Below are 56479 nucleotides of genomic sequence, written 5' to 3' on the forward strand. Positions count from 1 at the left end.
GCAAGCCCGCTCCCACATTTGATCTCTATCGTTGATAAGACGGGCGCTTGCCGCAGGCGGCATAAGTCCGCCGTTTTTCCGACTATTCCCTGATCCTGAATTTTAAAGACACCCCCGAAAACCCCCGCCCCGCCTGGACTTCAGGTTCTTTTTAAAAGTTGGTTCGCAAATTGCTTAAGCCTCGTCAGTACAGCGGTGGGCGGCAAGCGTCCGTCAGAAAGAGGAAAGAGCGTGGACAAGTACCTTTATGTGGCAATGACCGGCGCCAGCCAGAATGCACTGGCGCAGAAGGCCCATGCCAACAACCTGGCGAACATTTCCACCAATGGTTTCCAACGTGACCTGGAGCAGGCGCGTTCGATGCCGGTGTTCGGTGACAGCTTTCCCGCACGGGCATTTGCGATGACCGAGCGGCCTGCCACCGACTTTTCCCCGGGCGCCATGATCGAAACCGGCCGCGACCTGGACGTGGCCGTCAGCGGCGACGGCTGGATGGCCGTGCAAACCCCGGATGGCGGCGAAGCCTACGTGCGCAGCGCCAGCATGAATGTGGATGCGCTGGGCGTGCTGCGGGCCGGCAACGGTATGCCGATCATGGGCAACGGTGGCCCGATTGCCGTGCCGCCCCAGCAGAAAATCGAAGTGGGCGCCGATGGCACCATCAGTATCCGCGCCATGGGTGAAGGCCCACGGGTGATGGCGGAAGTAGACCGTATCAAGATGGTTCAGCCCGACCTCAAGAACATGACCAAGGCCCTCGATGGCACCATCCACACCAAGGACGGCAAGCCGGCGCAGGCCGACGCGAACGTCAGGCTGACCTCGGGTTTCCTGCAGGCGAGCAACGTCAATGCGGTGGAAGAGATGACCTCGGTGCTGGCGCTTTCCAAACAATTCGAGCTGCACATCAAGATGATGAACAGCGCCAAGGAAGACGACCAGGCCATGACTCGCGTTCTATCGATGAGCTGAAGCCGGCGACGACTGACGACTAATTTTGCAACGCGGCGCCAACAAACAGGCGCACGAAGGAGAACAACATGCTTCCGGCTCTATGGGTTGCCAAAACAGGCCTGTCCGCCCAGGACACCAACCTGACCACCATTTCCAACAACCTGGCCAACGTGTCGACCACGGGTTTCAAGCGTGATCGCGCCGAGTTCCAGGACTTGCTCTACCAGATCAAGCGCCAGCCAGGTGCTCAATCGACCCAGGACAGCGAGCTGCCGTCGGGCCTGCAATTGGGTACCGGTGTGCAGATCGTCGGCACCCAGAAGAACTTCAATGCCGGTAACCTGCAACAAACCGGTCAGCCACTGGATATGGCCATCAATGGCCGTGGGTTCTTCCAGATCCTGCAGCCGGACGGCACTACGTCGTACACCCGTGATGGTACGTTCCACCTCGATTCCAACGGCCAGATCGTCACCGCCAACGGTTTCGCGCTGGAGCCGGCCGTGGTGGTTCCCGCCAACGCCAAGACCTTCACCGTGGGCAATGACGGCACCGTGTCCATCACCGTGGCCGGTAACCCGGCGTCGCAAGTGATCGGCAACCTGCAAACCGCGGACTTCATCAACCCCGCCGGCTTGCAAGCCATGGGTAACAACCTGTTCCTGGAAACCGCTTCCAGCGGCGCGCCGCAAATCGGTACCCCGGGCCTGAACGGTTTCGGTACCACCCTGCAAAGCACTCTGGAAACCTCCAACGTCAGCACGGTTGAGGAGATGGTCAACATGATCACCACCCAGCGCGCCTACGAGATGAACTCCAAAGTGATTTCCACTGCCGACCAGATGCTCTCGTTCGTCACGCAGAATCTGTAATCAAGTCTATGGGGCGCTCTTGAAGGCGCCTGCAACACCGTGAGGTAAGGGTCATGAATCGCTATGTTTCTGTTCTGGCATTGAGTGGGATCGCCGTGCTCGCGGGCTGTGTCGCCCCGACGCCGAAACCCAATGACCCGTACTACGCGCCGGTGTTGCCTCGTACACCGTTGCCGGCGGCGGCCAACAATGGCTCGATCTACCAGGCCGGTTTTGAACAGAACCTGTACAGCGACCGCAAGGCATTCCGGGTGGGGGACATCATCACCATCACCCTGAACGAGAAGACCCAGGCCAGCAAGAACGCCAACTCGCAGGTCGGCAAGACCAGCAAGACCAGCATCGGCCTGACCTCGTTGTTCGGGGGTGTGCCCAATACCAACAACCCACTGGGCAGCGGTGACCTGAGCCTGAACGCCGGTTATTCCGGTGACCGCGCCACCAACGGCAAGAGTGCGGCGGGGCAGGGCAACAGCTTGACCGGTTCGATCACTGTGACCGTGGCCGACGTATTGCCCAACGGCATCATCGCCATACGCGGCGAGAAATGGATGACCCTCAACACCGGTGACGAGCTGGTGCGTATTGCGGGCATGGTGCGGGCCGATGATATTTCCACCGACAACACCGTGTCGTCGACGCGGATTGCCGATGCGCGCATTACCTACTCGGGCACGGGTTCGTTTGCCGATGCGAGTCAGCCGGGCTGGTTCGACCGTTTCTTCCTTAGCCCGCTGTTCCCTTTCTAGGTGGTCATTGTGAAACTCAAACAGCTGATGGCGGCAGCACTGTTGCTGTCCCTGAGCGCAGTCGCCCAGGCCGAGCGCCTGAAAGACATCGCCAGTATCTCCGGCGTGCGCTCCAACCAGTTGATCGGTTACGGCCTGGTGGTCGGGCTTAATGGCACGGGTGACCAGACCACCCAGACGCCGTTCACCCTGCAGACCTTCAACAACATGCTCTCGCAGTTCGGCATCAAGGTGCCGCCGGGCTCGGGCAACGTGCAATTGAAGAACGTGGCGGCGGTGTCCATCAGTGCCGACCTGCCGGCGTTTTCCAAGCCGGGGCAGGTGGTCGACATTACCGTATCGTCCATCGGTAACTCGAAAAGCCTGCGCGGCGGCACTTTGCTGATGACGCCGCTCAAGGGTATCGATGGCAACGTCTACGCCATCGCCCAGGGCAACCTGGTGGTGGGCGGCTTTGACGCCGAGGGCCGCGACGGCTCCAAGATCACCGTCAACGTGCCGTCGGCCGGGCGCATCCCTGGCGGCGCCACGGTGGAACGTACCGTGCCGAGCGGCTTCAACCAGGGCAACAGCCTGACCCTGAACCTCAACCGCTCCGACTTCACCACGGCCAAGCGCGTGGTCGACAAGATCAACGACATGCTCGGCCCTGGCGTGGCCCAGGCCATCGACGGTGGTTCGATCCGTGTGACCGCGCCGCTGGACCCGAGCCAGCGCGTGGATTACCTGTCGATCCTGGAAAACCTGGAAGTCGACCCGGGCCAGGCGGTGGCCAAAGTCATCATCAACTCGCGTACCGGCACCATCGTGATCGGTCAGAACGTCAAGGTGTCGCCGGCGGCGGTGACCCATGGCAGCCTGACCGTGACCATCACCGAAGACCCGATCGTCAGCCAGCCTGGGGCGCTGTCCAATGGCCAGACGGCGGTGGTGCCCCGTTCTCGGGTCAATGCCCAGCAAGAAGCCAAGCCGATGTTCAAATTCGGCCCCGGCACCACCCTGGACGAGATTGTCCGTGCGGTGAACCAGGTGGGCGCAGCGCCCGGCGACTTGATGGCAATCCTTGAAGCTCTGAAACAGGCCGGCGCCTTGCAAGCCGACCTGATCGTGATCTGAGGCCATGGCCATGGATATGCGCAAGAGTGGGATCAGCAGCACGGCGGATTCGGGGGCTTACTCCGACCTGAACCGGCTTAACCAGCTCAAGGTGGGTGATAAGAACAGCGACGGCAACATGCGCAAAGTCGCGCAGGAGTTCGAGTCGCTGTTCTTGAACGAGATGCTCAAGTCCATGCGCTCGGCCACCGACGCCCTGGGCAAGGACAACCCGATGAACACCCCGGCCGCCAAGCAGTATCAGGAAATGTACGACCAGCAACTGGCGGTCTCGCTGTCGCGCGAGGGGGGCGGTATCGGCCTGGCCGACGTGCTCATGCGCCAGATGCAGAAGAACAAACCGGTGGACGCCCAGGCGGCCACCTTGCAAGGCCCGGCAGCGGATGCGCCGGTCAAGAAAGTCGATGTGCCGACTGAAATTGCCGCAGGCACGCAAGCCGAAGGCCCATTGGGGCGTTCCAATGGCCAGCGTCCTTTGTGGGCTTACCGTGTGGCGGTGCCGGAAGGCAGCAATGCCCACGCCAATGATATGGAGCTGATGAACCAGCGCCGTATTGCCTTGCCGAGCAAGCTGACCGATCGCTTGCTGGCGGGCATCGTGCCGAGTACGGAGGTCGCCGCCGTCGCCAAGACTGCGCCGCTGCGCAACAGCGCTGCCGATGACAACGTGGTCAACAGTGCCGCCCGCAGCTTCGCCGTACCGAGCGGGCGCATGCAGGTGTATGGCCGTGCCATCGCCCAGCCGCCACTGGCGCCGGCGAAGAAAGCCTTCAGTTCGCAGGATGAGTTCGTCGCCACCATGTTGCCGATGGCCAAGGCGGCGGCGGCGCGTATCGGTATCGATCCGAAGTACCTGGTGGCGCAGGCCGCCTTGGAAACCGGTTGGGGTAAGTCGGTGATGCGCGCCGAAGACGGCAGCAGCAGCCATAACCTGTTCGGTATCAAGGCCGGCCAGAGTTGGCAGGGTGGCCAGGCACGCGCGATCACCAGCGAGTTTCGCAATGGCGCGATGGTCAAGGAAACGGCGCAATTCCGTTCCTATAACTCCTACCAGGACAGCTTCCATGACCTCGTGACATTGCTGCAAAGCAATGATCGCTATAAAGAAGTTGTGAAATCAGCCGACAACCCGGAGCGGTTTGTACGCGAGTTGCAAAAAGCCGGATATGCAACCGACCCGGACTACGCCAGCAAGATTTCGCAGATCGCTAAAACGATGAACAGTTACCAGAATTACGCTGCCGCGGGCGCGACCACACATTTATAAGGTCTGAATCATGAGTTTGCTCAGTATCGGGATGTCAGGGCTTAACGCCTCTCAAGGATCGTTGTCGGTCCTGAGTAACAACATTGCCAACGTCAATACTCCGGGATACTCGCGCCAGCAGACCACCCAGAACGCCAGCGCCAACAACCAGTACGGTGGGGTGTTCATCGGCAGCGGTACGACCTTGGCGGATGTGCGCCGCATTTATAACGATTTTCTGGGAGCCGCCTACCAGAGCAGTACCGCGCTCAACAGCGATGCCACCGCATACGCGGGCCAGGCCGCGGCGATCGACAAAACCCTGTCGGACAAATCCACGGGTATGTCCGCCGCGCTCAGCGCATTCTTTTCATCCCTGCAAACCGCCGCCGCCACGCCGAGCGATGTTTCCGCGCGGCAACTGCTGGTGACCAGCGCGCAGACCTTGAGCAACCGCTTCAACTCGATTTCCACACAGTTGACCCAGCAGAAAGAAGGCATCAACAGCCAACTGGGTACGCTGAGTGATCAGGTCAACAAGCTGACGTCGTCGATCGCCTCGCTCAACAACCAGATCACAACCGCCCAGGGATCATCGACCAGCGCGCCGGCCAACCTGCTGGATGCGCGTAACGAGGCGGTGCGTTCGCTCAATGAGCTGATTGGCGTCACTGCTACCGAGAAGAACGGCCAGTTCAGTATCACCACTGGCACCGGGCAGTCGCTGGTGGAGGGCAATATTGCCAATACCATTTCAGCGGTACCGAGCAAGACCGATAACAGCCAGTACACCATCCAGCTCAACATGGGCGATACGAAGATGGACATCGGCTCGGTGATTTCCGGCGGCAGTATCGGCGGCCTGTTGCGCTATCGCAGTGATGTGCTGATGCCGGCCATCAACGATTTGGGGCGCATCGCCATTGCTACCGCCGACAGCGTCAACACCCAGTTGGGGCAGGGCCTGGACCTGAACAGTGATTTCGGCTCCTCGCTGTTCAGTGATATCAACACTGCGGCCACCATTGCCCAGCGCAGCCAGGCGGCTGCGGGTAACAGTGCAGGCTCCGGCAATCTGAATGTGACGATTACCGACACCAGCAAGCTGTCGACCTTCGACTACAAGGTCACCTTCACCAGCGGCAACCTGTACAACGTGGTGCGTTCGGACGGCAAGGCGATGGGCTCGTTCGATACCACGACCACGCCGCCGCCGGTGATTGATGGTTTTACCCTGGCGTTGAACGGCGCCGGTCCCGTAGCGGCCGGTGACAGTTTCAAAGTCAGCCCGACGGCCACGGGGGCCAGTAATATCGGCGTCCAACTCAAGGATCCGAACAAGCTCGCATTTGCGGCACCCTTGGCTGGTAATGCCAGCAAGACCAACACTGGCGCCGGCACGTTCACACCGCCTACCTTGACCGTGCCCATTGATATCAACGGTGGTGCCGCGACCGCGCAATTGCGCACCGGGATCGAAAACTCGATGCCGGTGAAGATGGTCTTCGGCAAGCCGGCGGCGGACGGTACCCAGCCATATACCGTCAGCGATGCACAAGGCAACCCGATCGGTACCGGCAGCATCATCCCGGGCCAGGGCAACAAGATCAGCATCAATGTGCCCATGCGCGATGCCACCGGGGCGCTGATTCCGGGCAAGAGCTTTAACTTCGATACCACGGTGGCCGGCACGCCGGCCAATGGCGACAGCACGACCTTTTCTTTCAACAGCGGCGCCACCTCCGATGGTCGCAACGCCCAGCAGTTGTTGGGTTTGCAGACCAAGGCGACGGTGGGTGCGGTGGATGGCAACGCGGGCGTGAGCCTGGTCAGCGCCAATAGCCGGCTGGTGTCCCAGGTGGGCTCCAAGGCCGCCCAGGCCAACACCGACACCACCGCCACCGGCGCCTTGCTGGCGGCGAACAAGGCGGCCAGCAACTCGGTGTCCCAGGTCAACCTGGACGAGGAGGCGGGCGACATGATCAAGTTCCAGCAGTACTACACCGCGTCGTCGCAGATCATCAAGGCCGCGCAAGAAACCTTCAGCACGCTGATCAACGCCCTTTAAAGGAGTCTGGAACGATGCGTATCTCTACACAGCAGTATTTCGACACCAGCTCCAGCAAGTACCAGGATAACTATTCGGGCGTGGTGAAGGCTCAGGACCAGGCCAGTTCCGGTATTCGCGTGCAAACTGCCTCGGATGATCCGGTGGCGGCCGCCCAATTGCTGATGTTGCAGCAGCAAAAGGACATGCTGGGCCAGTTCAACGGCAACATCACCACCTTGCAGAACTCGCTCGGTAACGAAGAAACGGTACTGCAGAGCATCAACCTTGCGTTGCAGTCGGCCAGTGAGCTGGCGTTGCAGGCCGGTAACCAGCGCCTCAGCGATGACGACCGCAAGGCGCTGGCCAGCAAGGTCGGCGCGCTTGAAGACCATGTGCTGGGCCTGCTCAACAGCAAGGACTCCAGTGGCAACTACATGTTCTCCGGGTCCAAGACCGATACGCCGCCCTATATACGCAACAACGACGGCACCTACACCTATCAGGGTGATGAGACGCCGCTGAGCCTGCAGGTATCGAGCAACCTGTCGATCGCCATGGGCGATACCGGCAAGGCCCTGCTCGAAAGTTCGTCCAACACCGGTCGTACTCAGACCACGTTGTTGCCGCCGGCGGTCAATGACGGCAAGGTGGCGATTTCGGCAGGCCTGGTCACCTCCAGCACCAATTACATCAAGAACTTTGCCGACGGCCAGCCGTATAAGCTGACCTTCGCCAGCAGCACTCAATACAGCGTGACCGACAAGGACGGTAACGACGTGACGTCCGAGATCCCCGGTAACGGCACGTTTGACGCGACCAAGGAGGGCGCTTCCAGCGTCAACCTGCGTGGGGTCAAGTTCGACATCTCGCTGAACCTGGGGGCGAGTGTCGCGCCCGGTGCCGCTTCGGATGCGCTGGTAGCGGGCAAGGTGTTCACCCTGGAAAGCAAGCCGGATACGTTCAGTGTCTCGCGCACGGCCAGCAACCCGTCCACGGCGCAGTTGACCGGCGGCAGTGTGACGGACCAGGCGGCGTATGCCAGCACCTTTCCCAACTCGGGTGCGGTGATCAAGTTCACCAGTGGTACCGATTACCAGGTGTTCGCCCAGCCTTACAGCACTGACAGCAAGGCGATTGCCAGTGGCACCATCGCCGCCGGTGCCACTTCGGTCACCACGGCCGGGGTGACCTTCGGCATCAGTGGCACGCCGGGTGCCGGCGACCAGTTTTCGGTCGGCGCTACCAGTAACAAGAACATGAATGCCTTGGATACCCTGGGCCAGTTACGCAAGGCCCTGGAAACGCCGTCGGATGGCAGCCAGGTGGCGATGAATCAGCTCAAGGACGTGGTCAATACCAGCATCGCCAACCTGGCGAATGCGACCGCGCAGATCGACCAGGTCCGTGGCTCCATCGGTGCGCGTAACAATGCCCTGGATATCCAGAGCCAGGAAAACACTAGCCTGGGCCTGGCCAACACCACCACCATGTCGTCGCTGGCGAACGTGGACATGGGGCAGGCGGCCATTGACCTGACCTTGCAGCAGACCATGTTGCAAGCCTCGCAGCTGGCCTTCGTGAAAATCTCCCAGTTGAGCCTGTTCAGCCGCATGTAATCGGCGTCCAGACCAACGGCCCACCCTGGCAACAGGGTGGGCCGTTGTCGTTTCGGGTGTCAGGAACGTTGCGCGGTTTTGCACAAAGCGAACAAAATTGAGTGACCTGTGAGTCATTAAGCGCATCTTCACTGTATCGTGTGAAAAGGATAAGTCGTCACAGGGTCCTTGCGGGGCGGCTTTCAGCGAGTTTTTTACGGGGTTTTCCCCTTTATTGTCAGCACTCCGGGCGCAGTCCCTGGGGTGTTCTCCAGCTATTTAGTATTGGGAAGCCACAATGATTGGCATAAAAAGCATCGCCAGTTACGTGCCGGCAGACGGGGTGGATAACTACGCCCAGGGCGCCAAATTCGCCAAGGATGAAGATTTCATCATTGGCAAGATCGGTTCGGCGTTCCTGCCACGCAAGGATGCTGCGCAGGAAACCTCCGACCTGTGCGTCGAGGCGGTCAACGCTCTGTTTGCCAACAACCCGCAGTTGAAGCGCGAATCCATCGACGCGCTGATCGTCGTGACCCAGAACGGCGACGAGGAAGGCTTGCCGCACACGGCTGCCATCGTCCAGGACAAATTGGGCCTGCCGACCCATGTGGCCGCGTTCGATATCTCCCTGGGCTGCTCCGGCTACGTCTACGGCATCTATGCGATGAAGGGCTTCATGGAAGCCACTGGCCTGAAAAACGGCCTGCTGATCACCGCCGACCCGTATTCGAAGATCGTCGACCCGGAAGACCGCAACACCACCATGCTCTTTGGCGATGCTGCCACCGCCACCTGGATGGGCGAGGACGCACCGTGGTTACTGGGCAAGTCGAAGTTCGGCACCGATGGCTCCGGTGCGCCACATCTGAAGGTCAGCGACGGCGTGTTCTTCATGAATGGTCGCCAGGTGTTCAACTTCGCCTTGCTCAAAGTGCCGGCGCATTTGCACGAGTTGCTCGACGAGTCGAACCTTGCGCCTGACCAGATCGATGCCTTCTGCATTCACCAGGGCAGTGCGGCGATTGTCGACGCGGTGGCCCGGCGTTTCGAAGATGCACCGGTTGAGAAGTTCATCAAGGACATGGTCGAGACCGGTAACACCGTGTCGTCGAGTATTCCGCTGTTGCTGGAAAAGCACATGCTGGACGGTAGCTGGAAACGTGTGGCCATCAGCGGCTTTGGAGTGGGGTTGTCGTGGGGTTCGGCGATTCTCTATCGTTCGTGATGCCCTGATAGCACCGCACACAAAAACGCCCAGGCTTGAAAAAAGCCTGGGCGTTTTTTATTTGACGTCAGAAAACCTGGCAATTACGGGCGATTGGGCTAGCGTAAATGCTTGAATTACAAGGGGTGGCATCGTGCTAGTAAAAAAAATCAAAAAAGTCCTCAAGCAACCTGACTTCACGACGATAACTATTACGAAGGTTCTCTAGGCACACCCGGCGGTTGCCAGGGCCGGAAGCCGCAGTACACCACCCACGAGGATTTCGTCATGGCATTAACAGTAAACACCAACCTTGCGTCGCTGACTGTTCAGAAGAACCTGAACAACGCCTCCAATTCTCTGCAAACCTCCATGCAGCGCCTGTCCTCCGGCCTGCGTATCAACAGCGCCAAAGACGATGCGGCCGGCCTGCAGATCTCCAACCGTCTGACCAGCCAGATCAACGGCCTGGGCGTTGCGATCAAGAACGCCAACGATGGTAGCTCGATTGCCCAGACCGCTGAAGGCGCGATGCAGCAGTCCACCAACATCCTGCAAAGCATGCGTACCCTGGCTCTGCAATCCGCCAACGGCTCGCCAAGCGCTGAAGACCGTAAGTCGAACCAGGCTCAATACGCGGCTCTGACTGCTGAATTGACCCGTATTGCAACCACCACCACCTTCGGTGGCAAGAACCTGCTGGACGGTTCTTTCGGTACCACTTCGTTCCAGGTCGGCGCCAACGCCAACCAGACCATCGACATGACCATCGGTAACGTAGCGGCCAACAACATCGGTTCGCAACAGCTGAAAACCCAGGCCCTGACGCCATCCGCAACCGGCGTCGCTGGTGGTGCTATCACCGTTACCGGTGGTGGCCAGACTGCTAACGTGACCATCGCTGCCGGTGCTTCCGCCAAGCAGATCGCTGCTCAAATGAACGGCGCTGTCGGCGGCCTGAGCGCTACCGCCAGCACTGAAGCCCAGTTCACTGTGAACGCGGCTACCATTGCTGCTGCTACTCCTCCGAACGCCAACTTCACTCTGCAAGTGGGCAGCGGTACCGCAGTTCAGTTCACTGGCGTGACCAGCACTTCCGACCTGGCTGACCAACTGAAGTCCAACGCTGCCAAGCTGGGCATCAGCGTTAACTACGATTCGTCGACCAACGCTCTGTCGGTCAAGTCCGACACCGGTGAGAACCTGACCTTCAACGCTGGTGACGCCGGTGCTGCTGGTATCTCGGTCGCTACCAAAGGTGGTAACGGCACATTCGGTACTGCTACTGCCTTGGCCGCTACCGCGATCATCGCAACTGGCCAGGTTTCGCTGAACTCCTCCAACAGCTACGCCCTGAACGGCGCTGGTGTAACGGGCGTGTTCGCCGCAGCCGGTACTGCTGCCAACTCCGCGAAAACCACCGTCAACAACACTGACGTAACCACCTCTACCAACGCGCAAAACGCGATTGACGTGATCACCCAGGCGATCTCCGACATCGACTCCCAGCGTGCAGGTCTCGGTGCTGTACAAAACCGTTTCGACAACACCGTGGCCAACCTGACCAGCATCGCCGACAACTCCACCGCCGCTCGCGGTCAGATCCAGGACGTTGACTACGCTGCTGAAACCGCTCAGCTGACCAAGCAACAAACCCTGCAACAGGCTTCCACTGCGATCCTGTCCCAGGCCAACCAACTGCCTTCCGCTGTACTGAAGCTGCTTCAGTAATAGCCATGGGTAGATGACTGACGGAAGGGCGCGTTTACGTGCCCTTTTGTCTTTTGCGTGATGAGGTGACTGGACATGGACATGAGCGTCAAGTTGAACCTGTCTTATCCTGCGGCGCCGCCGCAGAGCGCGCCTGCCCCTGTGAGCAACGACTCGCAGACAACCAAGGTCAAGCCTGCGGTTGCCGCGGTCGAAACCCAGCAGGACTCGAAACCGTCCGACCTTAAACAGGCGGTGGCGGATATTCGCAAATTTGTTCAGGATGCCCAGCGCAACCTGGAATTTTCAATCGACGACTCTACCCATCAAGTGGTGGTCAAAGTCATTGCGACCGACAGCGGTGAAGTGATCCGACAGATCCCTTCGGAAGCCGCATTGAAGCTCGCGCAAAGCCTTCACGACGCCAGTAGCGTGCTGTTTGACGCGAAAGTCTGAACTGGCATGAATTTTGTTGCTGTCGTTGCTTGAGGCGTCGTCCGTCAAGAAAGCGCCAGCCCCCGGATCAGGAGAACAGTCATGGGTGATATATCGGTTAGCGGCCCAGTTACGAACATCGATACCCAAGCTATCGTGACGGCATTGGTGAACGCGGAACAGGCACCCAAGCAGTCGCAGATCAATAAGCAGACGCAGACGTCGACTGCCCAGTTGTCCTCGATCGGCAAAATTCAAGCGGCGCTCGACGCTTTTCGTGGTGCCATGGACAACATGGCCAAGGACGCCAGTATTGGCGGCCTGACGGCAACCACATCGGATGCCACTGTTTCCAGCGTTACCTTGGGTGCGGGGGCCTCTGCGGGTAGCTATCAGTTGGTGGTCAACCAATTGGCGACGGCCTCGAAGATTGCGACCCAGACTTACGCTGGCGGTGCGAAGACGGTCGTCAATAAAGGCACCACAGCCACGTCGCTGACGATTTCGCAGTCGGGCCAGAACTACGCTGTCAGCGTGCCACCGGGCGCTACATTGCAGCAGGTGCGGGACTCGATCAACGCACAACTGAGCAGTTCGGGCTTGAGTGCCAACATCCTGACTGACTCCACCGGCTCTCGTATGGTGTTGACGTCGACCAATACTGGCGTCGGTACTGACATTACAGTGGGGGGCAACTCTGGCCTGGAAGCCGGTACGTCTGTCGTCGGTAGCGCTCCACAGAACGCGAAGTACACCATTGACGGTACGGCTCAGGAGTCAAAGAGTAATACTCTGACCGATGCGATCAGTGGTGTGAGCATCAAGTTGACGGCAGTGTCGCCGTTGCCGACCGGGGTTACCGATCCAACGGCTCAACGCGTCGCTTCGACCATCACAGTGGCAAGAAGCAACGATACCCTCAAGAGTTCGGTCAAGGGCTTTGTCGACACCTACAACGCGTTGATGACGGCAATCAACACTGAAACCGCCGTGACCACCAACGCCGACGGATCCACAACGTCTTCTGCGTTGACGGGCGATGCCACCATGCGCACTTTGCAGTCGGCCATCCGTACTGAGCTGAACGCAATGGGCGGGACAGGGGCGTTGAAATCCCTGGCCCAGTTCGGTGTGAACACGGATCAGAAAACTGGCAAGCTGAGTATTGATGACAAGATCTTCAACGCGGCAGTGCTGACCAACCCTACCGACATCGGCGGTATCTTCAACGGTGACAAGGGTTTGCTTGCGCGCATGAAGACCGCAACCGACAGCTATGCGCTGAGTGGTACCGGGATTCTGGCTACGCGTTCGACGACGTTGTCGAGCAACATCAAGGATCTGCAGACCCAGCAGGATACTTTGACCGCGCGTATGGCTGCCCTGAAAAAGACGCTGACCGACAAATACACCACCATGAACAACCTGGTGGCTCAGCTTACCAGTCAGCGCTCCAGTGTCATGACCACACTTAACGCACTGAATAATCCGAAGACCAGTTGATCCTCACTGAGGTCGCCCGGCAAGGTGATCACCTTGTTCGGGCGTGCCCTTCGCCAGACCGTCGGCTTAAAGTTTTTTGCAACGCCGTCGACATAATAATCAGAGCCCATTCTTTTTAGCTGTTGCCTGTCACGAGGTAGAAACATGAATCCCATGAGAGCCCTTCGCCAATACCAGAAGGTCAATTCCCATGCCCAAATCTCCGAAGCCAGCCCGCATCGCTTGGTGCAGATGCTGATGGAAGGCGCGTTGGATCGCATGGCTCAGGCCAAAGGCGCCATGGCTCGTGGTGATATCGCGCAAAAAGGCCTGCTGTTGGGCAAGGCGATCGACATTCTGATCGGTTTGCGTGACGGCCTGAACCCGGAGAAAACCGACGATCCGGCCGCGTTGCAGCAACTTGATAATCTGTACGCCTATATGACTACGCGCCTGCTGGAAGCCAACAGCAAGAACGATGTCACCATGATCGACGAAGTAGCCGGCCTGATGATTACGCTCAAGGAAGGCTGGGACGGTATTGCAACACTGTAGGCCCTTGGGCCTGAGGATGATTTCATGAGCCACGCCCTGCAACGGATTGACGAGACCCGCGACGCTTTGGTCGATGCCCTGGCCGAGCGCAACTGGGACGCCATTGGTGAGCTGGATCTGGGTTGCCGTGCGGTGATCGATGAGGCGCTCAATAATGCGCCGGTTGACGAGGACGCCTTGCGGGAAAAACTGGAAAGCCTGCTGGCGGTTTATCAGCAGTTGCTTGAGGTGACGACTGGCGAACGCCAGGCGATTTTCGAAGAGATGTCGCAGATCAATCGAGCGGAAAGTGCGTCGAAGGTTTACCATCTGTTCGGCTGAACGGGCTCGGTTGGTCCGAACGGTGCGTCATATATTTGACTGTGCCAGCATTTTTGACTTAACTAGTGCTGTTTTCAGATTTCAGACGTCTATAAGGTAAGAAGTCTTACAGCCGTCTAGATTGCCCTGACTTTGGGGCAGGAAGTTTTACTAGGGAAGTTGCTATTGCATGTGGCGTGAAACCAAAATTCTGCTGATTGATGACGATAGCGTCCGTCGCCGCGATTTAGCGGTGATTTTAAATTTTCTTGGTGAAGAAAATTTACCCTGCGGCAGCCATGATTGGCAGCAGGTGGTCAGCTCGCTGTCGTCGAGCCGTGAAGTCATTTGTGTGCTGATCGGGACGGTAAACGCTCCTGGCGCTGTTTTGGGCTTGTTAAAGACACTGTCAACCTGGGATGAGTTCCTTCCCGTGTTGCTGATGGGCGATATTTCTTCCGTGGACCTGCCGGAAGACCAGCGCCGTCGTGTGCTTTCCAACCTGGAAATGCCGCCCAGCTACAGCAAATTGCTCGATTCCCTGCACCGCGCCCAGGTCTATCGCGAGATGTACGACCAGGCCCGTGAGCGTGGCCGTCACCGCGAACCCAACCTGTTCCGCAGCCTGGTGGGCACCAGCCGTGCGATCCAGCACGTACGCCAGATGATGCAGCAAGTGGCTGACACCGACGCCAGCGTGCTGATCCTCGGTGAGTCCGGCACCGGCAAGGAAGTGGTCGCACGCAACCTGCACTACCATTCCAAGCGCCGCGACGGGCCCTTCGTGCCGGTCAACTGCGGGGCGATCCCGGCGGAGCTGCTTGAAAGCGAATTGTTCGGCCACGAGAAGGGCGCTTTCACCGGCGCAATCACCAGCCGTGCCGGGCGTTTCGAACTGGCCAATGGCGGCACTCTGTTCCTCGACGAAATCGGCGATATGCCGCTGCCGATGCAGGTCAAATTGCTGCGCGTATTGCAGGAGCGCACCTTCGAGCGCGTGGGCAGCAACAAGACCCAGAGCGTCGATGTACGCATCATCGCGGCCACCCACAAGAACCTCGAAAGCATGATCGAGGTGGGCAGCTTCCGCGAAGACCTGTACTACCGCCTCAATGTTTTCCCGATCGAGATGGCCCCGCTGCGTGAGCGCGTCGAGGACATCCCGTTGCTGATGAACGAGCTCATCTCGCGCATGGAGCACGAAAAGCGCGGTTCGATTCGCTTCAACTCTGCTGCGATCATGTCCCTGTGCCGCCACGGCTGGCCGGGCAACGTGCGTGAACTGGCCAACCTGGTCGAGCGCATGGCGATCATGCACCCCTACGGTGTGATCGGCGTGGTCGAGTTGCCGAAAAAATTCCGCTACGTCGACGACGAAGACGAGCAGTTGGTGGACAGCCTGCGCAGCGACATGGAAGAGCGCGTGGCCATCAATGGCCATACCCCGGACTTCGGCGCCACAGCCATGCTGCCGCCGGAAGGTCTGGACCTGAAGGATTACCTCGGCAACCTCGAGCAAGGCTTGATCCAGCAAGCCCTGGACGACGCCAACGGCATCGTCGCGCGGGCCGCCGAGCGCCTGCGCATTCGTCGTACCACCCTGGTAGAGAAGATGCGCAAGTACGGTATGAGTCGCAAAGAAGGTGACGAACAGGCGGATGATTGACGCCTGTTTTTTAAACTACTGAAATTCCAGTAGTTTTTTTTCGGCACGGGTATTGCTACAGCCCTCGCAACGTTCCGTTTAACTGACGGTCAGCCAGCGAGAGAGCATGATGCCCCACGCCGCCCAACTATCTTCGTCCCCCGATCTTGCGGGGGGCGCCCCATCTGTAGAGCAGCAGAGCCGGCAGGGCCTGGAGCAGGCGTTTTCGCTGTTCAGCCAGATGTCCAGCCAACTGACCGACTCCTACAGCCTGCTGGAAGCCCGGGTTTCCGAGCTTAAGGGCGAGCTGGCGGTGGTCAGCGCGCAACGCATGGAAGAGCTGGCGGAAAAAGAGCGCCTGGCCAACCGTCTGCAAAACCTCCTCGACCTGTTGCCTGGTGGCGTGATCGTCATCGACGACCAAGGGCGTGTGCGCGAAGCCAACCCGGCCGCCTGCGACATGCTCGGCCTGCCGCTGGAAGGCGAGTTGTGGCGAGAAGTCATCACCCGCTGCTTTGCCCCGCGTGAAGATGACGGCCACGAAATTTCCCTGAAGGACGGGCGCCGCCTGTCCATTGCCACCCGCTCCCTGGACGCCGAGCCCGGACAGTTGGTGCTGCTCAACGACCTGACGGAAACCCGTCACCTGCAAGACCAGCTGGCCCGTCATGAACGCTTGTCGTCACTGGGCAGGATGGTCGCTTCTTTGGCGCATCAGATCCGCACGCCCTTGTCGGCGGCGCTGATCTACGCCAGTCATTTGACTGATGAGCAGTTGCCGGCTGCCACCCACCAGCGATTTGCCGGGCGGCTCAAGGAGCGCCTGCACGAGTTGGAGCATCAAGTGCGCGACATGCTGGTGTTTGCCCGTGGCGAATTGCCGCTGACCGACCGCGTCACGCCGGCAGAGCTGATGCAATCGCTGCAATCGGCGGCCGCCACCCATATCCAGGACGTCAATGTGCGCTGGCAGTGCGATAGCCATTTCGGCGAATTGCTGTGCAATCGCGACACCTTGGTGGGTGCCTTGCTCAACCTGATTGAAAACGCCATCCAGGCCAGCGGCGCGGATGCGCGGCTCAAGGTGCATCTCTACCCGCGCGGGCAAAACCTGCGGCTGTGCATCAGCGACAGCGGCAGCGGCATCGACCCTGTGGTGCTGCAACGGATGGGCGAGCCCTTTTTTACCACCAAGACCAACGGTACCGGCCTCGGCCTGACCGTAGTCAAGGCGGTGGCACGTGCCCATCAGGGAGAATTGCAGCTGCACTCCCGATTGGGGCGTGGCACCTGTGCATTGATGACCTTGCCGCTGTTTACCAGCCCGGCAAGCGCGGAGTAACCAAGCTATGGCTATCAAGGTTTTATTGGTGGAAGACGATCGCGCCCTGCGTGAAGCATTGGCTGACACGCTGCTGTTGGCGGGCCATGACTACCGGGCGGTCGGTTCTGCCGAGGAAGCCTTGGAGGCGGTCGAGCAAGAGGCTTTCAGCCTGGTGGTCAGCGACGTCAACATGCCGGGCATGGACGGTCATCAGTTGCTCGGCCTGCTGCGCGCGCGTCAGCCGCAGTTGCCGGTATTGCTGATGACCGCTCATGGCGCGGTGGAGCGCGCGGTGGACGCCATGCGTCAGGGCGCGGCTGATTACCTGGTCAAGCCCTTCGAGCCCAAAGCCTTGATGGAGCTGGTTGCCCGGCATGCCCTGGGGGTGATGCCTGCCGTCGAAAGCGAAGGCCCGATTGCCTTTGAACCGGCCAGTGCTCAATTGCTGGAGCTGGCCGCACGGGTGGCGCGCAGCGACTCCACCGTGTTGATTTCCGGCGAGTCCGGCACCGGCAAGGAGGTGTTGGCGCGTTATATCCACCAGCAGTCCAGTCGTGCCAAGCAACCCTTTATTGCGATCAACTGCGCGGCAATCCCCGACAACATGCTCGAAGCCACCCTGTTCGGTCATGAAAAGGGCTCGTTCACCGGCGCCATCGCGGCCCAGGCCGGCAAGTTCGAACAGGCCGATGGCGGCACTATTTTGCTCGACGAGATTTCCGAAATGCCTCTGGGCCTGCAAGCCAAACTGCTGCGGGTGTTGCAGGAGCGTGAGGTGGAGCGGGTCGGTGCGCGCAAGCCGATCCAGCTGGATATCCGCGTGGTGGCCACGACCAACCGCGACCTGGCGGGCGAAGTGGCGGCGGGGCGGTTCCGGGAAGACTTGTTCTATCGGCTCTCGGTCTTTCCGCTGGCCTGGCGCCCGTTGCGTGAGCGTCCGGCCGATATCATCCCGCTGGCCGAGCGCCTGCTGACCAACCACGTCAAAAAAATGAAGCATGCCCAGGCGCGGCTGTCGGCTGAAGCCCAGGCTTGCCTGATCGGCTATCCATGGCCCGGTAATGTGCGGGAGTTGGACAACGCGATCCAGCGTGCGTTGATTCTGCAGCAGGGCGGGCTGATCCAGCCGCAAGACTTCTGCCTGGCCATGGGCAGCGCGGCGGCACCGTTGCCCACCCTGGCGCCCGCGCCGGTAGTCGCCGAAGCCGAAACCGGCGGTGCCCTGGGGGATGATCTGCGGCGCCGCGAATTCCAGATGATCATCGACACCTTGCGTACCGAGCGTGGCCGTCGCAAAGAGGCCGCCGAGCGCTTGGGCATCAGCCCGCGCACCTTGCGCTACAAGCTGGCGCAGATGCGTGACGCCGGCATGGATGTGGAAGCGTATCTTTTCGCTACCTGACAAATACTTGGGCTGACATGGCTTGTCGCCTTTTCTTACGAGTCGCCACGGATCTGGCACCCTTGTTGCTACCACCTGTAGTAACCGCTGCGTAGTGTCAAAAAATTGCGGGTCGTCAGAGAGAGAAGGTCATGAGCCAGGGTATTGAGTTCAATCGGTTGATGTTGGATATGCGCTCCATGCAAATGGATGCCATGGCTCAACCGAAATCCGTCGCGCCCGCGCCGGAATTGGGCCAAAGCAGTTTTGCCGACATGCTCGGTCAGGCAATCAACAAAGTCAGTGATACCCAGCAAGCGTCGAACCAGTTGGCCACCGCCTTTGAAATCGGTAAAAGCGGCGTGGACCTCACCGATGTGATGGTCGCCTCGCAAAAGGCCAGTGTTTCCTTCCAGGCCTTGACCCAAGTGCGTAACAAGCTGGTTCAAGCTTATCAAGACATCATGCAGATGCCGGTTTAAGGACGAGATTTAAGTCATGGCAGAAGCAGTCGTGGACAACGCACCCGCCAAGGCAGACGGCAAGCCGCCGCTGTTTGGCCTGTCGTTCCTGGAAAACCTTTCCGAAATGACCATGTTGCGTCAGGTGGGCCTGTTGGTCGGCCTGGCAGCCAGCGTGGCGATTGGTTTTGCCGTGGTGTTGTGGTCGCAGCAACCCGATTACCGGCCGCTGTACGGCAGTCTGGCGGGCATGGATTCCAAGCAGATCATGGAAACCCTCGCCGCCGCCGACATCGCCTACACCGTGGAACCCAACTCCGGCGCCTTGCTGGTCAAGGCCGACGACGTCGCCCGCGCGCGCATGAAGCTGGCTGCCGCCGGCGTGACGCCGTCCGACGCCAACATCGGTTTTGAGATCCTCGACAAGGACCAGGGCCTGGGCACCAGCCAGTTCATGGAAGCCACTCGCTACCGTCGCGGCCTGGAAGGCGAGCTGGCGCGTACCATCTCGAGCCTGAACAACGTCAAGGGTGCCCGCGTGCACCTGGCGATCCCAAAAAGCTCGGTGTTCGTGCGTGACGAACGCAAGCCAAGCGCCTCGGTACTGGTCGAACTGTTTGCCGGTCGCTCCCTGGAGCCGGGTCAGGTCCTGGCGATCATCAATCTGGTGGCCACCAGCGTTCCAGAATTGAGCAAGTCGCAAATTACCGTGGTGGACCAGAAGGGCAACCTGCTGTCCGACCAGGCCGAGAACTCGGCGTTGACCCAGGCCGGCAAGCAGTTCGACTACAGCCGCCGCATGGAAAGCATGCTCACCCAGCGTGTGCACAATATCCTGCAACCGGTGCTGGGCAATGACCGCTACAAGGCTGAAGTATCCGCCGATGTGGACTTCAGTGCCGTCGAGTCGACCTCCGAACAGTTCAACCCCGACCAGCCCGCCCTGCGTAGCGAGCAGTCCACCAGCGAACAACGCACCGCCAGCAATGGCCCGCAAGGGGTACCGGGCGCCTTGAGCAACCAGCCTCCGGCCCCGGCGTCGGCACCGCAAACCACCGGTGGCGCTGCCGCGACTGCCGGCGCGATTCAGCCTGGCCAGCCGCTGCTGGACGCCAATGGTCAGCAGATCATGGACCCGGCTACCGGCCAGCCGATGCTCGCCCCGTACCCGGCGGACAAGCGTAACCAGTCCACCAAGAACTTCGAGCTCGACCGTTCCATCAGCCACACCAAGCAGCAACAGGGCAAAATCAACCGCCTGTCGGTGTCGGTGGTGGTCGATGATCAGGTCAAGGTCAACCCGGCAGACGGCGCGGTGACCCGTGCGCCTTGGAGCGCCGACGAATTGGCGCGTTTTACCCGCCTGGTGCAGGACGCTGTCGGTTTCGACGCCAGCCGCGGTGACAGCGTCAGCGTGATCAATATGCCGTTCTCCGCCGAACGGGGAGAGGTGATCGCCGATCCTGCGTTCTATACTCAGCCGTGGTTCTGGGACATCGTCAAGCAAGTGCTGGGCGTGTTGTTCATCCTGGTGCTGGTGTTTGGCGTGCTGCGTCCGGTGCTCAACAACATTACCGGCAATGGCAAGAAACAACTGGCCCTCGGTGGCAGCGACGTCGAGTTGGGTGGCATGGGCGGCCTGGATGGCGAACTGGCCAACGACCGCGTCAGCCTGGGCGGCCCGCAAAGCATCCTGTTGCCAAGCCCGAGCGAAGGCTATGACGCTCAGTTGAACGCAATCAAAAGTCTGGTGGCAGAAGATCCGGGTCGTGTGGCCCAGGTCGTGAAAGAGTGGATCAACGCAGATGAGTGATAATCGAGCCGCTGTTGCCAAGCTCACCCGGGTCGACAAGGCGGCGGTATTGCTGCTGTCCCTGGGTGAAACCGACGCCGCCCAAGTGCTGCGCCACATGGGCCCCAAAGAGGTTCAGCGCGTCGGCGTGGCCATGGCGCAGATGCGTAACGTGCACCGCGAGCAAGTCGAGCAGGTGATGAGCGAGTTCGTCGAGATCGTCGGCGACCAGACCAGCCTGGGCGTCGGCTCCGACAGCTACATCCGCAAGATGCTGACCTCGGCGCTGGGCGAAGACAAGGCCAACGGCCTGATCGACCGCATCCTGCTCGGCGGCAACACCAGCGGCCTCGACAGCCTGAAATGGATGGAGCCGCGTGCCGTTGCCGACGTGATCCGCTACGAACACCCGCAGATCCAGGCGATCGTCGTGGCTTACCTCGACCCGGACCAGGCTGGTGAAGTCCTCGGCCACTTCGACCATAAAGTGCGCCTGGACATCATCCTGCGCGTGTCGTCGCTGAACACCGTGCAGCCGGCGGCATTGAAAGAACTCAACACGATTCTGGAGAAGCAGTTCTCGGGCAACTCCAACGCCTCGCGCACCACCTTGGGCGGTATCAAGCGTGCGGCCGACATCATGAACTTCCTCGACAGCTCGATGGAAGGCCAGTTGATGGACTCGATCCGCGAGATCGACGACACCCTGTCCGGCCAGATCGAAGACCTCATGTTCGTGTTCAACAACCTCTCCGATGTCGACGACCGTGGCATCCAGGCGTTGCTGCGCGAAGTGTCCTCGGACGTTCTGGTGCTGGCGCTCAAGGGCTCCGACGACAACGTCAAAGAGAAGATCTTCAAGAACATGTCCAAGCGTGCGTCCGAACTGTTGCGCGACGACCTGGAAGCCAAAGGCCCGGTACGCGTCAGCGACGTGGAAACCGCGCAGAAGGAAGTCCTCACCATTGCCCGCCGTATGGCCGAAGCCGGAGAAATCGTTCTCGGCGGGAAGGGCGGCGAAGAAATGATCTAAGGCGCGTCCCATGTCGAGCAAAGATGAGGCGCCCAGCGATCTGATTCGCGCGCGGGACGTCGGCGGGTTCGATATCTGGTCGTTGCCCAGTTTCGATCCGCATGTACCGGAACCCGAGCCTGAGCCGGTCGAAGAGCCCCCCGTGCAAATGGAAGAAGTGCCGCTGGAGGAAGTCCAGCCACTGACGCTCGAAGAGTTGGAGGCCATCCGCCAGGAAGCCTACAACGAGGGCTTCGCGGCGGGGGAAAAAGACGGTTTTCGCAGTACCACTCTCAAAGTTCGCCAGGAAGCCGAGGCGGCGCTGAGTGTCCAGCTCGCCAGCCTGGAGCGCTTGATGAGCAGCCTGTTCGACCCGATCGCCGAGCAGGATTCCCAGCTTGAAAAAGCCATGGTCCGCCTGGTGGAGCACATGACCCGCCAAGTGATCCAGCGCGAACTGGTGCTCGACTCCAGCCATATCGAAAGCGTAATGCGCGAAGCCCTCAAGCTGCTGCCGTTGGGCGTCGGCAATGTGCGGCTGTACATCAACCCGCAGGATTTCGAGCAGGTCAAAGCCTTGCGCGAGCGCCATGAAGAAACCTGGCGCATCGTTGAAGACGCGACGTTGCAGCCTGGCGGTTGCCGGGTCGAGACTGAGCACAGCCGCATCGACGCGACGGTGGAAACCCGTATCACCCAGATCATGGCCAAGCTCTTCGATCAACTCCATGAGCAGGCCCTGCATCCGGCCGAACCTGACCTGAGCGTAGACCTGGACACCCCTGATGCGCCTTGATCGCACCAGCTTCGCCAAGCGCCTGGGCAGCTACGCCGAGGCCACCGAGTTGCCCGGCCAGCCGATCCTCGAAGGGCGCCTGTTGCGCATGGTGGGCCTGACCCTCGAAGCCGAGGGCCTGCGCGCCGCCATGGGCAGCCGCTGCATGGTGATCAACGACGACAGCTACCACCCGGTGCAAGTCGAAGCGGAAGTCATGGGGTTCTCCGGCAGCAAGATTTTCCTGATGCCGGTCGGCAGCCTGGCGGGCATTGCCCCGGGCGCCCGCGTGGTGCCGCTGGCTGACACCGGGCGCTTGCCGATGGGCATGGGCATGCTCGGTCGCGTGCTCGATGGCGCCGGACGCGCCCTGGACGGCAAGGGCGGCATGAAGGCCGAAGACTGGGTGCCGATGGATGGCCCCACCATCAACCCGCTCAATCGCAACCCCATCAGCGTGCCGCTGGACGTGGGCATTCGCAGCATCAACGGTTTATTGACGGTCGGCCGCGGCCAGCGTCTGGGCCTGTTCGCCGGTACGGGGGTGGGTAAGTCGGTCCTGCTGGGCATGATGACGCGCTTTACCGAGGCCGACATTATCGTGGTCGGGTTGATCGGCGAGCGGGGCCGCGAGGTGAAGGAGTTCATCGAGCACAGCCTGGGTGAAGAGGGCCTCAAGCGCTCGGTGGTCGTGGCGTCTCCAGCGGATGATGCGCCCTTGATGCGTCTGCGTGCCGCCATGTATTGCACACGCATCGCCGAGTATTTTCGCGACAAGGGCAAGAACGTCCTGTTGCTGATGGATTCGCTCACTCGTTTCGCCCAGGCCCAGCGGGAAATCGCCCTGGCCATCGGCGAGCCGCCAGCCACCAAGGGTTATCCGCCGTCGGTGTTCGCCAAGCTGCCCAAGCTGGTCGAGCGTGCCGGTAACGCCGAGGCGGGCGGTGGTTCGATCACCGCGTTCTATACCGTGTTGTCCGAAGGCGATGACCAGCAGGACCCGATCGCCGACTCGGCGCGAGGCGTGCTCGACGGCCACATCGTGCTGTCGCGGCGCCTGGCGGAGGAGGGGCACTACCCGGCCATCGACATCGAAGCCTCGATCAGCCGGGTGATGCCGGCGGTGGTCACGCCGGAGCACATGGCCCGCGCGCAGCATTTCAAGCAGTTGTGGTCGCGCTATCAACAGAGCCGCGACCTGATCAGCGTCGGCGCCTATGTGGCCGGCGGGGATCGCGAGACCGACCTGGCGATCGCCCTGCAACCGCAGTTGGTGACCTACCTGCGCCAGGGGCTCAACGACAAAATCAGCATGGGTGAAAGCGAAGCGCACCTCGGCTCGATCTTCGCCCCGGCGCCAGGCGGCTAAGCCATGGCCAGCACCCGCTCTTCACGCCTGGCGCCGGTGGTGGACATGGCCGAAAAGGCCGAAAAGACCGCCGCCCAGCGCCTGGGCTATTTTCAAGGCCAGGTCCGCCTGGCGGAAAGCAAGCTGGGCGACCTGGAGCGCTTTCGCGGCGAATACCAGCAACAGTGGATCGAGCGCGGCAGCCAGGGGGTGTCCGGCCAGTGGTTGATGGGCTATCAGGGCTTTCTCAACCAGCTGGAGACGGCGGTCGCCCAGCAGCGCCAGAGCCTGGCCTGGCACCAGAACAACCTTGAGAAGGCCCGCGAAAGCTGGCAGCAGGCGTTTGCCCGGGTCGAGGGCCTGCGCAAGCTGGTGCAGCGCTATATCGACGAAGCACGGGCGATTGAGGACAAGCGCGAGCAAAAGTTGCTGGATGAGCTGTCACAACGTCTGCCCCGTCAGTCGCAGTATTAGGTGTGGGGCTGCTCCTGCATTTGCCGAGATCGGGTTCGCCTGCTAAACCTTGTTACACATGGCCAATGACAAGGAAGCAGTCGTATGTCGGTGACATCAGAAGTATCCCTGGATGGGAAGCAGTTGACGATCGCAATCAAGGGCCGATTCGATTTCGGCAGCCACCAGCATTTTCGTGAGGCTTACGAGCGTTTCTACAAGGTCCCCGACGCCTACACCGTCGATCTGAAAGAAGCCACCTACCTGGACAGTTCGGCCTTGGGCATGCTGCTGTTGTTGCGTGATCACGCAGGCGGTGACGACTCGCAGGTCACACTGATCAACTGCAGTCCCGACGTGCGCAAGATCCTCGCCATCTCTAACTTCGACAAGCTGTTCGACATCAATTGAGAGTCCTGGCCCCGATGTCCGAGCCGCTGACTGTCCTGATCGCCGAGGACAGCGATACCGACCGGCTGCTGCTGGCGACTATCTTGCGGCGCCAGGGGCATCACGTGCTCACCGCAGCCAACGGCGAGGAAGCCGTTGAGGTGTTTGCGCGTGAGCGACCTCAACTGGTGTTGATGGACGCGATGATGCCGGTGATGGACGGTTTCCTGGCTGCGCGGTGGATCAAGCAATTGGCGGGGGAAGCGCTGGTCCCCGTGATCTTTCTTACGTCCCTCAGCGAAAGCGCCGACCTGGCCGAGTGCCTGGATGCCGGCGGGGATGATTTTCTGCCCAAACCCTACAACCCACTGATCCTGGCCGCCAAGATCAATGCCATGGACCGTTTGCGGCGCCTGCAGGCCACGGTTCTTCAGCAGCGCGATCAGATCGCCCGGCATCATGAGTACCTGCTGCAAGAGCAGCGGGTGGCCAAGGCGGTGTTCGACAAGGTCGCCCATTCGGGATGCATCAACGCCGCGCCGAACATTCGCTATCTGCAATCACCCTATGCGCTGTTCAATGGCGACCTGTTGCTGGCGGCGTACACGCCGTCTGGCGACATGCACGTGCTGCTCGGCGATTTTACCGGGCATGGCCTGCCTGCCGCCGTGGGTGCCATGCCCCTGGCGGAAGTGTTCTACGGCATGACTGCCAAGGGGTACGAGCTGGTGCAGATCCTGCGGGAGATGAATGCCAAGCTCAAACGCATCCTGCCGGTGGACATGTTCTGCTGCGCCACCCTGTTGTGCCTGAGCGCACAGCGGCGCGTGGTCGAGGTGTGGAATGGCGGCATGCCGGAAGGTTATGTGCATGAGGTCGCGACGGGCAGGCGCACGCCGTTGATGTCACGCCACCTGCCGTTGGGTGTGCTGTCGGTGGAGGCGTTTGATGATCGCGTTGAGGTCTTGCCCATGGCCCTCGGCGACCGGGTGTTTTTGCTCTCCGATGGCGTATTGGATACTGCCGACGCCAACGACCAACTGTTCGGCGCGGAGCGCCTGCAGCAGGTATTCGCCGCCAACCGCGAGCCCGACCGCCTGTTCGAAGAGATTGAACAGGCCCTGGCGGCCTTTCGTGGCGAAGCGCGCGATGATGTCAGCATGGTGGAAATCACCTTGCAGCCCGGCCAGCCGTTGCGTGCGGCCGAGCCCATATACGCCGACAGCAACCAGCCATGCCCCCTGGATTGGTCGGTGAGCTTCGAATTTCGCGCCCAGGCCCTCAAATGCTACAACCCCTTGCCTTACCTGTTGCAGCTGCTGCTGGAGATTCAGGGGCTGCGTGAGCAGAGCGGGGCGCTCTACAGCGTGATGGCCGAGCTGTATTCCAACGCGTTGGAGCACGGCGTGCTGGGCCTGGACTCGCAGCTCAAGCGCGACGCCCAGGGATTCGCCGACTACTACCGTCAGCGCAATGAGCGCCTGGCGCAACTGGACAGCGGTCATGTGCGGGTACATATGCAAGTGATGCCGACCGCCACGGGCGGCAAGCTGATCCTGCGCGTCGAAGACAGTGGCCCAGGCTTCGACGTGGATCAGGTGCTGAAGCGGCCCCTGGATTTGGACCGTCTGTCTGGTCGAGGCTTGAGCCTGGTGCGCCAGCTGAGCAGCGATGTACGCTGGACGGACGGCGGGCGCAGTGTCTGCGTGGAGTTTTGCTGGAAGGCTCTGGCATAATCCGCCGATTCTTGATCAAGGAGCGAGCAAGTGGCTGAGATTCATCTGGACCCTGAAGTGCTGTCGGGTTTGCAGGACGTCATGGAGAGCGAGTACCCCAAGTTGCTCGACACCTTCCTTGACGACTCGCAGAAGCGCGTCGAAGCCCTGCGCAAGGCGCGCGATGACGCCAAGGCGCTGGGGCGAATCGCCCATAGTTTCAAGGGCAGCAGCGGCAACCTCGGGGCGGTACGGTTGGCGCAGCTGTGCCAGCGGCTGGAAGTGGAGTCGGTTGGGGCGACGGCGGACCTGGGGGCGCTGGTGGATCAGATTGACCGTGAGTTTGCTCTGGTTCGGCCTATGTATGAGTCGGAGAAGCAGCGGTTTGGGCTTTAGCTGTTAAAGAAGCGTAAGTCGACGTCCTGCGCAGGCACAGACACAAACCTGGCCCGACTCTTGCTCTACCTCCTGGCACAGCATCCCCGACCCCTGTGCAGTGGAGACCTTTACCTATGCCAGTCGCCCCCAACTCGCTCCTCCAGGCTGCCCCCGCAGCCAAGCCTCAAGCGCCCGCCGCTACACCTGTGGCAGCTGCTGCGGCCCCGCAGGACAAGGGCCCTGGCTTTGCTCAAGTGTTCGCCAGCCAAGGTTCGAAGCCGTCGGTGAAGAGCGGTGACACCCCGACCCAATCCACCCGTGACAAGCCTTCGGTGAGCAGCGCCTCGTCGGTGGATAGCAACGACAAGCCTGCCGCCAGCAAGCCAGCGGTTGCCGATAGCGGCAATCTCTTGCCTGCCAACCCGCCGGCCAAGTCCGATGACAGCGCCGGCAGTGACGACGCCAAGCCCACCGACCCGTCCCTGGTCCAGCAACCTCCTGTTGACCCCGTGGTCGACCCGGCGGTGATTGCCGCCGTCACACCGGTGGTAGCTGTGCCTGTTCCTGTGGAAACCCCGGCCCCTGCTGCCGCGGCCAAGGATGACAAGGCCCAGCCGGTGGTTGCCGCACCCGTCGCGGCGACGGATGACACCCCGCAGCCGGCGTTCGATCCGTCGGCCGACCCACTGGACTCGATGCCGACCGTGCGTTTGGCAATGGAGCAGGGCGGGCACGTGTCGGCCGGCAGCCAGGCGCCGCAGAAAACCCCATCGGCGCCGACCCAGGACCAACCGACCGCTGCGCAGAGTTTCGCGGCCGGCCTGGCGACAATGGTCGATCAACAGGCCACCAAGGACAGCACCGATGGCGGTGACAAAGCCTTCAGCGGGCTGATCGACAGTGGCCTCAAGGATTTGAAAGAGGCCAGCAGTGATACCCGCGTCGATGACTTCGCCAACCGCCTGGCCGCGCTGACCCAGGCCGCCACGCCGAAAACGGCTAACGCCTTGCCGCCGGTGGCCAATGCGCCGCTGGCCATGCACCAGAGCGGCTGGACCGAAGAAGTGGTCAATCGCGTGATGTACCTGTCCAGCGCCGGCCTCAAGTCGGCCGAGATCCAATTGCAGCCGGCAGAGCTGGGGCGCCTGGATATCAAGGTCAACATGACGCCGGACCAACAGGCTCAGGTCCAGTTCATGAGCGGCCATGCCGTGGTGCGCGAGGCCCTGGAAAGCCAGTCCGGACGTTTGCGGGAGATGTTTGCCCAGCAGGGCATGGGGCAGGTGGACGTCAACGTTTCCGACCAGTCCCGTGGCCAGGAGCAGCAGCAACAAGCTCAGGCTCAGGCCGGCTTGAGTGGCAGTGGCAGGCGCGGGGACAGCGGCGAGAGTAGTGGGCACATCGACGTGGCTGAAACAGCGGCGCCCGTCATTTCCAGCGTGATCGGGTCCAGCGCGGTTGATTACTACGCCTGATTCGTAACCAACTGTGGGAGGGGCTTGCTCCCACTTTGATGTGCTGGGCCTGCATGGCAGACAACTCTGGCATAACACTTGCTCTTGCCTTTCCGTAGATCTATGAATCCCCGAATAGTGACGGATTATTGGCATGGCGAAGAGCGACGACGCAGCAACTCCACCCGCAGGCAAAGGCAAGCTCAAGCTGATCCTGGTGATTGTGCTGGGCCTGCTCCTGGCCATTGGCGCCTCTGTTGGCGGCACGTGGTACATCATGCACAGCAGTGCCAGCAAACCGGCCCCCGCCGCCGAAACCGCCACTAACGTCAAGCAACCGGCAATCTTCGAGCCGATGCTTCCGGCCTTTGTCGCCAACTTCAATCAGAACGGTCATCAACGCTACCTGCAGGTGAGCATCACCTTGCTGGCGCGTAACCAGGCAGATCTGGACGCCCTCAAGGTGCATATGCCGGTGATCCGCAACAACCTGGTGATGCTGTTCTCCGGGCAGAGCTTCGACACCCTGGCCACCCCTGTGGGCCAGGAAATGCTGCGTCAGAAGGTCACTGCCAGTGTGCAGGAAGTGGCCCAGAAAGAGCTCGGCAAAGTCGTGGTCGAGCAGGCGCTCTTCACTAACTTCGTATTGCAGTAGGATCACGACATGGCCGTGCAAGACCTGCTGTCCCAGGATGAAATCGATGCGCTGTTGCATGGCGTCGACGATGGTCTGGTACAGACCGACATGGCTGCCGAGCCCGGCAGCATCAAAAGCTACGACCTGACCAGCCAGGATCGCATCGTCCGTGGACGCATGCCGACCCTGGAAATGATCAATGAGCGTTTCGCCCGCTACACTCGTATCAGCATGTTCAACATGCTGCGCCGCTCGGCGGATGTGGCGGTGGGCGGCGTGCAGGTGATGAAGTTCGGCGAGTACGTGCACTCGCTGTACGTGCCCACCAGCCTCAACCTGGTCAAGATCAAGCCGTTGCGCGGCACCGCGTTGTTCATCCTTGACGCCAAATTGGTGTTCAAGTTGGTGGATAACTTCTTCGGTGGCGACGGCCGTCATGCCAAGATCGAGGGCCGTGAATTCACCCCGACTGAATTGCGTGTGGTGCGCATGGTGCTGGAGCAAGCCTTCATCGACTTGAAGGAAGCCTGGCAGGCGATCATGGAAGTCAATTTCGAGTACATCAACTCGGAAGTGAACCCGGCCATGGCCAACATCGTCGGCCCCAGCGAGGCCATTGTGGTCTCCACTTTCCACATCGAACTCGATGGCGGTGGCGGCGACCTGCACGTGACCATGCCGTATTCGATGATCGAGCCGGTGCGTGAAATGCTCGACGCCGGTTTCCAGTCCGACCTGGACGACCAGGACGAGCGTTGGGTCAAGGCCCTGCGCGAAGACCTGCTGGATGTCGACGTGCCGCTGAACGCCACCGTCGCCCGTCGCCAGTTGCGTCTGCGCGACATTTTGCACATGCAGCCGGGGGACGTCATTCCTGTGGATTTGCCCGAAGAAATGATCATGCGGGCCAATGGCGTGCCGTCGTTCAAGGTCAAGCTCGGTTCCCACAAGGGCAACCTGGCGTTGCAAGTGATCGAACCGATCAACCGCCGCTGACCCGCCCTAATTTATTGATGAATGTTTGCTTCGCCGAGGACATGTAATGGCTACCGAACACGAAAACACTTCCGCCGAAGACCAGGCTCTGGCTGACGAATGGGCGGCAGCCCTGGAAGAGACCGGCGATGTAGGCCAGGACGATATCGACGCGCTGCTGGCCGCCGACGCCGCCAGCTCGTCCGCCGGCACTCGCCTGCCCATGGAAGAATTTGGCAGCCTGCCGAAAAACAACAACCCGGTGAGCCTCGACGGGCCAAACCTGGACGTGATCCTCGACATCCCGGTGTCGATTTCCATGGAAGTGGGCAGTACCGAAATCAACATCCGCAACCTGTTGCAGCTCAACCAGGGTTCGGTGATCGAGCTCGACCGCCTGGCCGGTGAGCCGCTGGACGTGCTGGTCAACGGCACCTTGATTGCCCACGGCGAAGTGGTGGTGGTCAACGAGAAGTTCGGTATCCGCCTGACCGACGTGATCAGCCCGAGCGAACGCATCAAGAAGTTGCGCTGATATGAAGTCTTCGATGGCGGGACTGTTACTGGCGCTGCCATTGAGCGCCCTGGCGGCGGAGCCGGTCGCGCAAGTGGCGGCGGCTCCCGTGGTCAGCAGTGGCATCGGCGGCCAGTTGACCCAGTTGGTGCTGGGGTTGTTGCTGGTGGTCGGCTTGATTTTCGTGCTGGCCTGGTTGATGCGCCGCGTGCAGCGCATCGGCCCGGGCAATGGTCAGGTCATCGAGATGATCGGCTCGCGGGCCCTCGGCCCGCGTGATCGCCTGGTGCTGGTACAGGTCGGCGAGGAGCAGATTCTGCTGGGTATCACACCGGGCCGCATCGCTGCGCTGCATGTGCTCAAGAAGCCGGTGGAAGCGGCCAAGACCGAGGCCGCCACGCCAGAATTCGCCCAGCGCCTGATGGAGTTGCTGGGCAAGGATCAGAAGGATAAGAAGTAATGCGCGTTTTATTGACGCTCATGCTGTTGCTGGCTGCGCCATTGGCGTGGGCCGCCGACCCGTTGTCGATCCCGGCAATCACGCTGGGCACCAACGCCGCCGGGGCGCAGGAATATTCGGTCAGCCTGCAGATCCTGCTGATCATGACCGCGCTGAGTTTTATCCCGGCGTTTGTCATGCTGATGACCAGCTTCACGCGGATCATCATTGTCTTCTCGATCCTGCGCCAGGCCCTGGGCCTGCAGCAGACGCCGTCGAACCAGATCCTCACCGGCATGGCCTTGTTCTTGACGCTGTTCATCATGGCACCGGTGTTCGACAAGGTGAACCAGCAAGCCCTGCAACCGTACCTGGCGGAAAAGCTCACCGCCCAGGACGCGATCGACAAGGCCCAGGGGCCGATCAAGGACTTCATGCTCTCGCAGACCCGCTCCAGCGACCTTGAGCTGTTCATGCGTTTGTCCAAGCGTACCGACATCGCCACCCCGGATCAGGCCCCGTTGACCATCCTGGTGCCGGCGTTCGTCACGTCCGAATTGAAGACCGCGTTCCAGATCGGCTTCATGATCTTCATCCCGTTCCTGATCATCGACCTGGTGGTAGCGAGTGTGTTGATGGCCATGGGGATGATGATGCTGTCGCCGCTGATCATCTCGTTGCCGTTCAAGATCATGCTGTTTGTGCTGGTGGACGGCTGGGCGCTGATTATCGGCACCTTGGCCGGCAGTTTCGGAGGGGTATAGCGCATGACTCCAGAAGTTGCGGTCGACCTGTTCCGTGAAGCGCTGTGGCTGACCACCATGATGGTCGCCGTGCTGGTGGTGCCGAGCCTGTTGGTCGGCCTGCTGGTGGCGATGTTCCAGGCCGCGACCCAGATCAACGAACAGACCTTGAGCTTCCTGCCGCGCCTGCTGGTGATGCTGGTCACCCTGATTGTCGCCGGCCCGTGGCTGGTGCGCACTTTCATGGAATACATCCTGCAGTTGTACGGCAGTATTCCGCAGTTGATCGGCTGACCTGCCCATGCAATCCGTGTTGGCTTTGACCGACACCCAGATCAGTACCTGGGTGGCGTCTTTCATCTTGCCGATGTTTCGCGTGACGGCGGTGCTGATGACCATGCCGGTGTTCGGCACCACCTTGGTCCCGCGACGTATCCGCCTGTATTTCGCCGTTGCCATTACCGTGGTGATTGTCCCCGGGCTGCCGCCGATGCCGCCGGTGAATGCCCTGGACCTCAGCGCGTTGTTGCTGATTGCCGAGCAGATCCTGATCGGCGCATTGCTGGGCTTTTCGCTGACCCTGTTCTTCCAGGCGTTTGTGATCGCCGGGCAAATTATCTCGATCCAGATGGGCATGGGCTTCGCGTCCATGGTCGACCCCACCAACGGCGTGTCGGCAGCGGTGATCGGGCAGTTCCTGACCATGCTGGTGACGTTGCTGTTCCTGTCGATGAATGGCCATCTGGTGGTGTTCGAGGTCATGACTGAGAGCTTCACCACCTTGCCGGTGGGCTCGGGGTTGGTGGTCAACCATTTCTGGGAGTTGGTCGGTCGCCTGACTTGGGTGCTGGGCGCTTCGCTGTTGCTGGTGCTGCCGGCAATCACCGCGCTGCTGGTGGTCAACATCGCGTTTGGAGTGATGACCCGTGCGGCGCCGCAGTTGAATATCTTCTCGATCGGTTTCCCCCTGACCCTGGTGCTGGGCATGGGGATTTTCTGGGTCGGCATGGCTGACATTCTCAATCAGTATCAACCGCTGGCGACCGACGCCTTGCAGTTTTTACGTGATCTGGCACGGGCGCGCTGAGCCATGGCCGAGAGCGAGAGTGGTCAGGACAAAACAGAAGACCCCACGGAGAAACGTAAGAAGGAATCCCGGGAAAAGGGCGAGATTGCCCGCTCCAAAGAGCTCAATACACTCGCCGTGATGCTGGCCGGCGCCGGTGGCCTGTTGATCTACGGCGGCGGCCTGGCGCTGGACCTGATGGAGCTGATGAAGCTCAACTTCGCCTTGCCCCGTGAGGTGTTGCTGAGCCCCGGCGCCATGGGCCTGTACCTGCTGCACTCGGGCAAGATCGCCCTGCTGGCGGTGCAGCCGGTGCTGATCACGCTGCTGCTGGCGGCGTTGATCGGTCCGGTGTCCTTGGGTGGCTGGTTGTTTGCCGCCGGCAGCATGGCGCCCAAGTTCAGCCGGATGAACCCGGGGCCGGGGCTCAAGCGTATGTTTTCCGGCAAGGCACTGGTTGAGTTGCTCAAGGCGCTGGCCAAATTCATCCTGATTCTGTTCGTGGCGCTGACGGTGTTGTCGTCCGATATCGACGACTTGCTGCGCATCGCCCACGAGCCGTTGGAGTCAGCCATCATCCACAGCGTACAAGTGGTGGGCTGGAGTGCGCTGTGGATGGCCTGCGGGCTGATCATCATTGCGGCGGTGGATGCGCCGATCCAGCTGTGGGAAAGCCACAAGAAACTGCTGATGACCAAGCAGGAAGTGCGCGACGAGCACAAGGACCAGGAAGGACGCCCCGAGGTCAAACAGCGTATCCGGCAACTGCAACGCGAAATGTCCCAGCGCAAGATGATGGCGGCGGTGCCCGATGCCGATGTGGTCATCACCAACCCGACTCACTACGCCGTGGCGCTCAAGTACGACCCGGAGAAGGGCGGCGCGCCGATGCTGCTGGCCAAGGGCAGCGACTTCACGGCCCTGAAAATCCGCGAAATCGCCGTGGCCAACGACATTCTGCTGCTGGAGTCGCCGGCGCTTGCGCGGTCGATCTTCTATTCCACCGATCTCGATCAAGAGATTCCTGCCGGGTTGTACCTGGCCGTGGCCCAGGTGCTGGCGTATGTCTATCAGATCCGCCAATACCGAGCGGGCAAGGGCAAGCGTCCAGATCCCCTCAAGGACTTGCCGATTCCGCCGGAATTGCGTCGGGATTCCTGAAAGCCACGCTAGTTCGCCAAACCTTGACGGAAGGAGCGGGCTGCATACCACTCGTCGTGAATGCCCGCTACCTGTCAACTTTGACAGTAGTCAGCAAAGCCCCCTCGCGGTTCTATTGCCTCAAGCACTGCGCACAGGCTGTAAACGAGATGCAGGGAGAATGGTTTTGAAACTACTCAGAGGCAAGGTCAAATCTTATGACCCGCACTCCGGAAAAGGTTTGATTGCCCTGAAAGGTGAGGACGACGTGAAAGTGGATCTCATCGGTTCGCGCTGCATTCGGCTCGCGGTGGGCCAGCACGTGGAGTTTCAGGGGATACACCGACCCGACGGTATTTATGCAGTCGGCGTCAGGGTTATCCCGCGAGTTCTTGAGTGATAAGTCAGGAGAACGGTGATGGCAACAGGCACTGTGAAATGGTTTAACGCGGAAAAAGGCTTCGGCTTTATCACTCCGGAGGGTGGCGGGGCTGACGTTTTTGTCCACTATTCCGCGATTCGAGGTGAAGGATTCAAAACCGTTGGCGAAGGTGAAAAAGTGGAGTTTGAAATAACCCAGGGGCAAAAAGGCCCCCAGGCGGAAGACGTGCGCCCCGCGTAAATCCGGCAACATGCCCTCGCTGAGGGCGATCTGTCCCTTGAAGCAAAAGTTGGAAGGCTTCTTGCAACCCGGCCTGCAGGACGCCTCCCGGCGTCAAAACTTTGCTTCAAGGGACACGAGGAATACCGGTGGATCGCTCTCAAATGCTCAGCACGGCCCGTGGCACCCTGACTGACCTCTCGCGGGGCAATCTGGGTGTGCCATTGTTGTTGCTGGTGATGCTGGCAATGATGATGTTGCCGATGCCGCCGTTCTTGCTGGACGTGTTCTTCACTTTCAACATTGCCCTGTCGGTCGTGGTGCTGCTGGTGTGCGTCTACGCCCTGCGGCCCCTGGACTTCGCGGTTTTCCCCACCATCCTGCTGGTTGCCACGCTGTTGCGCCTGGCACTGAACGTGGCGTCTACCCGGGTGGTGATGCTGCACGGCCAGGACGGTCACGCCGCCGCCGGTAAGGTGATTCAGGCCTTCGGTGAGGTGGTGATCGGCGGTAACTACGTGGTCGGTATCGTCGTGTTCGCGATCCTGATGATCATCAACTTCGTGGTGGTGACCAAGGGTGCCGGACGAATTTCCGAGGTGAGCGCGCGGTTTACCCTCGATGCAATGCCTGGCAAACAGATGGCCATCGACGCCGACCTCAACGCCGGTCTGATCGACCAGGGCCAGGCCAAGGCGCGCCGTGCGGAAGTCGCCCAGGAAGCCGAGTTTTACGGTTCCATGGACGGTGCCAGCAAATTCGTGCGCGGTGACGCCATTGCCGGCTTGCTGATTCTGTTCATCAACCTGATCGGCGGCATGGCGGTCGGTATCTTCCAGCACGGCATGACGTTTGGTGATGCGGGCAAGGTCTACGCCTTGCTGACCATTGGTGACGGTTTAGTGGCGCAATTGCCATCACTGTTGTTATCTACAGCCGCAGCCATCATGGTCACCCGTGCTTCGGGTTCCGAAGACATGGGCAAGCAGATCAGCCGCCAGATGTTCGCCTCGCCGAAGGCGCTGGCGGTGGCGGCAGCGATTATGGCGATCATGGGCATCGTGCCGGGTATGCCGCATGTGTCGTTCCTCAGCATGGCGGCCATGGCGGCCGGCGCTGCCTACCTGTTCTGGCGCAAGCAGAACCAGGTGAAGGTCCTGGCTCAGCAGGAAATCGCCCGTCAGCAGGAACTGTTGCCATCGCCCGCCCGTGCCCAGGAAACCAAGGAGCTTGGCTGGGACGACGTGACCCCGATCGACATGATCGGCCTGGAAGTGGGCTACCGCCTGATCCCTCTGGTGGACCGTAACCAGGGCGGCCAGTTGCTTGCGCGCATCAAGGGGGTCCGCAAGAAGTTGTCTCAGGACCTGGGCTTCCTGATGCCGACCGTACACATCCGCGACAACCTCGACCTGGCCCCCAGTGCCTATCGCCTGACCCTGATGGGTGTGATCCTGGCCGAAGCCGAGATCTACCCGGACCGCGAACTGGCGATCAACCCCGGCCAGGTGTTCGGTACGCTCAATGGCATTACCGCCAAAGATCCGGCTTTCGGCCTGGATGCGGTGTGGGTCGAAGTCAGCCAGCGCAGCCAGGCGCAATCCCTGGGATATACGGTGGTGGACGCCAGCACGGTGGTCGCCACCCACCTTAACCAGATTCTGTACAAGCACTCCCATGAGCTGATCGGCCATGAGGAAGTCCAGCAATTGATGGGGTTGCTGGCCAAAGCCTCGCCAAAACTGGCCGAAGAGCTGGTGCCGGGGGTGCTGTCGCTGTCGCAGTTGCTCAAAGTGCTGCAGGCGTTGCTCGCCGAGCAAGTGCCGGTGCGCGACATTCGCAGCATCGCGGAAGCCATCGCCAACAATGCCGCCAAGAGTCAAGATACTGCCGCTCTGGTGGCCGCCGTACGCGTCGGCTTGTCCCGTGCCATCGTGCAAAGCATTGTAGGCATTGAGTCTGAGCTGCCTGTGATCACCTTGGAACCCAGGTTGGAACAAATATTGCTCAATAGTATCCAGAAGGCCGGACAAGGCCAGGAAGAGGGCGTTCTGCTGGAACCGAGCATGGCTGAAAAGCTCCAGCGTTCGTTGATCGAAGCGGCGCAGCGCCAGGAAATGGCGGGCCATCCGGTGATTCTGCTGGTGGCGGGGCCGGTTCGAGCGATGTTGTCGCGGTTCGGACGCCTGGCAGTACCGAATTTGCACGTTTTGGCTTATCAGGAAATTCCTGACAACAAGCAAGTGACTATCGTCGCGACAGTAGGGCCCAACGGCTGAGGGTAGTGGGTTATGCAAGTTAAGCGTTTTTTCGCCGCCGATATGCGTCAGGCCATGAAACTGGTCCGTGATGAGCTGGGCGCCGATGCCGCGATTATCGGTAACCGTCGCATTGCCGGCGGTGTCGAGCTGACGGCTGCCCTGGATTACACCCCCCAGGCGTTGGCGCCGCGCGTGCCGAACATGGAACTCGAAGACGAGTTGCGCAAGACCGCCTCGCGCATTGTGTCGGCCCAGGCCGAGCTGAGCATGCGTGGCGACAGCGACGCTAGCACCAATCGCCAATTGTTCGCCGGCCTGCCGCTGACGGCCGCCGAGCCGCTGGTCGAGCCGACCTTCGTTGAACCGCCACGTCCCGCAGCGCCGGCTCCGACGGCTGCGGTCGACCAGCGCGTGTTCGACTCGATGCGCTCTGAACTCAATGGCCTGCGTGAACTGCTCGAAGTGCAGTTGGGTTCGTTGGCCTGGACACAGTTGCAAGGCAGCAAGCCGCACCAGGCCAACCTGTGGCGTCGCTTGCAGCGTATCGGCCTGTCCGGCCCGCTGTCCCGCGACCTGCTGGCGCTGACCACCGAGGTCGAAGAGCCCCGCCAGGCGTGGCGCATGTTGCTGGCCCACTTGGCCCGCATGATCGTCACCCCGGAGCTCGAACCGCTGGAAGAGGGTGGCGTGATCGCCATGGTCGGCCCGGCCGGCATGGGCAAGACCACCACCCTGGCCAAGCTGGCCGCCCGGTATGTGCTCAAGTACGGCGCGTCGAGTATCGCGCTGGTGAGCATGGACAGTTATCGTATCGGCGCCCAGGAACAGCTCAAGACCCTGGGGCGCATCCTCAATGTGCCGGTGACCCACGTCGACCCGGGCCAGTCCCTGGCCAATGCCCTTGACCCGCTGTTGCGCAAGCGCGTGGTGTTGATCGACACCGCCGGCCTGCAAGCCAGCGATCCGGCGCTGCGCATGCAGCTGGAAAGCCTGGCCGGGCGTGGCATCAAGGCGAAAAATTACCTGGTGCTTGCAACCACCAGCCAGAAACAGGTTCTTACCGCTGCGTACCACAGCTACAAACGTTGCGGCCTGGCGGGTTGCATCCTCACCAAACTAGACGAAACTGCAAACTTGGGTGAGGTGTTGAGCCTGGCTATCGGTCATGAATTACCGGTTGCCTACCTGACCGATGGCCCGCGGATTCCAGATGATTTGCATCTGCCGCGTCGTCATCAGTTGGTCAGCCGTGCTGTCAGCGTGCAAATGCAAGAAGAGCCTAGCGAGGAAGCGATGGCTGATATGTTCGCCGACCTTTACCACAACCCGGCAAAACGGGTGGGGTGAGGCAGGATGAGCACTGTGAAATGTATCTACATTGATGGTCTGCAAGCGATTCACGCGACCAAGCCGTGTAGCCTGCGTCTAAGCAAGACAAGGTAAAGAAATAAAATGGGCAGCATGCATCCTGTACAGGTGATCGCGGTGACCGGCGGCAAAGGTGGCGTCGGGAAAACTAACGTGTCGGTGAATTTGTCCCTGGCCCTGGCAGAACTTGGCCGTCGCGTCATGCTGCTGGATGCTGACCTGGGCCTGGCGAACGTGGACGTTCTGCTGGGGCTGACACCCAAACACACCCTCGCCGATGTGATCGAGGGCCGTTGCGAGCTGCGCGATGTGCTGCTGCAAGGCCCCGGAGGCATTCGTATCGTGCCTGCCGCCTCGGGCACCCAGAGCATGGTGCACCTGAGCCCGGCGCAGCACGCCGGCCTGATCCAGGCGTTCAGCGATATCGGCGACAACCTCGATGTGCTGGTGATCGACACCGCCGCCGGGATCGGCGAATCCGTGGTCAGCTTCGTGCGCGCCGCGCAGGAAGTATTGCTGGTGGTCTGCGACGAACCCACCTCGATCACCGACGCCTATGCTCTGATCAAACTGCTTAACCGTGACTACGGCATGAACCGCTTCCGCGTGCTGGCCAACATGGCCCAAAGCCCGCAGGAAGGCCGGAATCTGTTCGCCAAGTTGACCAAGGTCACGGACCGTTTTCTCGATGTCGCCTTACAATACGTTGGCGCAGTTCCCTATGACGAGTGTGTGCGCAAGGCCGTGCAAAAGCAGCGTGCGGTCTATGAAGCGTTCCCTCGTTCCAAATGCGCGTTGGCGTTCAAGGCTATTGCCCAGAAGGTCGATACCTGGCCGTTGCCTGCCAACCCGCGGGGGCATCTGGAGTTTTTCGTCGAGCGATTGGTGCATCAGACGAGCGCAGGACCGGTGCTATGACAGCCAGCGGCTATAACCTTTACAAGAAATCGGCACGTGACAGCCAGGGCGAATTGATCGAGCGTTATGCGCCCTTGGTCAAGCGCATTGCCTACCACTTGCTGGCGCGCCTGCCGGCCAGTGTGCAGGTGGAAGACCTGATCCAGGCCGGCATGATCGGCTTGCTCGAAGTGTCGACCAAATATGACGCGAGCAAGGGTGCGAGTTTCGAGACGTATGCGGGTATCCGTATCCGTGGCGCGATGCTCGATGAGGTCCGTAAAGGGGATTGGGCGCCGCGTTCGGTACACCGCAACACGCGAATGGTCAGTGATGCCATTCGCGCAATTGAAGCAAAAACCGGTCGTGACGCTAAAGATCATGAAGTTGCGGCCGAACTCCAATTGAGTCTCGATGATTATTACGGGATTTTGAACGATACCTTGGGCAGCCGCCTGTTCAGTTTCGACGACCTGTTGCAGGACGGCGAACACGAAGGGCTGCACGAGGACGGCGCGAGTGCACATCTCGAACCGTCGCGTGACCTGGAAGATGAGCGTTTCCAGAGGGCGTTGGCGGACGCGATTGCCAATTTGCCGGAGCGTGAGCGACTGGTGTTGGCGCTGTACTACGACGAAGAGCTGAACCTCAAGGAAATCGGTGAGGTCCTGGGGGTCAGCGAATCGCGTGTCAGCCAGCTGCATAGCCAGTGCGCAGCCCGCTTGCGGGGGCGGTTGGGGGAGTGGCGCGCGCGCTGACAGGCAGTGTGGGGACACTGTAGACGCGCCGCGAAAGTCGAAGGCTTTTGCGGGGTCGTGCCGTGGTGCCCTGGGCAGTCCTTTGTTGTGTAACGCCTGTTGATTGAAATGGCGCGTCCAGGTGCTGGGCGCGTTTAAGACTGCTTGGAGGTCGAATTGGACAAGAACATGAAAATCCTCATCGTTGATGACTTCTCAACGATGCGGCGGATCATAAAAAATCTGTTGCGTGACCTTGGGTTCACCAACACGGTCGAGGCGGATGACGGCCTTACGGCGATCCCGATCCTCAACAGTGGGAGCATCGACTTCCTGGTAACAGACTGGAACATGCCGGGCATGACCGGTATCGACTTGTTGCGCCACGTGCGCGCCGACGAAAAATTGCGCAGCCTTCCCGTGTTGATGGTGACCGCCGAAGCCAAGCGTGAACAGATCATCGAAGCCGCCCAGGCCGGGGTCAACGGTTACGTGGTCAAGCCATTCACTGCACAGGCGTTGAAAGAGAAGATCGAAAAAATCTTCGAGCGCATCCACGGCTAACGCCATCGCAGGGGGAGCTATGGAGCATACAGAATCATCACAGAAAGACTTTGAGTCGACTCTGAAAAAACATGCCCACCAGTTGGTCGAAAGCCTGGAAAAAGGCCAGTTCGGCGACGCGGTGCAGTTGATCCATGAGCTCAATCAGACGCGTGACCGCGGCCTGTATCAGGAAGTGGGCAAGCTGACACGTGAGCTGCACAGTGCGATCGTCAATTTTCAGATTGACCCGCACATGCCCCAGGCCGAAGAAATTTCGCAAATCACCGATGCCACCGAACGCTTGTCCTATGTGGTCAGGCTGACTGAGGCGGCGGCCAACCGCACCATGGACCTGGTGGAAAACGCCACGCCGCTGGTCAACGGCATGGCCAACGAAGCCCAGGCCCTCAGCGTTGACTGGGGCCGCTTCATGCGCCGCGAAGTAGGCGCCGAAGAGTTTCGTGAATTGGCGCGTCGGGTTGAAGGTTTCCTGTCGCGCAGTGAGCAGGACAACCGTACGGTTTCCAGCAACCTCAACGACATTTTGCTGGCCCAGGATTACCAGGACCTCACCGGTCAAGTGATCAAGCGTGTGACCCAGTTGGTCACCGAAGTGGAAAGCAACCTGCTCAAATTGGTGCTGATGGCCGGCCAGGTCGACCGCTTTGCCGGTATCGAACATGACCGCGCAGCGATCCTTTCGGAAAAAGATCCACAAAAACATCTCGCCAAGGGTGAAGGTCCGCAGATTCATGCCGATAAACGTGAAGACGTTGTGTCAGGTCAGGATGACGTAGATGACCTGTTATCCAGTTTAGGCTTCTAAGGAGCACCCACATGAGCTTCGGCGCCGATGAAGAGATCCTTCAGGATTTCCTTGTAGAGGCCGGCGAAATTTTAGAGCAACTGTCCGAGCAACTGGTCGAGCTGGAAAGCCGCCCGGATGATGCGAACCTGCTCAATGCAATTTTTCGCGGTTTTCACACTGTAAAAGGGGGCGCCGGCTTCCTCCAGCTCCATGAGCTGGTGGAGTGCTGCCACATCGCCGAGAACGTGTTCGACATCCTGCGCAAGGGTGAGCGTCACGTTGATTCGGAATTGATGGACGTGATTCTCGAAGCCCTGGATGCGGTCAATGGCATGTTCAGCCAGGTCCGTGAACGCGCGCCGATCACGGCCGCCACGCCCGAGCTGCTGGCCGCCCTGGCGCGCTACGCAGAGCCTGCCGACACTTCGGCCGCGCCGGCGGTGGAAGCCGCCCCGGAACCGGAACCGGTTGCCGAACCTGAGCCGGATGTGACCGATAGCGAGTTCGAGCAACTGCTCAACTCCCTCAGCGCGGCGAAGGCCGAAGCCGAAGCTCCGGCGGCACCTGCTGCCGTGCCGACCAGCGAAGACATCACCGACGCCGAATTTGAATCCTTGCTCGACCAGTTGCATGGTAAGGGCCAGTTCGCCGCCGATGCCGTGGCGCCTGCTGCAGCTTCCGAAGCGCCTGCGGCCCCGGCCAGCACCGACATTACCGACGACGAATTCGAAGCGTTGCTCGACCAACTGCACGGCAAAGGCACGTTCGCGGCCGAAGCCCTGCCGGAAGTTGCCGCGACAGCGGCTGCGCCGACGGCTGCCAAGCCGCCTGTTACGCCGCCTGCCAGTGCGCAGCCAGCCGGCGACGGGCTGATTTCCGAGCACGAATTCGAAGCCTTGCTCGACGAATTGCACGGCAAGGGCAAGTTCAGTGAAGTACCCCCGGCGGCGGCTGCGACCGCTACCCCGGTAGCGGCGAAACCTGCACCTGCACCTGCTGCCGCCAAGCCGGCTCCTGCTGCTGCGCCGGCCGCTGCAGCGCCTGCACCGGCGCGTGCCGCCGCTGCACCAGTGGCCGAAAAGCCGGCCAGCGAAGCCGAAACCACGGTGCGCGTGGACACGGCGCGGCTGGACGACATCATGAACATGGTCGGCGAGCTGGTGTTGGTGCGTAACCGCCTGGTACGCCTGGGCCTGAGCAGTGGCGACGAGTCGATGCAGAAGGCCGTGTCGAACCTCGACGTGGTCACCGCCGACCTGCAGACCGCTGTGATGAAAACGCGGATGCAGCCGATCAAGAAAGTCTTCGGCCGCTTCCCGCGCCTGGTTCGTGACCTGGCGCGCCAGCTCAAGAAAGAGATCAACCTGGAGCTGGTGGGTGAAGAAACCGACCTCGACAAAAACCTGGTCGAGGCCCTGGCCGACCCGCTGGTCCACTTGGTGCGCAACGCAGTCGACCACGGCGTCGAAACCCCTGAAGAACGTGAAGCCTCGGGCAAGTCCCGTGGCGGCAAGGTGATTCTGGCGGCCGAGCAAGAAGGCGACCATATCCTGTTGTCGATCACCGATGACGGCAAGGGCATGGACCCGACCATCCTGCGCAACATCGCGGTCAAGCGCGGTGTGATGGACAAGGATGCCGCCGACCGCCTGACCGACACCGAGTGCTACAACCTGATCTTCGCCCCGGGCTTCTCGACCAAGACCGAGATTTCCGACGTGTCTGGTCGTGGCGTCGGCATGGACGTGGTGAAGACCAAGATCAGCCAGCTCAACGGCTCGATCAATATCTACTCGACCAAGGGCCAGGGCTCGAAGATCGTGATCAAGGTGCCGTTGACCTTGGCGATCATGCCGACCCTGATGGTGATGCTGGGCAACCAGGCGTTCGCGTTCCCGCTGGTCAACGTCAACGAGATCTTCCACCTCGACCTGTCGCGCACCAATGTGGTGGATGGCCAGGAAGTGGTGATCGTGCGTGACAAGGCGCTGCCGCTGTTCTACCTCAAGCGCTGGCTGGTTGCGTCGGCTGCCCATGAAGAGCAGCGCGAAGGCCACGTGGTGATCCTGTCCGTGGGCACCCAGCGTATCGGCTTTGTGGTCGATCAACTGGTGGGCCAGGAAGAAGTGGTCATCAAGCCTTTGGGCAAAATGCTGCAGGGAACCCCGGGCATGTCGGGTGCGACCATCACCGGTGACGGTCGGATCGCGCTGATTCTCGATGTTCCGAGCATGCTCAAGCGTTACGCCGCTCGGCGTATTTGATTCTGGTGGGGTTGGGCAATCGTGCCCGCCCCACCTAACGGAGTGTTTATGGCAGTCAAGGTCCTGGTGGTGGACGATTCGGGTTTCTTCCGCCGCCGCGTCTCGGAAATTCTTTCCGCCGATCCAACCATTCAGGTGGTCGGCACGGCCACCAACGGTAAAGAGGCGATTGATCAGGCCATTGCGTTGAAGCCGGACGTGATCACCATGGACTACGAGATGCCGATGATGGATGGCATCACGGCAGTTCGCCACATCATGCAACGCTGCCCGACCCCGGTATTGATGTTCTCGTCGCTGACCCATGAAGGTGCCCGGGTAACCCTGGATGCGCTGGACGCGGGTGCGGTGGACTTCCTGCCGAAGAATTTCGAAGACATCTCGCGCAACCCCGAGAAGGTCAAGCAGATGCTGTGCGAGAAGGTGCACAGCATTTCCCGCAGCAACCGCCGCAGCCTGTTCAGCACGCCTGCACCTGCACCAGTGGCGGCACCTGCGCCGACCAGTTCCTCCTTCGCGCGTCCTGCGCCTGCGCCAGTGGCGCGGCCCGCTGTGGCTCCCGTCCGTGCTTCGGCGCCGAGCGCTCATTCGCCCGCGCCCAAGCGCAAAGCCTACAAGCTAGTAGCTATCGGTACCTCAACCGGCGGCCCGGTCGCCCTGCAACGCGTATTGACCCAACTGCCGGCCAACTTCCCGGCGCCGATCGTGCTGGTGCAGCATATGCCCGCCGCGTTTACCAAAGCCTTCGCCGAACGCCTGGACAAGCTGTGCCGCATCAGCGTCAAGGAAGCCGAAGACGGCGACATCCTGCGTCCTGGCCTGGCGTTGCTGGCGCCGGGTGGCAAGCAGATGATGGTGGATGGCCGTGGCGCGGTGAAAATCCTGCCGGGCGATGAACGCCTTAACTACAAGCCGTGCGTGGATATCACCTTCGGTTCGGCGGCCAAGTCCTACGGCGACAAAGTTCTGGCGGTGGTGCTCACCGGCATGGGCGCCGACGGTCGTGAAGGCGCACGCCTGCTCAAGCAGGGGGGCAGCACGGTCTGGGCCCAGGATGAGGCCAGCTGCGTGATCTATGGCATGCCCATGGCCATCGTCAAGGCCGACCTGGCCGACGCCGTGTACAGCCTGGACGACATCGGCAAGCATCTGGCGGAGGCCTGCCTCTGATGGATGTGTTGAGCTTGATCGGTATCACCCTGGCGTTTGTCGCGATCATCGGCGGCAACTTCCTCGAAGGCGGCCACCTCGGCGCCTTGGCCAACGGCCCGGCGGCGTTGATCGTGATCGGCGGCACCGTGGGCGCAGCCTTGCTGCAATCGCCCCTGAGCTCGTTCAAGCGTGCCATGCAGATTCTGGTGTGGATCATTTTTCCACCGCGTATCGACCTGCTCGGTGGCATCGATCGTGTGGTCAACTGGAGCCTCACCGCGCGCAAGGAGGGCCTGCTGGGTCTGGAAGGCGTGGCCGATGCCGAGCCCGACAGCTACGCACGCAAAGGCTTGCAGCTGCTGGTGGACGGCGCCGAGCCGGAAGCGATCCGCAGCATCCTCGAAGTGGATTTCTACACACAGGAAAGCCGTGACATCAACGCGGCCAAAGTCTTTGAAAGCATGGGCGGCTACGCGCCGACCATTGGCATCATCGGTGCGGTGATGGGCCTGATTCACGTCATGGGCAACCTGGCCGATCCGTCGCAATTGGGCAGCGGCATTGCCGTGGCATTTGTCGCCACCATCTATGGCGTGGCCAGTGCCAACCTGGTGCTGTTGCCGGTGGCCAGCAAGCTCAAGTCGATCGCCATGCGTCAGTCACGTTACCGGGAGATGCTGCTGGAAGGTTTGCTGTCGATTGCCGAGGGCGAGAACCCGCGCTCCATCGAATTGAAGCTCCAGGGCTTCATGGATTGATGGCGATGGCTATCAACCTGTGGCGAGCGAGCTTGCTCGCGCTGGGCTGCGAAGCAGCCCCAATACAGCCTACCTATTTCTTCAGATGGAGCGCGTCGCCTGGTTTTGGGGCCGCTTCGCGTCCCAGCGCGAGCAAGCTCGCTCGCCACAATCACAATGAAGCGGTCAATCTTGGTCAGAGAGGTGTCTGCCTGTGAGCCGTCGCCGTCGCGAGCCTGAAGAACACGTCAATCATGAGCGCTGGCTGGTGTCCTACGCGGACTTCATCACCTTGCTGTTCGCGTTTTTCGTGGTGATGTATTCCATCTCGTCGATCAACGAAGGCAAGTACAAGGTCATTTCCCAGGCGCTGATCGGGGTGTTCAACGACACCGACCGTTCGATCAAGCCGATCCCCATCGGTGATGAACGACCCAAGACCGTGACCCCGGCCAAGCCGCTGGTCAACGACAGCGATGAAGTCGCCGCCGGTATCGGCGGCACCAGCGACCCGCTCAAAAGCATCGCCGACGATATCAGCGCCGCGTTCGGTGACCTGATCAAGTCCAACCAGATGACCGTGCGCGGCAATGAGCTGTGGGTGGAGATCGAGCTCAATTCCAGCCTGCTGTTCGCTAGCGCCGATGCCATGCCCAGCGATCAGGCGTTCACCATCATCGACAAGGTGGCGGCGATTCTCAAACCGTTTGAAAACCCGATCCATGTCGAAGGCTTTACCGACAATTTCCCCATCAACACCGCACAGTACCCGACCAACTGGGAGCTCTCATCCGCCCGCGCCGCCAGTATCGTGCGCATGCTGGCGATGCAGGGTGTGAACCCTGAGCGCCTGGCGTCGGTGGGCTATGGTGAATTCCAGCCGGTGGCCAATAATGCGACTGCCGAAGGCCGCGCACGTAACCGCCGTGTGGTATTGGTGGTGTCGCGCAACCTCGATGTACGCCGTAGCCTGACGGGTACGGGAACGGCTAATGCAACACCGGATGCGGCATTGAGGCGGGCTGGCACACAAACTGCACCGCCTGTGGTCAAGCCGCCGGTTCGGCAGGGGAGCGTCAATTCCCCGTCACTGGCTCAATAACTGATGCAATGTCTCGGTCGCGCTTTTGCCCACCGGGAGGAACCAACCGAATGAGAGTCTGGGCAGTTGCCAATCAAAAGGGTGGAGTCGGCAAGACCACCACCTCCATCGCCTTAGCCGGCTTGCTGGCCGAAGCGGGCAAGCGTGTGGTCGTGGTCGACCTCGACCCCCATGGCTCCATGACCAGCTATTTCGGCTACGACCCGGATGCGCTGGAGCACAGTTGCTACGACCTGTTCCTGCACAAGGGCAGCGTACCCAGCGACTTGCCGGGGCAATTGCTGCTGCCCACCAGTAACGAAAGCATTTCCCTGCTGCCCTCCAGCACCGCGCTGGCGACCCTTGAGCGCCAGTCGCCGGGGCAGAGCGGGCTGGGCCTGGTGATCGCCAAGACCCTGGCGCAGCTGTGGCAGGACTTCGACTACGCCATTATCGACAGCCCGCCGTTGCTCGGCGTGCTGATGGTCAACGCCTTGGCGGCCAGCCAGCAACTGGTGATCCCGGTGCAGACCGAGCACTTGGCCGTCAAAGGCCTGGAGCGCATGGTCAGCACCCTGGCGATGATCAACCGCTCGCGTAAACAGGCGCTGCCGTTCTGCATTGTGCCGACCTTGTTCGACCGCCGTACCCAAGCGTCCCTCGGCACCTTGCGGGTATTACGCGATGCCTACCCGGACACCATCTGGAATGGCTACATCCCGGTCGACACGCGCTTGCGTGACGCCAGCCGCGCGGGCCTGACGCCCTCGCAGTTCGATGGCAAAAGCCGTGGCGTGCTGGCTTATCGTGCGTTGCTCAAGCACCTGCTGGCCCAGCAGCTTGTAGCGCAGGTGGCTTGATGAACCGTCCTGTCAAACTCAAGACCCGGCCGCAATTGGCACTGGAGTCCTACCTGGACGCCTTGCTGCAGGATGCGACCGAGGAACCTTCGCCGGAACCGGTGCTGGAACTTGAACCGGCCATCGCCGCAGACACTATGCTGGATGAATTCCAGCTGGCCGTATTGGAAGAGCAGGCGCGTGACGCTCATGTCGTGGTCGCCCCTGTGGTGGTGCCGGTCGTGGCGGCAGTGCCGGTTGTGGCGCCGGTCGAGCCGGTCGTGGTTGAGCCCGTTGCAGATGTGCACCTGCCACCGAGCATCACACCGCCGCCGGACACCGGTGACGGCCGCCCATACTGGGCCGCCGAGCCCTTCGAATGCCTGTTATTCGATGTCGCCGGGCTGACCCTGGCGGTGCCGTTGGTGTGCCTGGGTTCGATCTATTCTCTGGAAGGCCAGGAACTGACACCGTTGTTCGGGCAACCGGATTGGTTCCTCGGCATCCTGCCCAGCCAGGCCGGTAATCTTAAAGTGCTGGATACCGCCCGTTGGGTGATGCCCGATCGCTACCGCGACGATTTTCGCCAGGGCTTGCAATACGTGATCTCGGTGCAGGGCTACGAATGGGGGTTGGCGGTGCATCAAGTCAGCCGCTCGTTGCGCCTGGACCCGAACGAAATCAAATGGCGCAGCCACCGTGGCCAACGACCCTGGCTGGCAGGCACCGTGATCGAACATATGTGCGCATTGCTCGACGTCGCCGAACTGGCCGAATTGATCGCCAGCGGTGCCGTCAAGTCGATGCCTGCGCACCCGCGCAGTTGATTGAACAATAAGGCCCGCATGCGAATGCGGTTAGCGAAGCACACACGCCGGTTGAGCCGGCATTGAAGGGGTTCTAAGCATGAACAAATCAGCGTCCGCACAAGGTTCGGAAGATCCAATCCTGCAATGGGTTACCTTCAAACTGGACAACGAAACCTACGGTATCAACGTGATGCGCGTGCAGGAAGTGCTGCGCTACACCGAGATCGCTCCGGTTCCGGGGGCGCCAAGCTATGTGCTGGGCATCATCAACCTGCGCGGCAACGTGGTGACGGTGATCGACACCCGCCAGCGTTTTGGCCTGGACACGGTCGAAGTCAGCGACAACACGCGTATCGTGATCATCGAAGCCGACAAGCAAGTGGTCGGGATCATGGTCGACAGCGTGGCGGAAGTGGTTTACCTGCGCCAATCGGAAGTGGAAACCGCGCCGAACGTGGGCAATGAAGAATCCGCCAAGTTTATCCAGGGCGTATGCAACAAGAACAACGAGCTGCTGATTCTGGTTGAGCTGGACAAGATGATGAGCGAAGAAGAATGGTCGGAACTGGAGAGCATCTGATTGTTCTTCGAGGCGGCGGTGATTGTCCTGGCCCTGTTGTGGGCCGGGACTTTGGCTTTCCTGCTGCGCTACCTGCGCCAGCAACGGGAATTGGCCCAGCAGCAGGCTGAGCGCGATGCCTTGCGTGACCGACGCATCATCGATCTGGTCAAGCGTGTTGATCACTTCCAGCAAACGACGGTGAAGGTGGGGGATGAGGTGCATGAACTGCGCGCCATCCTCGGGCCATTGCCGGACAAGCTGGCGCAGATTGAACAGCGCGACCCGACGAGCTTGTCGTTCGCCCAGGCGGCGAAGTTGGTCGGCATGGGCGCTACGGTGGATGAGCTGACGCAGTCGTGTGGGTTGACCCAGGCGGAGGCGCAGTTGATGAGCAAACTTCACAAGAGCTGAAGCCTGTGGGAGGGGGCTTGCTCCCGATTGCAGTGGGTCAGGCACCCGATTCATCCACTGGCCCACCCTTATCGGCAGCCCCCCTCGTACAGTGTCGCTGTTCGGGCCCCAAAGAATTAATTTCCCTCACCCAATGACTTTTTCCCCCTCACCGAATGTCCACATCCTTCAGGAACCCTCAACCCCTGGAGTCACCCACCCATGACCAGCCCCAAAGCTCTATTGATCCTTCACGGCAAACAAGCCTTGAACGAGGACGTGCGCGCGGCCGTACAGGCTCGGCGCGAGCAGGGTGATGAGTTGGCCGTGCGGGTCACATGGGAAGGCGGCGACGCCCAACGCCTGGTCAATGAAGCCCTGGCTGACGGCTACACCCACATCATCGCCGGTGGCGGCGACGGTACGCTGCGTGACGTCGCCGAAGCCATGGCCCGGGCCAAGACCGACGCCAGCCTGGTCCTGATGCCCCTGGGCACCGCCAACGACTTCGCCCGCGCCGCCGGCGTGCCGCTGGAACCTGCACAGGCATTGGCACTGCTGGACGTGCCACCTCGGGCCATCGACCTCGGCCAGGCCGGCGGGCAAATCTTCCTCAACATGGCCACTGGCGGCTTCGGCAGCCAGGTCACCGCCAATACCTCGGAAGACCTGAAAAAGGTCCTGGGCGGCGCCGCCTACCTGTTCACCGGCCTGACCCGATTCAGCGAATTGAAGGCGGCCTATGGTGAGCTGGAAGGCCCCGGCTTTCACTGGAAAGGTGATCTGCTCGCGCTCGGTATCGGCAACGGTCGCCAAGCGGGCGGTGGGCATGTGTTGTGCCCGGGCGCGTTGGCCGATGATGGCTTGCTGGATATCAGCATTCTGCCGGCGCCCCAGGAAGTGGTCGGCACTTTGCTGACCCTGATGAGTGACGGCTGGGGCCTGGACAATATGTTTGTGCGGGCACGCTTGCCCTGGGTCGAAATCAAGGTGGCCGAAGGGTTGTACATCAACCTGGATGGCGAACCGCTGCAGGGCGACGATTTGCGCTTCAGTGCGTTGCCCAAGGCCTTGCGCGTGCACTTGCCGCTGGGCTCGCCCCTAGTCGTCCAGGCTGATGATCTGCTCGCGAACGGCGAATAACACCAGGCCGGCGACGTCGTAGATCTGCAGGCGCTTCATGATCTGCGAGCGATGGGCTTCCACCGTCTTGATGCTCAAGCCCAGCCCCTGGGCGATTTCCCGGGTAGATTTACCGCGCACGATCAAGCGCAGGATCTCCAGCTGGCGTGCCGTGAGGGTGTGGTTGTGGGCGACGGGAGAGGACGGCCCCTGGCTGCGGATCAATGCCTGGTTGATCACGGTGTGGGCAATGGCGGGACTCAGGTAGCGCTCATTGTTGCGCAGGGCCAGCAAGGCGTGTTCCAGCTCGTTGGCCGTGGTGTCCTTGAGCAGATAGCCGTGGGCGCCGGACTCCAGCGCGCGCATGATCAACTCGGGGTCGGTGTGCATCGACAGGATCAGCACCTTGCTCTTGGGGTAGGCCGCCTTGAGCTGCTGCAAGGCATCCAGGCCACCGGTGTGTTTCATCGACAGGTCCAGCAGCACGATGTCCGGCTGCAAGGTGCTGAAGGCCTCCAGCACTTGCGCGCCATCGTCGGCTTCGCCAATCACGGTGTAGCCGGGGATATCCTGGACCAGCGCGCGCACGCCGGCCCGGATCAGAGCGTGGTCATCCACCAGGAGTAGTGTGCAAGTCACTCAAGAGCCTTAGGGGCGCTGGCCCGTTCGAGGGCGCGGGGCGCCCAGGGGAAAAGTGCGTCGATCCGTGTGCCCTGGCCGGGTTGGCTGTTGACGGACAAAGAGCCTCCCAGTTGATCGATCCGTTCGACCATGCCGGCCATGCCCCGCTGGCCCATCAGGCCCGGGTTGGGCGCGGGTGAAAAGCCACGGCCGTCATCGCAGATCATCAGCGACAAGCCTTCGGGCAGGCGCTGCAGGCGCACCCGCAGGTTCTGCGCCTGGGCGTGGCGGAGCATGTTGGTCACCGCTTCCTGGGTGATGCGAAAGGCGGCCACGGCCATTTCTTCGGGGATGCCGGTCAACCGTTGCTGGCATTCCAGGCTCCAGTGGATCGGGGTGTTTTCCAGGGTCTTGAGCAGGTGCGCGCGCAGGCTGGCTTCCAGGCCCAGGCTGGCCAACTGGCGCGGGTTGAGAATCGCCGATACGTCACGCACTTTGGCCAGGGTCTCATTCAGGGTATTGCACAGCACCGTGCATTGGCTTTGCAGGTCGTCCGGCAGTCGGCGCTTGAGCCATTCGCTTTGCAGTTTGGCGGCGGTCAGCAATTGGCCGATGTCATCGTGCAGGTCGCGGCTGAGCCGGTGGCGTTCGTTTTCCTGGACTTGCAGCAGGCGGTCGGCCAGTTCCTGGGGCTGGAACTTGATGGATTTGCGCGAGTGCCATTGCTGCACGCCCACCACGATCAAGGTGATGAGGTTGAGCAGAAGGATCGAGAGCGGCAGGGGGGCGTTGTGGCTATAGGCCCACAGGCTGACCAGCAACGAGCACAGGCACAAGGCGAGGACCAGGCGGCGGGCATTGCTGCGGGACACGGACCTTGTGATGAGTGACTTGAGGCTGGCGTACATAGCGGATGGAGCCAATGAAGGTTCGCTGCGGGAAAGCCGGTCATGGGGGGTGACAGGCCTTTGTTTGGAATACGGTGCCGAATCGTTTTTGGACATGATGAAGTTGAGTCACTTCGAGCGGGGCATAGTACCACCACTATTACCGTCGGTCGCCTGGCGCCTCGCTCGATTGGCTTATTAACCAAGCCAATACCCTGAGTGGTAATCCCAGAGTTCAAAGTGAGTGAGTAGTTGTATTAATGAACCGGGTTGCAGACATGGCTAATTGATATATCGGCCGCGCAAGATCGCCTCGACCGACTAACCCAAGGTCGTTTTTAGATAACTAACCGATTAAATACGACCTGGTCATTGCTCAAACCGTGTGGTGCAAACGTGATTGTGGCTTATTGCCGAAGTCTTTTTGTGGGATTTGCAAGGTGACCGTCGCAATCAGCGTTGTTTGTTCGCTTTCATCCAGCGCCAGTTCGCCGGTGCGCGTGTCGATCAACTCCAGTTGCCAGGCCAGCAGCGTCAGGCAGTCGTGCAGGGCGTCCAGTGCCTGATCATGCAATTGCATGGGGTTCACGGCGTTGGCAATCAGGCATTGCAGATGCCTGGAGAATTCACTGATCGCCTGCAATGCCAGGCCTTCGGCTTTTTCCGCCAGCTTGGCGAGGCTGGCTTTCATGCAGTCGATGGCATCGCTGTCGTTGCGAATCAAATGCAGGTGGCTCAAGCACTCTTCCGATTTGGCCAGCAGCATTTCGGCTTCCAGCAGGAACTCGGGAAGTGTGGTTTGCCATTCGTTTGCGCTATTCATCATGTAAGTCTCCGCAACATAAGGTCGGGTGATGAGATGTCGCACCGGGTGAATGGCGTAAAACTACTGCTGAAATATGACTGGAATCTGTAGGTCGGTTCTGAGATTGCAGTAGGAACGTTATTGAATTGACCACAAAAGCCGCGCGTGGCCCTCGCTGTCCGGGGCGATTGCACAACTTTAGTTGCCGCCGACAGAGTGCCTGGAAGACCCGTGGGATGTGGGCTTGGTGTGGCAAACAAAAGCCTGACTCCATTCATGCAATGAGAATGGCGTCACATTAATGGCTATTAGATATCGCGAATATCAGGTTGGACCTGATTGTGTATAGGGGAATCCCTTATACGATGGAACCCTACGTCGATTCGGGTGTCGCGCGACGTTGCGGCAATGCCGGATGAAGGCGCAATTCAGTAAACCATGATGTCAGTGTGACATCAACTGATTTACGTGGCATTTTACTGGGGTCAAGGTCTGGCGATTGCCGCCGATAACTAGTCTTAACTGAGTTGCACAATTTCTCAGCGTGAATTCAACGCGCACATCAGGAGCTTTTAATGGCCGGCATTCTCGACACCGTAGATCAACGCACGCAGCTGGTGGGTGAGAATCGCCTGGAGATTCTCATGTTTCGCCTGGCCGGGCGGCAGTTGTTCGCGATCAATGTGTTCAAGGTGCAGGAAGTCCTGCAACTGCCCAAGCTGACCCTGATGCCCCAGCGCCATCCATTCGTGTGCGGCGTGGTCAACCTGCGTGGCCAGACCCTGCCGGTGATCGACTTGTCCCAGGCCATCGGCATGCGTCCGCTGGTGCCAGGGCCCGACAGCACCATTATCGTCACCGAGTACAACCGCTCGGTACAGGCGTTCCTGGTGGGGGGCGTGGACCGTATCGTCAACATGAACTGGGAAGCCATCCTGCCACCACCGACCAGCGCCGGCCGTCAGCATTACCTGACCGCCATCAGTAAGGTCGATGATCAGTTGGTGGAAATCATCGACGTGGAAAAAGTCCTCGCCGAGATCGTGCCGTATAACGCCAAGGTCTCCCGGGAAAAACTCGAAGACCCGGTGCTGGAACGCGCCCGTGGTCGCGAAGTACTGCTGGTGGATGACTCCAATGTCGCCCTGGCGCAACTGCGCGACACCCTCGGGCAGCTCGGCGTGAAGATGCACATCGCCAGCGACGGCCTCAAGGCACTGAATATGCTCAAGACCTGGGCCGACAGCGGCCAGGTGATGACCGACAAACTGCTGATGATCTTCACCGACGCCGAAATGCCCGAGATGGACGGCTATCGCCTGACCACCGAGATCCGCAACGATCCACGCTTGCGCGGGCTCTATGTGGTGCTGCACACCTCGCTGTCGGGCAGCTTCAACGAGTCGATGGTCAAGAAGGTCGGCTGCGACAACTTTCTGTCCAAGTTCCAGCCGGACAAACTGGTGGACGTAGTCCGCCAACGCCTGACGCTGGATCTGTAGTGAGCGGGCTTGCCCCGCGCTGGGGGGCGCAGCCGCCCCAAATCCAGGCACCTCGGTTTTTCTGATACACCGCGGCGTCCCTGTTGGGGCGGCTGCGCCCCCCAGCGCGGGGCGAGCCCGCTCACTACAAGGGGGTTTTGATTCTGGGGGCCTGCTCGTATAGGGTGGCGCTTTATCCTCCAGGAAAGCAGGCTCATGCTTCGTCTCAGCGCGTTGTACCGTTACCCTTTGAAGTCCGGCAAGGCCGAGGTCTTGCAGCGGATCGGCCTGGATAAACTGGGGCTGGAAGGGGACCGACGCTGGATGCTGGTGGACGAGGCCAGTGGGCGTTTCCTGACGCAACGGGCGGTGGCGAAGATGAGCCAGCTATCGGCGCTGTGGAACGCAGCCGGTGGCTTGACCCTCAGCACCCCAGGCTTTGCGTCGCTTGAGGTGGCCTTGCCCGGCAGTGACGCCGAGTTGCGCGGCGTGACCATCTGGCGCGATACCTTGCGCGTGCCGGATGCCGGGGATGCGGCCGCCGCCTGGGTCAGTGAGTTTATCGGCAAGCCCACGCGGCTGGTGCAGATGCCGCTGGCCCGCGCCCGTACCACCGAGGCGGGGTTCGGCAACGACGACGATCAAGTGGCGTTTGCCGACGGCTACCCGCTGTTGCTGATCGGCCAGGGCTCTCTGGACGATCTTTCGCGGCACGTTGGCCGCCCGATGGAGATGCTGCGTTTTCGTCCCAACCTGGTGATCGAAGGGGGGGAAGCCTTTGCCGAAGACGGCTGGAAGCGCCTGCGCATTGGCGACATCGAGTTGCGCGTGGTCAAACCGTGTTCACGCTGCATTCTCACCACGATCGACCCCGCCACCGGCGAGCGTAGTGCCGACCGCGAACCTTTCGCCACGCTCGATAGCTATCGCAAGACGGAAAGTGGCGCGATGTTCGGCCAGAACCTGGTCAACGATGGCATCGGCTATCTCGAAGTCGGCATGCCGGTCACGATCCTGGAATAAAAAATGCCCGTCTCCTGCGAGACGGGCATTTTTTTGTCGGGCTGAAACTCAGCCGCGGTATTCGCACAGGTAAGCGGTGTCCACCGCGACCTTCAGCTGGAACTTGCTGTTGGCCGGTACGTTGAACTGGCTGCCGGCGGCGAAGGTTTCCCACTCGCTGGCTTCCGGCAGTTTGACGGTCAGTGCGCCGGATACCACGTGCATGATTTCACGCTGGGCGGTGCCGAACTCGTATTCACCCGGGGCCATCACGCCGATAGTCGCCGGACCCTCTGCGGTGCCGAAAGCGATCGACTTGACGGTGCCGTCGAAGTACTCATTGACTTTAAACATGGGTGAATCCTCGGAAAAAGGGTCTGGAAAGGTCGGCCAGTATGCCCAAGCCCGGAGGAGCTGCCTAGACCGGCAAAATCAACGGCAGCAGGCGCGCGGTGTTGCGTGCATCTTCCAGCGCGCGATGTTGCTGGCCATGGAACTGCATCCCCGCCAATTGCAGGGCGCCATTGAGCCCCAGCGGCTTGTCCAGGCGCCGGGCCTTGGCGAAGCGCTGCTTGAGATTGACGTGGGTCGTTTGCGCCAGGACGCTGGTCAGGTCATTGCGCTGCCATTCCAGTTCCAGTTGCACACGATCGTAGTCGCCCCAGCTGGCCCAGCCTTCCAGGCGTGTCTGATGCTGGCCCAGCCAGCGCTCGAACAGTGGCCACACCTCGCTGAGCGGGGCGGCAGCATCGATATTGGCCTGGGTGATATGGGTCAGTTGGCGGCAGAAGGGCGTCAGCAAGGGGCGACGCAGCGGCCGCACAAAGCGCTGGAAATGATCCAGTTCACGGCCCTGGCGGTTGACCAGGCTGGCGCCGATCTCGATGACTTCCATCTCCGTCACGGGCCAGCCGCCTTCATCCGTTGTGGCTTCAAGGTCAATAATCAGCCAATGAGGCATCGCGCAGGTTCCCGTACTCTTTGTTTCCTGATGGGGATAGAGCGTAGCGTGACCTTGTAGTTCCGCGCTGTTTTTTCATCGAGGCCCAGGGCTGCCGCTATTCGATCTCCAGCAGCACTTGGCGATTGCGCACCTGATCGCCGGTCATCACCTGCACGCCTTTGATGACCCCATCGATGCCGGCGGTGAGCGGATGCTCCATTTTCATCGCTTCGAGCACCAGCAGCAGTTGGCCTTTGGTGACGGTTTGCCCGGCGCTCACGCGGATGTCGACAATGGCACCGTCCATCGGCGCTTTGACCGTGCCGCTGCCGGCGCTCGTCTGGCGGCCGGCGACTGGCTGGGTGCAGTGGGTAATGCTGAGACCCGGCAGCCATAACCGGGTGCCCTCAAGGTGGTAGGCGACACGTCGGCGAATGCCGTCGAGTTCCAGGGTGGCATACCCGCCATCGGTGCTGAGTTGCAGGGGGGCGGCACTGACGTTGTGGATTTCACCGTTGACCTCCAGGCGGCAGGCCCAAGGCGCACTGGCGCTGGGATTGTTGCTCCAGCCCGCCAGAGCCGGTGCATGCGCACTGGCGCTGTGTTGATAAAACAGCGCGGCGGCCAGCGCGAGTTGTTCTTTTGTCGCGGCC

The 56479-nt window shown here is 60.8% G+C and carries 58 protein-coding genes (1 of these 58 cut by a window edge); 52 read left to right on the plus strand and 6 right to left on the minus strand.

Annotation, left to right across the window (positions count from 1 at the left end; translation table 11 throughout):
• Positions 1-231 precede the first annotated feature (231 nt).
• From C9383_RS00005 to yegS, 50 genes are all read left to right on the plus strand, one after another.
• A complete protein-coding gene (locus tag C9383_RS00005; protein WP_060756055.1) occupies positions 232-972 on the plus strand; it encodes a flagellar basal body rod protein FlgF in 741 nt (246 codons plus the stop codon).
• Between the two features lie 68 nt (positions 973-1040).
• Positions 1041-1826 (plus strand): flagellar basal-body rod protein FlgG, encoded by a 786-nt coding sequence (gene flgG, locus C9383_RS00010; RefSeq protein WP_060756054.1) that lies wholly within the window; start codon positions 1041-1043, stop codon positions 1824-1826.
• Between the two features lie 53 nt (positions 1827-1879).
• Positions 1880-2575, plus strand: coding sequence for a flagellar basal body L-ring protein FlgH (gene flgH / locus C9383_RS00015; protein ID WP_060756053.1), 696 nt, complete (start codon positions 1880-1882; stop codon positions 2573-2575).
• A gap of 6 nt (positions 2576-2581) precedes the next feature.
• Positions 2582-3691 carry a flagellar basal body P-ring protein FlgI gene (locus tag C9383_RS00020; RefSeq protein WP_162492708.1) on the plus strand — a complete coding sequence of 370 codons (1110 nt, stop codon included), beginning with the start codon at positions 2582-2584 and terminating at the stop codon, positions 3689-3691.
• A gap of 4 nt (positions 3692-3695) precedes the next feature.
• Positions 3696-4958 (plus strand): flagellar assembly peptidoglycan hydrolase FlgJ, encoded by a 1263-nt coding sequence (gene flgJ / locus C9383_RS00025; protein ID WP_060756052.1) that lies wholly within the window; start codon positions 3696-3698, stop codon positions 4956-4958.
• Positions 4959-4968: 10 nt separating this feature from the next.
• Entirely contained in the window at positions 4969-7005 is a 2037-nt protein-coding gene (gene flgK, locus C9383_RS00030) for a flagellar hook-associated protein FlgK (protein ID WP_090369507.1), read from the plus strand.
• A 14-nt stretch (positions 7006-7019) separates the two neighbouring features.
• Positions 7020-8603, plus strand: coding sequence for a flagellar hook-associated protein 3 (locus C9383_RS00035; protein WP_090369509.1), 1584 nt, complete (start codon positions 7020-7022; stop codon positions 8601-8603).
• A gap of 277 nt (positions 8604-8880) precedes the next feature.
• Positions 8881-9810 (plus strand): ketoacyl-ACP synthase III, encoded by a 930-nt coding sequence (locus C9383_RS00040; RefSeq protein ID WP_090369511.1) that lies wholly within the window; start codon positions 8881-8883, stop codon positions 9808-9810.
• A 267-nt stretch (positions 9811-10077) separates the two neighbouring features.
• The gene (locus tag C9383_RS00045) at positions 10078-11520 is read left to right on the plus strand and encodes a flagellin N-terminal helical domain-containing protein (RefSeq protein WP_090369512.1); all 1443 of its coding nucleotides are present in this window, start codon (positions 10078-10080) and stop codon (positions 11518-11520) included.
• Between the two features lie 75 nt (positions 11521-11595).
• Positions 11596-11955 (plus strand): flagellar protein FlaG, encoded by a 360-nt coding sequence (locus C9383_RS00050; RefSeq protein ID WP_060756047.1) that lies wholly within the window; start codon positions 11596-11598, stop codon positions 11953-11955.
• Positions 11956-12036: 81 nt separating this feature from the next.
• A complete protein-coding gene (gene fliD / locus C9383_RS00055) occupies positions 12037-13437 on the plus strand; it encodes a flagellar filament capping protein FliD (protein ID WP_090369514.1) in 1401 nt (466 codons plus the stop codon).
• A 144-nt stretch (positions 13438-13581) separates the two neighbouring features.
• The gene (gene fliS / locus C9383_RS00060; protein ID WP_060756045.1) at positions 13582-13971 is read left to right on the plus strand and encodes a flagellar export chaperone FliS; all 390 of its coding nucleotides are present in this window, start codon (positions 13582-13584) and stop codon (positions 13969-13971) included.
• Positions 13972-13995: 24 nt separating this feature from the next.
• Entirely contained in the window at positions 13996-14292 is a 297-nt protein-coding gene (gene fliT, locus C9383_RS00065; protein ID WP_090369516.1) for a flagellar protein FliT, read from the plus strand.
• 169 nt (positions 14293-14461) lie between these two features.
• On the plus strand, positions 14462-15937 hold the full coding sequence (locus C9383_RS00070) for a sigma-54 dependent transcriptional regulator (protein WP_060756043.1): 1476 nt from the start codon (positions 14462-14464) through the stop codon (positions 15935-15937).
• 109 nt (positions 15938-16046) lie between these two features.
• Positions 16047-17258, plus strand: coding sequence for a sensor histidine kinase (locus C9383_RS00075; RefSeq protein WP_090369518.1), 1212 nt, complete (start codon positions 16047-16049; stop codon positions 17256-17258).
• Between the two features lie 7 nt (positions 17259-17265).
• Entirely contained in the window at positions 17266-18642 is a 1377-nt protein-coding gene (locus C9383_RS00080; protein WP_090369520.1) for a sigma-54-dependent transcriptional regulator, read from the plus strand.
• Between the two features lie 131 nt (positions 18643-18773).
• Positions 18774-19103 (plus strand): flagellar hook-basal body complex protein FliE, encoded by a 330-nt coding sequence (gene fliE, locus C9383_RS00085; protein ID WP_016972029.1) that lies wholly within the window; start codon positions 18774-18776, stop codon positions 19101-19103.
• A gap of 16 nt (positions 19104-19119) precedes the next feature.
• Positions 19120-20895: a flagellar basal-body MS-ring/collar protein FliF gene (fliF, locus tag C9383_RS00090; RefSeq protein ID WP_090369522.1), complete on the plus strand. Its 1776-nt coding sequence runs from the start codon at positions 19120-19122 to the stop codon at positions 20893-20895.
• Positions 20888-21907, plus strand: a complete 1020-nt coding sequence (gene fliG, locus C9383_RS00095; protein ID WP_060756039.1) for a flagellar motor switch protein FliG — start codon at positions 20888-20890, stop codon at positions 21905-21907. Before fliF ends, fliG begins: the two co-directional genes overlap by 8 nt.
• Before the next feature lie 10 nt (positions 21908-21917).
• Entirely contained in the window at positions 21918-22682 is a 765-nt protein-coding gene (gene fliH, locus C9383_RS00100; protein WP_090369524.1) for a flagellar assembly protein FliH, read from the plus strand.
• Positions 22672-24030 carry a flagellar protein export ATPase FliI gene (gene fliI, locus C9383_RS00105; protein WP_060756037.1) on the plus strand — a complete coding sequence of 453 codons (1359 nt, stop codon included), beginning with the start codon at positions 22672-22674 and terminating at the stop codon, positions 24028-24030. Before fliH ends, fliI begins: the two co-directional genes overlap by 11 nt.
• Positions 24031-24033: 3 nt before the next feature.
• The gene (gene fliJ, locus C9383_RS00110) at positions 24034-24483 is read left to right on the plus strand and encodes a flagellar export protein FliJ (RefSeq protein ID WP_060756036.1); all 450 of its coding nucleotides are present in this window, start codon (positions 24034-24036) and stop codon (positions 24481-24483) included.
• Between the two features lie 84 nt (positions 24484-24567).
• Entirely contained in the window at positions 24568-24873 is a 306-nt protein-coding gene (locus tag C9383_RS00115; protein ID WP_060756035.1) for an STAS domain-containing protein, read from the plus strand.
• Positions 24870-26588 (plus strand): ATP-binding SpoIIE family protein phosphatase, encoded by a 1719-nt coding sequence (locus tag C9383_RS00120; protein WP_090369526.1) that lies wholly within the window; start codon positions 24870-24872, stop codon positions 26586-26588. The genes C9383_RS00115 and C9383_RS00120 overlap by 4 nt, the downstream gene beginning before the upstream one ends.
• A 30-nt stretch (positions 26589-26618) precedes the next feature.
• The gene (locus C9383_RS00125; RefSeq protein ID WP_060756033.1) at positions 26619-26963 is read left to right on the plus strand and encodes an Hpt domain-containing protein; all 345 of its coding nucleotides are present in this window, start codon (positions 26619-26621) and stop codon (positions 26961-26963) included.
• Positions 26964-27079: 116 nt separating this feature from the next.
• Entirely contained in the window at positions 27080-28420 is a 1341-nt protein-coding gene (locus tag C9383_RS00130; protein WP_090369528.1) for a flagellar hook-length control protein FliK, read from the plus strand.
• A 133-nt stretch (positions 28421-28553) separates the two neighbouring features.
• Complete coding sequence (gene fliL / locus C9383_RS00135) at positions 28554-29054, plus strand: flagellar basal body-associated protein FliL (protein ID WP_060756031.1); 501 nt, start codon at positions 28554-28556, stop codon at positions 29052-29054.
• A 9-nt stretch (positions 29055-29063) separates the two neighbouring features.
• Positions 29064-30032, plus strand: a complete 969-nt coding sequence (fliM, locus tag C9383_RS00140; protein ID WP_090369530.1) for a flagellar motor switch protein FliM — start codon at positions 29064-29066, stop codon at positions 30030-30032.
• 46 nt (positions 30033-30078) lie between these two features.
• On the plus strand, positions 30079-30546 hold the full coding sequence (gene fliN / locus C9383_RS00145; protein ID WP_060756029.1) for a flagellar motor switch protein FliN: 468 nt from the start codon (positions 30079-30081) through the stop codon (positions 30544-30546).
• Position 30547: 1 nt separating this feature from the next.
• Positions 30548-30985, plus strand: a complete 438-nt coding sequence (gene fliO, locus C9383_RS00150) for a flagellar biosynthetic protein FliO (RefSeq protein WP_090369532.1) — start codon at positions 30548-30550, stop codon at positions 30983-30985.
• Positions 30985-31728 (plus strand): flagellar type III secretion system pore protein FliP, encoded by a 744-nt coding sequence (gene fliP / locus C9383_RS00155; protein ID WP_060756027.1) that lies wholly within the window; start codon positions 30985-30987, stop codon positions 31726-31728. Before fliO ends, fliP begins: the two co-directional genes overlap by 1 nt.
• Before the next feature lie 3 nt (positions 31729-31731).
• A complete protein-coding gene (gene fliQ, locus C9383_RS00160) occupies positions 31732-32001 on the plus strand; it encodes a flagellar biosynthesis protein FliQ (RefSeq protein ID WP_060756026.1) in 270 nt (89 codons plus the stop codon).
• 7 nt (positions 32002-32008) lie between these two features.
• Positions 32009-32794, plus strand: a complete 786-nt coding sequence (fliR, locus tag C9383_RS00165) for a flagellar biosynthetic protein FliR (RefSeq protein ID WP_060756025.1) — start codon at positions 32009-32011, stop codon at positions 32792-32794.
• A gap of 3 nt (positions 32795-32797) precedes the next feature.
• The gene (flhB, locus tag C9383_RS00170; protein WP_060756024.1) at positions 32798-33934 is read left to right on the plus strand and encodes a flagellar biosynthesis protein FlhB; all 1137 of its coding nucleotides are present in this window, start codon (positions 32798-32800) and stop codon (positions 33932-33934) included.
• 397 nt (positions 33935-34331) lie between these two features.
• Positions 34332-34535, plus strand: a complete 204-nt coding sequence (locus C9383_RS00180; protein ID WP_060756022.1) for a cold-shock protein — start codon at positions 34332-34334, stop codon at positions 34533-34535.
• 143 nt (positions 34536-34678) lie between these two features.
• Positions 34679-36793 carry a flagellar biosynthesis protein FlhA gene (flhA, locus tag C9383_RS00185; RefSeq protein WP_218580543.1) on the plus strand — a complete coding sequence of 705 codons (2115 nt, stop codon included), beginning with the start codon at positions 34679-34681 and terminating at the stop codon, positions 36791-36793.
• A gap of 12 nt (positions 36794-36805) precedes the next feature.
• On the plus strand, positions 36806-38122 hold the full coding sequence (gene flhF, locus C9383_RS00190) for a flagellar biosynthesis GTPase FlhF (protein ID WP_090369534.1): 1317 nt from the start codon (positions 36806-36808) through the stop codon (positions 38120-38122).
• Positions 38123-38227: 105 nt separating this feature from the next.
• The gene (fleN, locus tag C9383_RS00195; protein WP_003192912.1) at positions 38228-39061 is read left to right on the plus strand and encodes a flagellar synthesis regulator FleN; all 834 of its coding nucleotides are present in this window, start codon (positions 38228-38230) and stop codon (positions 39059-39061) included.
• The gene (gene fliA, locus C9383_RS00200; RefSeq protein WP_060756019.1) at positions 39058-39798 is read left to right on the plus strand and encodes an RNA polymerase sigma factor FliA; all 741 of its coding nucleotides are present in this window, start codon (positions 39058-39060) and stop codon (positions 39796-39798) included. The genes fleN and fliA overlap by 4 nt, the downstream gene beginning before the upstream one ends.
• A gap of 168 nt (positions 39799-39966) precedes the next feature.
• Positions 39967-40341 carry a chemotaxis response regulator CheY gene (locus C9383_RS00205; protein ID WP_160385018.1) on the plus strand — a complete coding sequence of 125 codons (375 nt, stop codon included), beginning with the start codon at positions 39967-39969 and terminating at the stop codon, positions 40339-40341.
• 19 nt (positions 40342-40360) lie between these two features.
• Positions 40361-41149 carry a protein phosphatase CheZ gene (locus C9383_RS00210; RefSeq protein WP_060756018.1) on the plus strand — a complete coding sequence of 263 codons (789 nt, stop codon included), beginning with the start codon at positions 40361-40363 and terminating at the stop codon, positions 41147-41149.
• Between the two features lie 11 nt (positions 41150-41160).
• Positions 41161-43395, plus strand: a complete 2235-nt coding sequence (locus C9383_RS00215) for a chemotaxis protein CheA (RefSeq protein WP_090369536.1) — start codon at positions 41161-41163, stop codon at positions 43393-43395.
• 48 nt (positions 43396-43443) lie between these two features.
• Positions 43444-44565 (plus strand): protein-glutamate methylesterase/protein-glutamine glutaminase, encoded by a 1122-nt coding sequence (locus C9383_RS00220; protein ID WP_090369538.1) that lies wholly within the window; start codon positions 43444-43446, stop codon positions 44563-44565.
• Positions 44565-45305, plus strand: a complete 741-nt coding sequence (locus C9383_RS00225; RefSeq protein ID WP_060756015.1) for a flagellar motor protein — start codon at positions 44565-44567, stop codon at positions 45303-45305. Before C9383_RS00220 ends, C9383_RS00225 begins: the two co-directional genes overlap by 1 nt.
• 193 nt (positions 45306-45498) lie before the next feature.
• Complete coding sequence (gene motD, locus C9383_RS00235; RefSeq protein ID WP_060756014.1) at positions 45499-46386, plus strand: flagellar motor protein MotD; 888 nt, start codon at positions 45499-45501, stop codon at positions 46384-46386.
• 50 nt (positions 46387-46436) lie between these two features.
• Positions 46437-47225 (plus strand): ParA family protein, encoded by a 789-nt coding sequence (locus C9383_RS00240; protein ID WP_060756013.1) that lies wholly within the window; start codon positions 46437-46439, stop codon positions 47223-47225.
• Positions 47225-48031, plus strand: a complete 807-nt coding sequence (locus C9383_RS00245; RefSeq protein ID WP_090369540.1) for a CheW domain-containing protein — start codon at positions 47225-47227, stop codon at positions 48029-48031. The genes C9383_RS00240 and C9383_RS00245 overlap by 1 nt, the downstream gene beginning before the upstream one ends.
• A gap of 79 nt (positions 48032-48110) precedes the next feature.
• Positions 48111-48593 (plus strand): chemotaxis protein CheW, encoded by a 483-nt coding sequence (locus tag C9383_RS00250; RefSeq protein ID WP_060756011.1) that lies wholly within the window; start codon positions 48111-48113, stop codon positions 48591-48593.
• The gene (locus C9383_RS00255; RefSeq protein WP_060756010.1) at positions 48594-48986 is read left to right on the plus strand and encodes a DUF2802 domain-containing protein; all 393 of its coding nucleotides are present in this window, start codon (positions 48594-48596) and stop codon (positions 48984-48986) included.
• A 201-nt stretch (positions 48987-49187) separates the two neighbouring features.
• Positions 49188-50108, plus strand: a complete 921-nt coding sequence (gene yegS, locus C9383_RS00260; RefSeq protein ID WP_090369542.1) for a lipid kinase YegS — start codon at positions 49188-49190, stop codon at positions 50106-50108.
• Here yegS and C9383_RS00265 read toward each other — a convergent pair.
• The 3 genes from C9383_RS00265 to C9383_RS00275 form a co-directional block, all read right to left on the minus strand.
• Positions 50067-50726 (minus strand): response regulator transcription factor, encoded by a 660-nt coding sequence (locus C9383_RS00265; protein WP_090369544.1) that lies wholly within the window; start codon positions 50724-50726, stop codon positions 50067-50069. The genes yegS and C9383_RS00265 overlap by 42 nt on opposite strands.
• Complete coding sequence (locus C9383_RS00270) at positions 50723-51616, minus strand: sensor histidine kinase (RefSeq protein WP_060756007.1); 894 nt, start codon at positions 51614-51616, stop codon at positions 50723-50725. The genes C9383_RS00265 and C9383_RS00270 overlap by 4 nt, the downstream gene beginning before the upstream one ends.
• Positions 51617-51971: 355 nt before the next feature.
• Entirely contained in the window at positions 51972-52421 is a 450-nt protein-coding gene (locus tag C9383_RS00275) for a hypothetical protein (RefSeq protein ID WP_174554034.1), read from the minus strand.
• Positions 52422-52975: 554 nt separating this feature from the next.
• Between C9383_RS00275 and C9383_RS00280 the strand changes: the two genes are divergently transcribed.
• Together C9383_RS00280 and C9383_RS00285 are read left to right on the plus strand one after the other, a co-directional pair.
• The gene (locus C9383_RS00280; RefSeq protein WP_060756006.1) at positions 52976-53902 is read left to right on the plus strand and encodes a chemotaxis protein CheV; all 927 of its coding nucleotides are present in this window, start codon (positions 52976-52978) and stop codon (positions 53900-53902) included.
• Between the two features lie 195 nt (positions 53903-54097).
• A complete protein-coding gene (locus C9383_RS00285) occupies positions 54098-54904 on the plus strand; it encodes an MOSC domain-containing protein (RefSeq protein ID WP_090369547.1) in 807 nt (268 codons plus the stop codon).
• Between the two features lie 48 nt (positions 54905-54952).
• On the opposite strand, the gene ppnP is transcribed toward C9383_RS00285, so the two are convergent.
• The 3 genes from ppnP to C9383_RS00300 all read right to left on the minus strand — a co-directional run.
• Entirely contained in the window at positions 54953-55237 is a 285-nt protein-coding gene (gene ppnP / locus C9383_RS00290; protein ID WP_060756004.1) for a pyrimidine/purine nucleoside phosphorylase, read from the minus strand.
• 64 nt (positions 55238-55301) lie between these two features.
• Positions 55302-55844, minus strand: a complete 543-nt coding sequence (locus tag C9383_RS00295; protein WP_060756003.1) for a 3'-5' exonuclease — start codon at positions 55842-55844, stop codon at positions 55302-55304.
• 97 nt (positions 55845-55941) lie between these two features.
• Positions 55942-56479, minus strand: partial view of an acetyl-CoA carboxylase biotin carboxylase subunit gene (locus tag C9383_RS00300; protein WP_090369549.1) — the 3' portion only. Its footprint extends 1352 nt past the window's final position; 538 of the gene's 1890 nt are visible here — the last part of the coding sequence; its start codon lies beyond the right edge, outside the window — the gene reads right to left on this strand; the stop codon is at positions 55942-55944.

It is taken from the genome of Pseudomonas palleroniana, from assembly GCF_003031675.1.
Classification (GTDB): domain Bacteria; phylum Pseudomonadota; class Gammaproteobacteria; order Pseudomonadales; family Pseudomonadaceae; genus Aquipseudomonas; species Aquipseudomonas palleroniana.

What these genes read in the sequence shown, in the direction of transcription:
- flgG (WP_060756054.1), top strand. Translation starts at nt 1,041, where the DNA reads ATGCTTCCGGCTCTATGGGTTGCCAAAACAGGCCTGTCCGCCCAGGAC.
- flgH (WP_060756053.1), top strand. Translation starts at nt 1,880, where the DNA reads ATGAATCGCTATGTTTCTGTTCTGGCATTGAGTGGGATCGCCGTGCTC.
- flgJ (WP_060756052.1), top strand. Translation starts at nt 3,696, where the DNA reads ATGGCCATGGATATGCGCAAGAGTGGGATCAGCAGCACGGCGGATTCG.
- flgK (WP_090369507.1), top strand. Translation starts at nt 4,969, where the DNA reads ATGAGTTTGCTCAGTATCGGGATGTCAGGGCTTAACGCCTCTCAAGGA.
- C9383_RS00035 (WP_090369509.1), top strand. Translation starts at nt 7,020, where the DNA reads ATGCGTATCTCTACACAGCAGTATTTCGACACCAGCTCCAGCAAGTAC.
- C9383_RS00040 (WP_090369511.1), top strand. Translation starts at nt 8,881, where the DNA reads ATGATTGGCATAAAAAGCATCGCCAGTTACGTGCCGGCAGACGGGGTG.
- C9383_RS00045 (WP_090369512.1), top strand. Translation starts at nt 10,078, where the DNA reads ATGGCATTAACAGTAAACACCAACCTTGCGTCGCTGACTGTTCAGAAG.
- C9383_RS00050 (WP_060756047.1), top strand. Translation starts at nt 11,596, where the DNA reads ATGGACATGAGCGTCAAGTTGAACCTGTCTTATCCTGCGGCGCCGCCG.
- fliD (WP_090369514.1), top strand. Translation starts at nt 12,037, where the DNA reads ATGGGTGATATATCGGTTAGCGGCCCAGTTACGAACATCGATACCCAA.
- fliS (WP_060756045.1), top strand. Translation starts at nt 13,582, where the DNA reads ATGAATCCCATGAGAGCCCTTCGCCAATACCAGAAGGTCAATTCCCAT.
- fliT (WP_090369516.1), top strand. Translation starts at nt 13,996, where the DNA reads ATGAGCCACGCCCTGCAACGGATTGACGAGACCCGCGACGCTTTGGTC.
- C9383_RS00070 (WP_060756043.1), top strand. Translation starts at nt 14,462, where the DNA reads ATGTGGCGTGAAACCAAAATTCTGCTGATTGATGACGATAGCGTCCGT.
- C9383_RS00075 (WP_090369518.1), top strand. Translation starts at nt 16,047, where the DNA reads ATGCCCCACGCCGCCCAACTATCTTCGTCCCCCGATCTTGCGGGGGGC.
- C9383_RS00080 (WP_090369520.1), top strand. Translation starts at nt 17,266, where the DNA reads ATGGCTATCAAGGTTTTATTGGTGGAAGACGATCGCGCCCTGCGTGAA.
- fliE (WP_016972029.1), top strand. Translation starts at nt 18,774, where the DNA reads ATGAGCCAGGGTATTGAGTTCAATCGGTTGATGTTGGATATGCGCTCC.
- fliF (WP_090369522.1), top strand. Translation starts at nt 19,120, where the DNA reads ATGGCAGAAGCAGTCGTGGACAACGCACCCGCCAAGGCAGACGGCAAG.
- fliG (WP_060756039.1), top strand. Translation starts at nt 20,888, where the DNA reads ATGAGTGATAATCGAGCCGCTGTTGCCAAGCTCACCCGGGTCGACAAG.
- fliH (WP_090369524.1), top strand. Translation starts at nt 21,918, where the DNA reads ATGTCGAGCAAAGATGAGGCGCCCAGCGATCTGATTCGCGCGCGGGAC.
- fliI (WP_060756037.1), top strand. Translation starts at nt 22,672, where the DNA reads ATGCGCCTTGATCGCACCAGCTTCGCCAAGCGCCTGGGCAGCTACGCC.
- fliJ (WP_060756036.1), top strand. Translation starts at nt 24,034, where the DNA reads ATGGCCAGCACCCGCTCTTCACGCCTGGCGCCGGTGGTGGACATGGCC.
- C9383_RS00115 (WP_060756035.1), top strand. Translation starts at nt 24,568, where the DNA reads ATGTCGGTGACATCAGAAGTATCCCTGGATGGGAAGCAGTTGACGATC.
- C9383_RS00130 (WP_090369528.1), top strand. Translation starts at nt 27,080, where the DNA reads ATGCCAGTCGCCCCCAACTCGCTCCTCCAGGCTGCCCCCGCAGCCAAG.
- fliL (WP_060756031.1), top strand. Translation starts at nt 28,554, where the DNA reads ATGGCGAAGAGCGACGACGCAGCAACTCCACCCGCAGGCAAAGGCAAG.
- fliM (WP_090369530.1), top strand. Translation starts at nt 29,064, where the DNA reads ATGGCCGTGCAAGACCTGCTGTCCCAGGATGAAATCGATGCGCTGTTG.
- fliN (WP_060756029.1), top strand. Translation starts at nt 30,079, where the DNA reads ATGGCTACCGAACACGAAAACACTTCCGCCGAAGACCAGGCTCTGGCT.
- fliO (WP_090369532.1), top strand. Translation starts at nt 30,548, where the DNA reads ATGAAGTCTTCGATGGCGGGACTGTTACTGGCGCTGCCATTGAGCGCC.
- fliP (WP_060756027.1), top strand. Translation starts at nt 30,985, where the DNA reads ATGCGCGTTTTATTGACGCTCATGCTGTTGCTGGCTGCGCCATTGGCG.
- fliQ (WP_060756026.1), top strand. Translation starts at nt 31,732, where the DNA reads ATGACTCCAGAAGTTGCGGTCGACCTGTTCCGTGAAGCGCTGTGGCTG.
- fliR (WP_060756025.1), top strand. Translation starts at nt 32,009, where the DNA reads ATGCAATCCGTGTTGGCTTTGACCGACACCCAGATCAGTACCTGGGTG.
- flhB (WP_060756024.1), top strand. Translation starts at nt 32,798, where the DNA reads ATGGCCGAGAGCGAGAGTGGTCAGGACAAAACAGAAGACCCCACGGAG.
- C9383_RS00180 (WP_060756022.1), top strand. Translation starts at nt 34,332, where the DNA reads ATGGCAACAGGCACTGTGAAATGGTTTAACGCGGAAAAAGGCTTCGGC.
- flhA (WP_218580543.1), top strand. Translation starts at nt 34,679, where the DNA reads ATGCTCAGCACGGCCCGTGGCACCCTGACTGACCTCTCGCGGGGCAAT.
- flhF (WP_090369534.1), top strand. Translation starts at nt 36,806, where the DNA reads ATGCAAGTTAAGCGTTTTTTCGCCGCCGATATGCGTCAGGCCATGAAA.
- fleN (WP_003192912.1), top strand. Translation starts at nt 38,228, where the DNA reads ATGGGCAGCATGCATCCTGTACAGGTGATCGCGGTGACCGGCGGCAAA.
- fliA (WP_060756019.1), top strand. Translation starts at nt 39,058, where the DNA reads ATGACAGCCAGCGGCTATAACCTTTACAAGAAATCGGCACGTGACAGC.
- C9383_RS00205 (WP_160385018.1), top strand. Translation starts at nt 39,967, where the DNA reads ATGAAAATCCTCATCGTTGATGACTTCTCAACGATGCGGCGGATCATA.
- C9383_RS00210 (WP_060756018.1), top strand. Translation starts at nt 40,361, where the DNA reads ATGGAGCATACAGAATCATCACAGAAAGACTTTGAGTCGACTCTGAAA.
- C9383_RS00215 (WP_090369536.1), top strand. Translation starts at nt 41,161, where the DNA reads ATGAGCTTCGGCGCCGATGAAGAGATCCTTCAGGATTTCCTTGTAGAG.
- C9383_RS00220 (WP_090369538.1), top strand. Translation starts at nt 43,444, where the DNA reads ATGGCAGTCAAGGTCCTGGTGGTGGACGATTCGGGTTTCTTCCGCCGC.
- C9383_RS00225 (WP_060756015.1), top strand. Translation starts at nt 44,565, where the DNA reads ATGGATGTGTTGAGCTTGATCGGTATCACCCTGGCGTTTGTCGCGATC.
- C9383_RS00240 (WP_060756013.1), top strand. Translation starts at nt 46,437, where the DNA reads ATGAGAGTCTGGGCAGTTGCCAATCAAAAGGGTGGAGTCGGCAAGACC.
- C9383_RS00245 (WP_090369540.1), top strand. Translation starts at nt 47,225, where the DNA reads ATGAACCGTCCTGTCAAACTCAAGACCCGGCCGCAATTGGCACTGGAG.
- C9383_RS00250 (WP_060756011.1), top strand. Translation starts at nt 48,111, where the DNA reads ATGAACAAATCAGCGTCCGCACAAGGTTCGGAAGATCCAATCCTGCAA.
- yegS (WP_090369542.1), top strand. Translation starts at nt 49,188, where the DNA reads ATGACCAGCCCCAAAGCTCTATTGATCCTTCACGGCAAACAAGCCTTG.
- C9383_RS00270 (WP_060756007.1), bottom strand. Translation starts at nt 51,616, where the DNA reads ATGTACGCCAGCCTCAAGTCACTCATCACAAGGTCCGTGTCCCGCAGC.
- C9383_RS00275 (WP_174554034.1), bottom strand. Translation starts at nt 52,421, where the DNA reads ATGATGAATAGCGCAAACGAATGGCAAACCACACTTCCCGAGTTCCTG.
- C9383_RS00280 (WP_060756006.1), top strand. Translation starts at nt 52,976, where the DNA reads ATGGCCGGCATTCTCGACACCGTAGATCAACGCACGCAGCTGGTGGGT.
- C9383_RS00285 (WP_090369547.1), top strand. Translation starts at nt 54,098, where the DNA reads ATGCTTCGTCTCAGCGCGTTGTACCGTTACCCTTTGAAGTCCGGCAAG.
- ppnP (WP_060756004.1), bottom strand. Translation starts at nt 55,237, where the DNA reads ATGTTTAAAGTCAATGAGTACTTCGACGGCACCGTCAAGTCGATCGCT.
- C9383_RS00295 (WP_060756003.1), bottom strand. Translation starts at nt 55,844, where the DNA reads ATGCCTCATTGGCTGATTATTGACCTTGAAGCCACAACGGATGAAGGC.